The organism is Kocuria sp. GQ42, assembly GCF_059758435.1.
Map to the genome: position 1 here is coordinate 452,387 of NZ_JCAXEN010000002.1, position 56,444 is coordinate 508,830.

A 56,444-nucleotide genomic window follows, 5' to 3' on the forward strand; every position below is an offset into this window, starting at 1 on the left:
CGCCGCCACCCTCGGCGACTTCTCCGAGTCCATGGTCAAGCGCGAGCTGGGGATCAAGGACATGGGCACCCTCCTGCCCGGCCACGGGGGCGTGATGGACCGGATCGACTCCATCCTCTTCGCCGTCCCCGCCGGGTACCTGCTCTTCGAGCTCTTCGCCGCGAGCGCCTGAGCCCGGCGTCCAGGACCCGCAGCCCATGCCTCCCGACCGCCCCGGAGCCCGGCCGGCCGCAGCCCGCATCCCGCGGTGCGCCGAGGCCGAGCGCGGCTACGACGTCGTCCAGGTGGACGACCTCCTGGCCGCCGTGCACGCGGCCCTGCAGGACGCGCCGCCCGGCCCCGGACCGGCGCACCGGTCCGGGGCCGTGCTCAGCACGCAGGTGCGCGCCGCCGTCTTCGCCGACGCGCGGGGCGGCTACCGGCCGGAGGCCGTCGACGGGCTGCTGGACGCGGCCGAGGACGCGCTGGCCGCGGCCGAGCGCGAGCAGTGCCTGCGCGACCGGGGCCCCGAGGCCTGGCAGGAGCACGTCGACGCCCTGACCCGGCTGCTCCGGAACCGTCTCGACCGGCCGCGCACGCAGCGCTTCCGGCGCCCTTCCCGGCCGCGGGCCCAGGGCTACTCCGCGGCCCACGTGGACGTCCTCTGCGAGCGCCTGGGCGCCCGGCTGGAGGGCACCGCGGACCTCGCGCCGGCCGAGCTGCGCCGGGCCGTGTTCCCGCCCGCCCAGGGGGAGCGCAGCTACGAGGAGCAGCAGGTGGACGCCTTCCTGGACCGCGCCGTCCAGCTGCTCCTGGCCTCTCGCTGAAACAGGCTCCCCGAAGCCTCTGTGTATACATGCTGGACCGGACCTCGTCCAGAAACGCCGTTCCGTGTTCATCCTGACCCCCGAAAAGCAACTTTTGGGTGTCATGCCTTGCTCCTGTGCATACAACGGCCTAGTGTGGGCCACATCACATGAGGAGGTAGCCCATGTCCAACCAGCCACCCATCGACGCCGACGACCTCGTCGCCGACGTCGACTTCCCCGCGGCCCAGCGGTCGCCAGAGTTCCAGGAGCTGCGGAAGACCCACCGCGGCTTCGTCTTCCCGCTCGCCATCGCGTTCCTGGTCTGGTACCTGCTGTACGTGGTGCTCGCCATGTACGCGCCGCAGCTGTTCGCCATCCAGGTCATCGGCAACGTCAACCTCGGCGTCGTCCTGGGTCTGCTCCAGTTCGTCACGACCTTTGCCATCACGGGGGCCTACGTCTCCTTCGCCAACCGCAAGCTGGACCCGAAGGCCACGGCCATCCGGGAGCGTCTCGAGCCCAGCCTCGGCACCACCGGCGGCGTCCACGGACAGGAGAACTGACCGATGCACCAGCTGCACACCGCGCTCGCGCCCATGACGGCCGCCACCACGGAGACGGTCGGCACGCCCTGGATCAACATCTCCATCTTCGGCGCGTTCGTCGTCGTCACGATGGTCATCGTCCTCCGCGCCTCGAAGTCCACGTCCACGGCGGCCGACTACTACGCCGGCGGCCGCGGCTTCAGCGGCACCCAGAACGGCCTGGCCATCGCGGGCGACTACCTCTCGGCGGCGTCCTTCCTCGGCATCGTGGGCGCGATCGCCCTCCAGGGCTACGACGGGTTCCTCTACTCCATCGGCTTCCTCGTGGCCTGGCTCGTGGCGCTGCTGCTGATCGCCGAGCTGCTGCGCAACACCGGCAAGTTCACGATGGCGGACGTCCTGTCCTTCCGGTTGCGCCAGCGCCCCGTGCGCGTCGCGGCGTCCATCTCCACCCTGGCCGTGTCCGCGTTCTACCTGCTGGCCCAGATGGCCGGGGCGGGCGCCCTGGTGTCGCTGCTGCTGGGTATCAGCTCGCGGGTCGGGCAGTCGCTGGTCATCGTGGTCGTGGGCGTGCTCATGATCGTCTACGTCCTCGTGGGCGGGATGAAGGGCACCACCTACGTGCAGATCATCAAGGCGGTGCTCCTGGTCTCCGGCGTGGCGGTCATGACCGTCTGGATCCTGGCGCTCTACGGCTTCAACTTCTCCTCCCTGCTCGGTGACGCGGTCGCCGTCTCCGGCAACCCGGCCATCCTCGAGCCGGGCCTGAAGTACGGCGTGAGCGAGACCAGCAAGCTGGACTTCATCTCCCTGGGCCTGGCCCTCGTCTTCGGCGCGGCGGGCCTGCCCCACGTGCTGATGCGCTTCTACACGGTGCCCACGGCCAAGGAGGCCCGCACCTCGGTGGTCTGGGCCATCTCGCTGATCGGCCTGTTCTACCTGTTCACCCTCATCCTGGGCTTCGGCGCGGCGGCCCTGATCGGCGCCGAGCGGATCCAGGCGGCACCGGGCGGCGTGAACTCCGCGGCCCCGCTGCTGGCCTTCGAGCTCGGCGGGTCCCTGCTGATGGGCATCATCGCGGCGGTGGCGTTCGCCACGATCCTCGCGGTCGTCGCCGGCCTGGCCATCACGGCCTCGGCCTCGTTCGCCCACGACATCTACACCAGCGTGATCAAGAAGGGGAACTCCGATCCCCGCAAGGAGCTGAAGGTCGCGAAGACCACGGTGGTGGTCATCGGTCTCGTCTCCATCGCGGGCGGCATCGGCGCCCAGGGCCAGAACGTCGCGTTCCTCGTGGCGCTCGCCTTCGCGGTCGCGGCCTCGGCGAACCTGCCGACCATCCTGTACTCCCTGTACTGGCGGCGCTTCACCACCCGGGGCGCGGTCTGGTCCATGTACGGCGGCCTGATCATGTCGGTGGGCCTCATCATCTTCTCCCCGGTCATGTCCGGCACCGAGACGTCGATGATCCCGACGGCCGACTTCGCGTGGTTCCCGCTGCAGAACCCGGGCATCGTCTCGATCCCGGCCTCCTTCCTGCTCGGCTTCATCGGTTCCATGACGGAGCGCCGTCTCGAGGACCCGATCAAGCAGTCCGAGATGGAGGTGCGCTCCCTCACAGGCATCGGCGCCGAGAAGCCCGTCGCCCACTGACGGATTCCCCGCTCCCACCTGGGAGGATCCACCGGCCCGCCCGAAGCCCCGGCTTCCGGCGGGCCGGTCCGCGTCCGGGAGGAACGCGTCGATTGGCTAACGGGAACAGACAGGCGGCTGACCGTCGGCTAGGGTGAAGCGCAGAAGCAACCTCAGGGTATTCCTGGGATACTCGCCGGTTGCGTACAATAAAAGTCCCTCCCGGGACGGATAAGGAGCCATCATGGGAATCATCAGCTGGATCATCCTCGGCCTCATCGCCGGCGCCCTCGCCAAGCTCATCATGCCGGGCAGCCAGGGTGGCGGCATCATCGTCACGATCGTCCTCGGCATCGTGGGGGCCCTCCTCGGAGGCTTCCTCGGCTCGCTGATCGGCATCGGGGACCTGGAGTCCGCGTTCGACATCGGCACCATCATCACCGCCGTCGTGGGAGCCCTCATCGTGCTCTTCATCTGGGGCGCGGTCTCCGGCCGCAAGGGTCGCGCCACGCGCTGACCCACCCCCGTCGGTCGCCGAGGCCCCGTCCACCGTTCCCGGTGGACGGGGCCTCGGCCCGTTCCGGGCCGGCCGCAGGCACCCCCGGGGCACGGCACCGGGGACGGCCGCTGGGGGATACTGGGGCCATGACGCCCCCCGCCGCCTCGCCCCGCACCCGCCCGACACCCGAGCTGCGCGCCCTGGCCGCCGCCGGCCCCCGCCGGATCAGCGTCCTCGGCTCGACGGGCTCGATCGGCACCCAGGCGCTCGACGTCGTGCGGGCCGCCCGCGAGCTCGAGGGCGCGGACCCGTTCACCGTGGTCGCCCTCGCCGCCGGACCGCGGCACCTCGAGCTCCTCGCCGAGCAGGCCCTCGAGACCCGCGCCGCGCTCGTGGCGACCAGCGGCACCGCCCAGGACGCCGCCCGGCTGACCGGCCTCATCGCGGACCGGGCCGCGTCCGCCGGGGCCGGGGGATACCGCCCGGACGTCGTGCACGGGCCCGACGCCGCGTCCGCGGCCGCCGCCCACCCCGACGCCGACCTCGTGCTCAACGGGATCACCGGCTCCATCGGCCTCGCTCCCACGCTGGCGGCGCTGCGGGCCGGGCACCGGCTCGCCCTGGCGAACAAGGAGTCCCTGATCGCCGGCGGCGCCCTCGTCAAGGCCGCCGCCGCGGCCACCGGGGACCCGGACGCCCTGATCCCCGTCGACTCCGAGCACTCCGCGCTGGCGCAGGCGCTGCGCGGCGGCACCGCCGGGGAGGTGGACCGGCTCGTGCTGACGGCCTCCGGCGGGCCCTTCCGCGGCCGGTCCCGGGCGGAGCTCGAGGCGGTCACCCCCCGGGACGCGCTGCGCCACCCGACGTGGGACATGGGGCTGATGGTGACGACCAACTCGGCGACCATGGTGAACAAGGCCCTCGAGGTGCTCGAGGCCCACCTGCTCTTCGACGTGCCCCTCGAGCGCATCGACGTGGTGGTCCACCCCCAGTCGGTCGTGCACTCCATGGTCCAGTTCGTGGACGGCTCCACCCTCGCCCAGGCCTCGCCCCCGGACATGCGCCTGCCCATCGCCCTCGGCCTGGCCTGGCCGCACCGGGTGCCCGGGGCCGCCCTGCCGTGCGACTGGACGCGCGCCACGGAGTGGACCTTCGAACCCCTCGACCCGGTGGCGTTCCCCGCCGTCGAGCTCCTCAAGGCGGCGGGCGAGCGGGGCGGGACCTTCCCCGCCGTGTTCAACGCGGCCAACGAGGAGGCGGTGCACGCCTTCCACGACGGCCGGATCCGGTTCCCCGCCATCGTGGACACGGTCGAGGCGGTCCTGGGTGAGCACGACGACGACGGCCCGCTGGAGCTCGAGGCCGTGCTGGCGGCCGAGCGCTGGGCCCGCCGGCGGGCCCGCGAGGTCCTCGCGCGCTGACCGGGCCGGGGCCGGCCCCTCCGCACGTGCTAGTCTGTCGGGCGGATGACGAGTCCCAGCGTGCAGCCCTGGCTTGCTGGGCGGCAACCCTCTCCCGTAGTGGGGTGCCCCAGGTGAACCATCCGGCACCGGCCGACGACGGCCGGCGGCAAGTACGGTCCTACCGCGCACGCGCCCTCCGGCGCGCCCTCGACCGTGGCCGCCGGACCCGTTGGCCCCGGTGGAGACCTCCGACACCCCGGACCCACGGAAAGGCACCACATGCGATCGCAGCGCCTCCCCTTCCTCGCCCTGGCCACGACCCTCGGCCTCGCCCTCACCGCCTGCGGCGGCTCCGCCGGGGAGTCCTCCGGCGAGGGCGTGCTCGCCGACGACAAGGTCACCATCGGCGTGGTGGGCACCGACCCGACCCACGACGCCCTCCAGCGGGTGGCCGAGGAACAGGGCATCACCGTCGAGTACGTCGACTTCTCCGACTACAACCAGCCGAACCCCGCCACCGAGTCCGGTGACGTGGAGATGACCTGGTTCCAGCACGTCCCGTTCCTCGCCGACTACAACAACGCGGCCGGGGGCTCCATCACCCCGATCGGCTCGACCTCGATCTACCCGCTGGGCCTGTACTCCAACCAGTACGACTCCGTGGAGCAGTTCCAGGAGGGCGACGAGATCGCGGTGCCCAACGACGCCGTGAACCTCTCCCGGGCCCTGCTCGTGCTCGAGGCCGCAGGTCTCGTGGAGCTGACCGGCGACACCCTCATCCCCACCGAGCTCGACGTCGACACCGAGGCCTCCACGGTGCGCGTCACCCCGGTCTCCGCGGAGCAGACGGTGCTCTCGCTCGACTCGGTGGCCGGCTCGGTCATCAACAACGACTTCCTCTCGCGGGCCGACATCGACCCGCAGTCCGCGCTCGCCCAGGACGACCCCGAGTCCGAGGGCTCCCGCGCCTACGTCAACCTCTTCACCACCACGGAGGAGCTCGCCGACGACGAGACCCTCCGGCAGGTCGCGGACCTCTACCACGAGCAGGCCGTGATCGACGCCGAGATGGAGGAGACCAAGGACACCGCCGTGCCGCTGCAGCTGGAGCCGGAGGAGCTCCAGGAGCTGACCGCGCGCTACCAGCAGGAGCTGAAGGACCAGGAGCAGTGAGCGCGGCGGTCCCCGCCGGGCCGTCCGCACCCGGGCGCCCGGACGAGGTGCTCGTCTCCTTCCGCAACGTCTCCAAGACCTTCCGCACCGGCTCGGGGCGGGCGGCGCGCGAGGTGCTCGCGGTCGACGACGTCACCCTCGACGTCCGCCGCGGCGAGATCTTCGGCGTGATCGGCTACTCCGGGGCGGGCAAGTCCACCCTCGTGCGCCTGATCAACGGGCTCGAGCCCGTGTCCTCGGGCTCCCTGACCGTGGAGGGCTTCGAGGTGGCCGGCCGGCGCGAGACCGAGCTGGCGCCCGTGCGGCAGGAGATCGGGATGATCTTCCAGCAGTTCAACCTCTTCACCTCCCGCACCGTCGCCGGCAACGTCGAGTACCCGCTCAAGCGGGCCGGCTGGCCGAAGGAGAAGCGCCGGGCGCGGGTGGCCGAGCTGCTCGAGTTCGTGGGCCTCGCCGCCCGCGCCGGCAACTACCCGGAGCAGCTCTCCGGCGGGCAGAAGCAGCGCGTGGGCATCGCCCGCGCCCTGGCGACCAGCCCGAAGCTGCTCCTGGCCGACGAGTCGACGAGCGCCCTCGACCCGGAGACCACGCAGGAGGTGCTGCAGGTGCTGCAGCGGGTCAACCGGGAGCTCGGGATCACGATCGTGATCATCACCCACGAGATGGACGTGGTCCGCGCGATCGCCGACCGCGTGGCCGTGATGCAGGACGGGAAGGTCGTGGAGCACGGCTCCACCGTGGACATCTTCGCCCGGCCCCGCACCGAGACCGCCCGCCGCTTCGTCTCCTCCGTCCTGCACTCGGTGCCGGACGCCCGCGAGGTCGAGCGGCTGCGCCGCGCCCACCGGGGGCGCCTGGTGATCGTGGACGTCGGCGACGGCGTGGACATCGGCGGGGTGCTCTCGGACGGCGCCGCCCGCGGGGTCCGCTTCACCATCGCCTACGGCGGGATCAGCGTGCTCCAGGAGCAGTCGTTCGGGTCCCTGACCTTCGAGCTGACCGGCGCGGACACGGCCGTGCAGGCCGTGGTCGACGAGATGTCCCGCATCACGACCCTGAGAGAGGTGGCCGCGTGAACGACTGGTCCGTCCTGGGACCCGAGCTGCTGTCCGCGCTCGGGGAGACCCTCTACATGGTGGCGGTCACGCTGCTGCTCGCCGGCCTGCTCGGTCTGCTCGTGGGCGTCGGCCTCTACGTCACCCGCCGGGGCAACATCCTGGAGAACCGGGCGGTGCACGAGGGCCTCAACCTCGTGGTGAACTTCGTCCGGCCGATCCCGTTCATCATCCTGCTGGCCGCGCTGGGACCGGTGACCCAGGGGGTCGTCGGGACCCGGCTGGGGCCCAACGCCGCGATCTTCGCGATGACCATCGGGGCCATGTTCGCGGTGGCGCGCATCGTCGAGCAGAACCTCATGAGCGTGGACCCCGGGGTCGTGGAGGCGGCCCGCTCCATGGGCGTCTCCCGCGGCCGGATCATCACCACGGTGATCCTGCCCGAGGCGCTGGGCCCCCTGGTGCTCGGTTACACCTTCCTGGTCATCGGCATCACGGACATGTCGGCGATGGCCGGGGCCATCGGCGCCGGCGGCCTGGGCGACTTCGCCCTGCGCCTGGGCTACCAGCGGTTCAACGACGAGGTCACGTGGGCGGCGGTCGCCGTCATCGTGGTCCTGGTCCAGCTCGTGCAGGTGGTGGGCAACCGGCTGGCCCGCCGGATCCTGCGCCGCTGAGGCGCCCCGCCCCGCAGCCCACCGACGGCCGGTGCGCCTCCCTCCCGGGAGGGCACCGGCCGTCGTCGTGCCATGGTGCGCCGGGTGCCCGACGTCCAGGATGGTGGTGCAGACTGGTCCTCGCCGTGCCGAGCGCACGGCCCCGACGTCCCCGGCGCCCGCCGGGGTCCCTCGACGATCCCGGGAGGTCCGACGGATGGGTGTCGTGCTGTTCCTCGTGGGCGTGCTGCTGGCCGCCGCCGCCATCGCGGTCTCCATCGCCCTCCACGAGATCGGCCACCTCGTGCCGGCCAAGCTCTTCGGCGTGCGCGTCACGCAGTACATGGTCGGCTTCGGGCGCACCGTGCTCTCCCGCCGGCGCGGCGAGACGGAGTACGGGCTCAAGGCGGTCCCGCTGGGCGGCTACATCTCCATGGTGGGGATGTACCCGCCGGCGCGCGCGGGCTCGACGGCCCGCGCCTCGAGCACCGGCGTGTTCCAGCAGATGGCGGCCGAGGCCCGCGGCGGCGCCGCGGACCAGCTCCTCCCCGGGGACGAGGACCGCGTGTTCTACCGGCTGCCCGTGTGGAAGCGGATCGTGATCATGCTCGGCGGCCCGGTGATGAACCTCCTGCTCGGAACCCTGTGCCTGGCCGTCCTGCTCTCCGGCTTCGGGACGGCGACGCCCACCACGACGGTCGCGTGGGTGTCCGAGTGCGTGGTGGCCGCGGAGCGCCAGGCCGCCGGGCAGACCGAGTGCCGGCCGGAGGACCCCCAGGCCCCCGCGAACGCCGCTGGGCTGCGCCCCGGGGACGTCGTCACGGCCGTCGACGGCGCCCCGGTCGGCTCCTGGGACGAGCTCACCGCCCGGATCCGGGACCGGGCCGGCGAGCGGATCCCGGTGGTGGTCGAGCGGGACGGCCGGACGGTGTCCGCGGCGCTGACCCCCATCCTCTCCTCGCGTCCCGTGCTGGACGACTCCGGCGTCGCCGTGTCCGGCGAGGACGGCGCCCCCCGCTACGAGGAGGTCGGGTTCATCGGCATCAGCCCCACCAGCGAGCCCGTCCGGCAGCCGCTGACCGCGGTGCCCGGGGCGGTGCTCGACGGGCTGCAGCAGATCGCCGGGGTGGTCCTGCACCTGCCGCAGCGGATCTACGAGGTGGGGGAGGCGGCGTTCTCCGACGCGCCCCGGGACCCGGACGGGCCGATCTCCGTGGTGGGGGTCGGCCGGATCTCGGGGGAGATCGCCGCGCACGAGGAGATCGCGCTGCGGGACAAGGCCGCCTCCCTCGTGGGCCTGGTCGGCTCCGTCAACCTGGCCCTGTTCGTCTTCAACCTGCTGCCGCTGCTGCCGCTCGACGGCGGGCACGTCGCCGGGGCGCTGTGGGAGGCGCTGCGCCGGGGGAGCGCCCGGCTGCTCGGCCGCCGCGACCCCGGCCCGTTCGACCCCGCCCGGCTGCTGCCGGTGACCTACGCCGTGGCCGTGCTGATGATCGGGATGTCCGTGCTGCTGATCTACGCGGACATCGTCAAACCGGTCCGGCTGTTCTGAGTCCGGGCCGGCCGGCGCGCCCCTGGGGCCGGCGGGCGTTCGGCGTGGGAGGAATCGCACCCCCGGCACCGGGGGCCGCCCGGGGGCATGGGGCACAATGGGAACCGGTGACGGGCCCGGCCAGCGGGTCCCGGCACCACCGCTCCAGCTCCTGCCCTCGATTCCTCGGAGGAACTCCTTGACCCCGGTCAGCCTCGGCATGCCCGCCGCGCCCCAGCCCGTCCTCTCCCCGCGCCGGAAGACCCGGCAGATCCGGGTCGGGTCCGTGGGCGTCGGCTCCGACTCGCCGGTGAGCGTGCAGTCCATGACGACCACCCCCACCACGGACATCAACGCCACCCTGCAGCAGATCGCCGAGCTCAACGCCACCGGGTGCGACATCGTCCGGGTGGCGTGCCCGTCCCAGGACGACGCCGACGCCCTGCCGATCATCGCCATGAAGTCCCCGATCCCGGTGATCGCCGACATCCACTTCCAGCCGAAGTACGTCTACGCGGCCATCGAGGCCGGGTGCGCGGCCGTGCGTGTGAACCCGGGCAACATCCGCAAGTTCGACGACCAGGTCGGCCAGATCGCCCGCGAGGCCAAGGCCGCCGGGGTGTCCATCCGGATCGGCGTGAACGCGGGCTCCCTGGACCAGCGGATCATGGACAAGTACGGCAAGGCCACGCCCGAGGCGCTCGTCGAGTCCGCCGTGTGGGAGGCGTCCCTGTTCGAGGAGCACGACTTCCACGACTTCAAGATCTCCGTCAAGCACAACGACCCGGTCACCATGGTCCGGGCCTACCAACTGCTCGCCGAGCGCGGCGACTGGCCCCTGCACCTCGGCGTGACCGAGGCGGGCCCCGCCTTCCAGGGCACCATCAAGTCCGCCACGGCCTTCGGCGCCCTGCTGTCCCAGGGCATCGGGGACACCATCCGGGTCTCCCTGTCGGCGCCGCCGGTCGAGGAGGTCAAGGTCGGCAACCAGATCCTGCAGTCCCTGGGCCTGCGCCCGCGCAAGCTCGAGATCGTCTCCTGCCCCTCGTGCGGCCGCGCGCAGGTCGACGTCTACACGCTCGCGGACGAGGTGACGGCGGGCCTCGAGGGGCTCACCGTCCCGCTGCGGGTGGCCGTGATGGGCTGCGTCGTCAACGGCCCCGGCGAGGCACGCGAGGCCGACCTCGGCGTGGCCTCCGGCAACGGCAAGGGCCAGATCTTCGTCAAGGGCGAGGTCGTGAAGACCGTCCCCGAGGACCTCATCGTGGAGACGCTGATCGAGGAGGCCAACCGCATCGCCGCCGAGATGGAGACGGACGAGAACGGGGAGACCACGGCGGGCAGCCCCGTCGTGAGCGTCAGCTGACGGGCCGGTGACGGGCGGGTGAGGACGCAGCGGAGGACGGCGCCGCGGCTGGTGCCGGCGGGGGAGGTCGATCCGGCCCAGCTGGACCGGCTGCTCGAGGCGGACCCCGTCGCCCACGCCTTCGTGGCCGCCCACGTCGAGTCCTACCGCGGGAGCCGGGGCTCGCGGATCCCGCCCGTGGTCGGCACCGCCGGGCCGGACGGTGAGCTGACCGGCGCGTGCTGGGTGGGAACGAACGTGGTGCCCGTGTCCCTGGACGGCCCGGGCCTGGACCTCGTCGGCGGGCACCTGCGGCGGGGCGGGTCCCGGCACGCCTCGCTGTTCGGGCCCGCCGAGCTGGTCCTCGGGCTGTGGTCCCGGGTGGAGCGCACCTGGCCCCGGCCCTTCGACCTGCGCCCCGTCCAGCCCCTGCTGGCCATCGACCGGGACCCCGCGCCCGCGCCGCACCCCGGCGTGCGCGTGGCCCGCCCCGAGGACCTGCCCGCCGTGCTCCCGGCGAGCGCCGCCATGTTCGAGGAGGAGGTCGGGTACTCCCCGTACACGGGCGGCGACCGCGGGTACCGGGACCGGGTCTCCGCGCTCGTCGAGGCGGGGCGCTGCCTCGTGCTGACCGACGACGGGGGCCGCGTGGTGTTCAAGGCCGACCTCGGCTCGGTGGCCCGCGGCGTGGCGCAGGTGCAGGGCGTGTGGGTGGACCCGGCGCACCGCGGCCGGGGGCTGGCGGTGCCCTGCATGGCGGCCGCCGTGCGCCTCGCCCGCCGGCGCACCCCGGTGGTCAGCCTCTACGTCAACGACTACAACGTCCGGGCCCTCGCCACCTACCGGCGGGTCGGCTTCGAGCGGATCGGGACCTTCGCCACCGTCCTGCTCTGAGCGCCCGGGGCCGCCGATCCCGGTGCGGCCGGGCCGGGCGGGGGGTGTAGATTTGACCGGAATCAGCGGCGCCGTCGGCGCCGCCCACCCTCTCGACGCCCGGGCCCGGCCGCACCACGCCGCGCTCCCCGGGAGAAACGGAGCCCTCGTGGCGCTGCGACTCTCCTCCCTGTTCCTGCGAACCCTCCGCGAAGACCCGGTCGACGCCGAGGTGGACAGCCACAAGCTGCTCGTCCGCGCCGGCTACATCCGCCGGGCCGCCCCGGGCATCTACACCTGGCTGCCGATGGGCCTGCGGGTGCTCGGGAAGGTCGAGCAGGTGGTGCGCGAGGAGATGGGCGCGATCGGCGCCCAGGAGGTGCACTTCCCGGCGCTGCTGCCGCGCGAGCCCTACGAGGTCACGAACCGCTGGACGGAGTACGGGGAGAACCTCTTCCGCCTGAAGGACCGCAAGGACGCCGACTACCTGCTCGCGCCCACGCACGAGGAGATGTTCACGCTGCTCGTCAAGGACCTGTACTCCTCCTACAAGGACCTCCCCGTCACCCTCTACCAGATCCAGGCGAAGTACCGGGACGAGGCCCGCCCCCGCGCCGGTCTCCTGCGCGGGCGCGAGTTCGTCATGAAGGACTCCTACTCCTTCGACGTCGACGACGCCGGTCTCGACGAGTCCTACACCAGGCACCGCGAGGCCTACGTCCGGATCTTCGAGCGCCTCGGCCTGCCCGTGGTCGCCGTCTCGGCCCAGTCCGGGGCCATGGGCGGCTCCCGCTCCGAGGAGTTCCTGCACCCCACGGTCATCGGCGAGGACACGTTCGTGCGCTCGCCCGGCGGCTACGCGGCCAACGTCGAGGCGGTGACCACCGTGGTGCCCGCGGAGGCCGATCCCGCCGGGGCCCCCGAGGCACGGGTGCTCGAGACCCCGGACAGCCCCACGATCGACACGCTCGTGCAGCGCTCGAACGAGCTGCACCCGCGCGCCGAGGGGCCCTGGACCGCCGGCGACACCCTCAAGAACGTGGTGCTCGCCGTCGTCCTGCCCGACGGCGCCAGGCGGCTCGTGGCGGTCGGACTGCCCGGCGACCGCGCCGTGGACCTCAAGCGCATCGAGGCCGGCATCGGCGCCGCCCTGGACGTCTCCGGCGAGGTGCTGGTGGAGCAGGCCGGCGACGAGGACCTGCGTGCCTGCCCGCTGCTGGTCAAGGGCTACATCGGGCCGGGGCTGTCCCTGGACCAGGCCGTGCTCGGCGAGAAGTCCTCGACCGGCATCCCCTTCTTCGTGGACCCGCGCGTGGTCCGCGGCACCCGTTGGGTGACCGGGGCGAACGTGGCCGGCCAGCACGTCTACGACCTCACGGCCGGGCGCGACTTCGCCTGGGACGGCGTCCTGGAGTGCGCCGAGGTCCGGGCCGGCGATCCCGCGCCGGACGGCTCCGGACCGCTCGAGGCGGCCCGCGGCATCGAGATGGGGCACATCTTCCAGCTGGGCCGCAAGTACGCGGAGGCACTGGGGCTGAAGGTGCTCGACCGCAACGGCAAGCTCGTCACCGTGACCATGGGCTCCTACGGGATCGGGGTCACCCGGGCGGTGGCCGCCCTCGCCGAGGCCTACCACGACGACAAGGGTCTGCTCTGGCCGCGCCAGGTCGCCCCCGCGGACGTCCACGTGGTCGCCACCGGCAAGGGCCCCGAGGTGCTGGAGGAGGCCGAGAAGGTCGTGGCCGAGCTCGAGGCGGAGGGGCTCGAGGTCCTCTTCGACGACCGGCCCAAGGTCTCCCCGGGCGTGAAGTTCGGCGACGCCGAGCTGCTCGGCGTGCCCACCGTGCTGGTGGTCGGCCGCGGCCTCAAGGACGGCGTCCTCGAGCTCAAGGACCGCGCGAGCGGCAGCAGCGAGGACGTGCCCCGGGACGGCGTCGCCGCCGTGGTCGCCGCCGCCGTGCGCGGCTGATCCCGTGCAGGGGCTCGGGGCCTCGGGCCTGGAGCAGATGGACCCCGGCGTCGTCGCCCTGCTGGTGGCGGCCGGGCTCGCCGCGGGCTTCGTCGACGCCGTGGTCGGCGGCGGCGGCCTGCTGCAGCTGCCCGTGGTGCTGATGGTCCCGGGGATCAGCCCCGTCCAGGCCCTGGCCACCAACAAGATGGGCTCCGTGTTCGGCACCGCGACGAGCGCGCTGACCTTCTACCGGCGCACGTCCCCCGACCTGCGCACCGCCCTGCCCATGGCGGGCGTCGCGCTGGTCGGCAGCTTCGGCGGGGCGGCGCTGGCCGCGTCCCTGCCCGAGGCGGTGTTCCGCCCGATCATCCTCGCCGCGCTGGTGGCCGTGCTCCTGTTCACCGTGGCCCGGCCCACCGTGGGGCAGCTGACCGAGCTGCGCCACAGCGGCGCGCGGCACTACGGCACCGCGATGGTGATCGGCACCGTCATCGGCTTCTACGACGGCGTGATGGGCCCGGGCACCGGCTCGTTCCTGGTCATCGCCATGATCACGCTGCTGGGCTACAGCTTCCTGGCCGCCAGCGCCAAGGCGAAGATCGTCAACCTCGCGACCAACGTGGGCGCCCTCGTGTTCTTCTTCGGCCACGGGTCGGTGCTGTGGGGCCTGGGGCTCGTCCTGGGGCTGTCCAACATGCTGGGCGGCTACCTCGGGGCGCGCACCGCGGTGGCCCGCGGCAGCCGCTTCATCCGGGTGGTGTTCCTCACCGTGGTCTCGCTGCTCATCCTCAAGCTGGGCGTCGACGTGCTGCGGGGAGCCTGAGCCGCCCCGCCGGAGCGTGGGTCACCGCGGCGGGTCGTCCCGGACCACGCCGGGCAGGGCGTCGACCTCCCCCGTGAGCCCGGCGCGCAGCCCGGTCGCGCGCTCGAGCGCCACGAGCGCCCAGCACCGGTCGCCGGCGTCCCCGCGGGCCAGCACGTGCGCGGCGGCCTCCTGCACGTCCCGGGCCGCCGTGTCCGCGACCCGGCCGGGGTGCTCCCGCACGTCCTCGGGCAGGACGTAGGCGCCCGCCGGCAGCCCGGGGTCCGCCGCGAGCACCCGCCGGGCGGACGGGGACCCCAGGAGCTCTTCGACGTCCGCCCGGGCCCGGGCCGCCAGCTCGGCGGGGACGGCACCGGCCGGGGCGGCAGCGTCAGGGGCGGCAGCGTCCGGGGTTGTCCCGGTGCGGGCGGCCAGCGCCTCGAAGGCGTAGCCGGCGCGGTCCAGCGCCGACCACAGGACGGCCCCGGGAGCGGCCGTCCCATCGGGGGCCGGATCCCCGGCGGCGTCGCACAGGTCGGCGCCGGCCGGAGCCGGGACCTGCGGGGCCGGAACCTGCGGGGCCGCGAGCTGCCGGGCCGCCGTGGCCCGCGAGACCGCCGCCGCGGCGAGCACCCGCGCCAGGGCGGGGTCCTCGGCGGCCAGGGCGTCCCCGGCGAGGGCCGTCGCCGTCGTCCGCAGCGCGGCGGACGCCGTGGCGCCCGATTCCGCGGCGTCCCCGGCGTCGCCGGTGCTGACGCCGTCGGTGCCGGTGCCGCCGGCGGGGGAGGGGCGCCCGGCCCGGGCAGCGGCGCTCGTGCGGCCGTCGGGCGCGGGACCGAGGGCCTCGAGCTGCCGGGCCAGGTCGGCGCGCACGTCCGCCCACGCGGCGGCGGGCGCCGGGGCCGGGGCGGGCGCCGCGAGCAGCGCCTCGGTGCCCCGCCACGCCTCGGCGCGCGCGACCTCGTCCGGGGGCACCGGCCGGGCGGAGTCCAGCCACCACGCCCCGGCGGCGCCGGTGGCGAGCAGGACCCCCAGCACCAGCGGGAGCACTCGGGGGGCGGGCGTGCGGGGATCGGTCACCGGTGGCTCCTGGGGGACGCGGCGGGGGACGGCGGAGGGCCGCGTTCATCATAGGATCTCCTGGACCGACCCCGACATCCCGACAGCACGAGGAGACCCCGTGAGCGAGCAGAGCACCCCCGGACCCGACGACCAGCGGCTGGCCGAGCTGATCGGCCCCGCGGTGGAGGAGTCGGGGCTCGTCCTGGAGCACGTCGCCCTGAAGCCCGCCGGCACCGGGCTCGTGCTGCAGGTGCTCGTGGACCTGCCGGAGGACAGCACCGACAGCGTGGACATCGACCGGATCGCCGCGGTCTCCCGGGCCGTGTCCGAGCTCCTCGACCGCACGGACCCCGTGCCGGGCTCGGCCTACGAGCTGGAGGTGTCCTCCCCGGGGGCCACGAGGGAGCTCGCGGCCCCGCGGCACTGGCGCCGCTCGATCGGACGGCTGGTGCGGGTCACCCCGGTGGAGGGCGAGAAGTTCACGGCCCGCCTGCTGGAGGTGGGCCAGGACGGCGTGGTCCTGCAGCGCAGCCACCAGGTGAAGAAGGGGATGCCGGCCCGGCTGCTCGAGCCGGAGCGCTGGGCCTTCGAGGCCGTGCGCCGGGCCAGGGTGGAGGTCGAGTTCACGGACTGACGGACCCGGCCCCGCCCGGCACGAGTGTAAGATGTGCCGTTGACGCCGCGGCGCCCACCGGCGCCGCGGTCCGCAGTGCGACGACAACCGAGTGCGACGACGAGTGCGCGAGCACGACCCGTGGCGGCGCCCCGTCATCCCCGACGGTGCGCTGCGCCGTCCCCGGGGCCGTCAGGTGAGGAAGGCCGGACATGGACATCGATATGAGCACCCTCCGACTGCTGGAGCGTGAGCGCGACATCCCCGTGGACCTGCTCATCCCCACCATCGAGCAGGCCCTCCTGCTGGCGTACCACAAGACCGCCGGCGCGCTGCCGGGAGCGCGCGCCGAGATCGAGCGCCGGACCGGCCACGTCACCATCTGGGCGCCCGAGCTGGACGAGGACGGCGAGGCGGTCGGGGAGTTCGACGACACCCCGGCCGGCTTCGGGCGGATCGCGGCCTCCACGGCCCGCCAGGTCATCCTCCAGCGGCTGCGCGACGTCGAGGACGACGCCGTCCTGGGCCACTTCAAGGGCCGGGAGGGAGAGATCGTCTCCGGGCAGATCCAGCAGGGGCACAACCCCCACATGGTCCAGGTCGACCTGGGCACCGTGGAGGGCGTGCTGCCCCCGCACGAGCAGGCCCCCGGCGAGAAGTACCCGCACGGCGCTCGCATCCGCGCCTTTGTCGTGGAGGTCAAGCGCGGCATGAAGGGCCCGTCCATCACGCTGTCCCGGTCCCACCCGGACCTGGTGCGCCGCCTGTTCGAGATGGAGGTGCCGGAGATCGCCGACGGCTCCGTGGAGATCATGGCGATCGCCCGCGAGGCCGGCCACCGCACCAAGATCGCCGTGCGCGCCACCCAGTCCGGGATCAACGCCAAGGGCGCCTGCATCGGGGAGATGGGCTCCCGCGTGCGCGCCGTGATGAACGAGCTGCACGACGAGAAGATCGACATCGTCGACTGGTCGGACGACCCCGCCCGCTGCATCGCCAACGCCCTGTCCCCGGCCAAGGTGACCCGGGTGACCGTGCTCGACGAGCGGGCCCGCTCGTCCCGCGCCGTGGTCCCCGACACCCAGCTGTCCCTGGCCATCGGCAAGGAGGGCCAGAACGCCCGCCTGGCCGCCAAGCTCACGGGCTGGAAGATCGACATCGTGCCCGAGTCGAAGGCCGCCGAGCGCCGCTGAGCCCCGCCGGGGCGGGACCGGCGCCCCCGCCCCGGGGCGGTCCCGGGATCCCGCGCGCCCCCGGTTTCGGCCCAGGGCGGTCCCCGGGATAGACTGGACAGCGGTCAGATCGTTGGTGGTCCCTGTCCGGCGCCCGCTCCCGGCCCGCACGGGACGTCCCCGACGTCCCGGCGCGAGACGAGGAGTACCGAGCGAGTGAGTGCAGACTCCCGTCGCACGTGCATCGGATGCCGGACCACCGAACACCCTGACCAGCTCGTACGTGTGGTGACCGAACCGACCGACAGCGGCCTCCGGGCCGTGGTCGACCGGGACGGCCGCCTCGGCGGTCGCGGAGCCTGGCTCCACCCCTCCCACGAGTGCCTGGACTCGGCCCTGCGCCGGCGCGCCTTCCGGCGCGCGTTCCGGGCGGTCGTGGACACGGAGGCGGTCGCTCCCGCACTGGACGCCCTGCTGTCCACGGGGGCAGCCCCGGCGACCGGACGCACGAGTGCCGACCACAGCCGTCCCCGGACGGCAGCCCGCGCGGTCCGACCGGACCGGTGACCACGTCCGTACGCGGGTGAAGAACTGGAAAGCGAGTCAGAGAACCGATGGAAAACCGATGAGTGCCCAGCGATGAGTGCTTCGTTGTGCTCTGCCAACGGCCTCCCGCGACCCCGCGCCGTCCTCGACGGCCGATGCTCCGGGAGCCTCAACGGAAAATAAGTGGTTCGTGCCTGTTTCGGTGCGGACCGAGACAGGAGAGAAGTGGCCAAGCCCCGCGTTCACGAGCTCGCGAAAGAGCTCGGAATAACGTCCAAGGAAGCGATTTCCACGCTTCAGACCCTGGGTGAGTTCGTCCGAGGCGCGTCCTCGACCGTCGAGCCGCCCGTCGCCAAGAAGCTGCGCTCCGCCCTCGCCGGCCGGGCGGAGAAGTCCGCCCCGGCGGCCCCGGCGCCCGCCGGCAAGCCCGCGTCCAAGCCCGGCGCCTCGTCCCGGCCCGGCACCTCCGCGCCCGCCCCGGGCCCGGCGGCCGCCAAGCCCGCCGAGAAGGCACCGGAGCGCACGCCCGAGAAGGCCGCCGAGCAGCGGCCGGCCGAGAAGGCGCCCGAGCAGCGCTCCGCCGAGCCGTCCTCGACCCCGGAGCGGTCCGCGCCGCAGCGCCCGGCGGCACCGGGCGCCAGGACCCCCGCCCCGGGCCCGCGCCCGGGCAACAACCCGTTCGCCAGCCAGCAGGGCATGGGCCGCAGCGGAGCGCCCCGTCCGGGCTCCGCCGCGCCGCGCCCCGGTGGCACCGCGCCCCGTCCGGGCTCGGCCGCGCCGCGCCCCGGTGCTCCCCGCCCGGCGGGTCCGCGTCCGGGCAACAACCCGTTCGCCGCCCAGCAGGGCATGCGCTCGGGCCGTCCCGAGCGTCAGGGCGGACCTCGTCCCCAGGGCCAGGGCCAGGGCGGTCCCCGCCCGCAGGGCCAGGGTCAGGGCGGTCCCCGTCCGCAGGGCCAGGGCGGCCCGCGTCCCCAGGGCGGTCCCCGCCCCGGCGGCGCACGTCCCAGCCCGAACATGATGCCCGGGCACACCACCGGCGTGGCCCCGATCGGCTCCCGGCCGGCCGGCGGCGGCGCAGGTCCCCGCCGCGGCGGTCCCGGCGGCGGCGGGGGCGGGTTCTCCCGTCCCGGCGGCGGCCCCGGCCGCGGCGGCCGCGGCGGCACCCAGGGCGCCTTCGGGCGCGGCGGTGCCCGCGGCAAGCAGCGCAAGTCGAAGCGGGCGAAGCGCCAGGAGCTCGAGCAGATGAAGGCCCCGTCCGTCGGCGGCGTCGCCGTTCCCCACGGCGACGGCACCACGGTGGTGCGTCTGCGCCGCGGCGCGTCCCTCACGGACTTCGCCGAGAAGATCAACGCGAACCCGGCCTCCCTCGTCACGGTGCTCATCCACCTCGGCGAGATGGCCACGCAGACGCAGTCCCTCGACGAGGAGACCTTCCAGCTGCTGGGCGCCGAGCTCGGGTACCGGATCCAGGTGGTCTCGCCGGAGGACGAGGAGCGCGAGCTCTTCGAGTCCTTCGACATCGACCTGGACGCCGAGGCCGCGGCCGAGGGCGAGGACGTCCTGGAGGCGCGCCCGCCGGTCGTCACCGTCATGGGCCACGTCGACCACGGCAAGACCCGCCTGCTCGACGCGATCCGCAACACGAAGGTGATCGAGGGGGAGGCCGGTGGCATCACCCAGCACATCGGCGCCTACCAGATCGAGACCGAGGTCGACGGCCAGGAGCGGCAGATCACGTTCATCGACACCCCGGGCCACGAGGCGTTCACCGCCATGCGTGCCCGCGGTGCCCAGGTGACGGACATCGCCGTGCTCGTGGTCGCCGCGGACGACGGCGTCATGCCGCAGACGGTCGAGGCGCTCAACCACGCCCAGGCCGCCGGCGTGCCGATCGTGGTGGCGGTGAACAAGATCGACAAGCCAGAGGCGAACCCGGAGAAGATCCGCGGCCAGCTCACCGAGTACGGCCTGGTCCCCGAGGAGTACGGCGGCGACACCATGTTCGTCGACGTCTCCGCGCGCCAGAACCTCAACATCGACGACCTGCTGGACGCGATCGTGCTGACCGCGGACGGCGCGCTCGAGCTCTCGGCGAACCCGAACAAGGGTGCCCGCGGCGTGGCGATCGAGGCGAACCTGGACAAGGGGCGCGGTGCGGTCTCGACCGTGCTCGTGCAGTCCGGCACGCTGCACGTCGGCGACGCGATCGTCGCCGGCGCCGCGTACGGCCGCGTGCGCGCCATGTTCGACGAGAACGGGCAGTCCGTCGAGGAGGCGGGTCCCTCGCGGCCCGTGCAGGTGCTGGGCCTCGACTCCGTGCCCCGGGCGGGCGACACGTTCCTCTCCACCCCGGAGGAGCGCACCGCGCGCCAGATCGCCGAGAAGCGCCAGGCGGCGGACCGCAACGCCCTGCTCGCCAAGCGCCGCAAGCGGATCACGCTCGAGTCCTTCGACGAGGCCGTGGCCGCCGGCAAGATCGACACGCTCAACCTCATCATCAAGGGCGACGTGTCCGGTGCCGTGGAGGCGCTCGAGGACTCGCTGCTCAAGATCGACGTGGGCGAGGAGGTCCAGCTGCGGGTCATCCACCGCGGCGTCGGCGCCATCACCCAGAACGACGTCAACCTGGCGACCGTGGACAACGCGATCATCATCGGCTTCAACGTCCGTCCCGCCGAGCGCGTGACGGACCTGGCCGACCGCGAGGGCGTCGAGATGAAGTTCTACTCGGTGATCTACAACGCCATCGACGACGTCGAGAGCGCGCTCAAGGGCATGCTCAAGCCGGAGTACGAGGAGGTGGCGCTCGGCACCGCCGAGATCCGCGAGGTGTACCGCTCCTCCAAGTGGGGCAACATCGCCGGTGCCTACATCACCAAGGGCACCATCCGCCGCAACTCCAAGGCCCGGCTCGTCCGGGACGGCAGCGTCGTGGCGGACAACCTCACCGTCGACTCGCTGCGCCGGTTCAAGGACGACGCGACCGAGGTCCGCGAGGGCTACGAGTGCGGTATCGGGCTCGGCTCCTTCAACGACATCCACGAGGGCGACCTCATCGAGACGTGGGAGATGCGCGAGAAGCCGCGCGCCTGACCCGTTTCGAGTCCCGCGCCCCGCGCGCGGGACACCCGCGGCGGCACGGGCGGGCCCAGCGCCCGCCCGTGCCGCCGCCCCCGTTCCAGCACCGTTCCCCGCCTCGTCGCCAGCACCGCGCCGAGCACCGCACCGCCCCGACCCGAGGAGCATCCACCATGGCTGACGCAGCACGCGCCGCCCGACTCGCCGACCGGATCAAGGTCGTCGTGGCCCAGGCGCTCGAGCGCCGGGTCAAGGACCCCCGGCTGGGCTTCGTGACCATCACGGACGCCCGCGTCACCAACGACCTCCAGCACGCCACCCTGTACTACACGGTGTTCGGCACCGCGGAGGAGCAGCAGAACACCCGGGCGGCCCTCGAGTCCGCCAAGGGCGTCCTGCGCAGCGAGGTGGGACGGAACATCACGGCCCGCCTGACGCCCACCCTGACCTTCGTCCCGGACGAGATCCCGGTCAACGCCTCCCACCTCGAGGAGGTGCTCCGCGCGGCCAAGGAGAAGGACGCCGAGGTCGCCGCCCAGGCCGCCGGGGCCAGCTGGGCCGCCGGCGAGGACCCCTACCGGAAGCCGGCCGAGGAGGACGACGAGTCCTCCCGGGACCGCTGAGCAGGCGGGGGCACCGGGGAAGTGACCCGCACGAAGCCTGACGTCCCGAGCCCGGACCCGTCCCTGCCGACGCCGTCCGGGCTCGTGGTCGTGGACAAGCCCGCCGGCTGGACCAGCCACGACGTCGTCGCCCGCGCCCGCCGCCTCGCGGGCACCCGCAAGGTGGGCCACGCCGGCACCCTGGACCCCATGGCCACGGGCGTGCTGGTGCTCGGCGTCGACCGGGCCACCCGCCTCCTGACCTGGGTGGTGGGCCGGGACAAGACGTACGCCGCGACGATCCGGCTCGGCCTGACCACCGTGACCGACGACGCCGAGGGGGAGGTCGTCGACGTCGCCGCCCCCGGGGCCGTGACCGCGATGGACGAGCACGCGGTGGCGGCCGGCGTCGCCCGGCTCACCGGGGACATCCAGCAGGTCCCCGCGAAGGTCAGCGCCATCAAGGTCGAGGGCCGCCGCGCCTACGCCCAGGTCCGCGCCGGGCAGGACGTGGAGCTCGCCGCGCGCCCCGTCACCGTCTCCGAGTTCGCCGTGCACCGGCTCGTGCGCACCGCCGACGACGCCGGGCGGGAGGTCCTCGACGTCGACGTCACCGTGACCTGCAGCTCGGGCACCTACGTCCGGGCCCTGGCCCGGGACCTCGGCGCCGACCTCGGGGTGGGCGGTCACCTGACCGCGCTGCGCCGCACCCGGGTGGGCGCGTGGACCCTCGAGGACGCGTCCACCCTCGAGGAGCTCGCCGCGGAGGTGGCCGCCGGCCGCCCGCTGCCCGTGACGAGCCTGGAGGAGGCCGCCGCCGGACTGTTCCCCGTCCGCCGGCTGACCGCCGCCGAGGCCCAGGACGTCGCCCACGGCCGCCGGATCGGTCCCAGTGCCGCCGGCGGCGCCGCGGGCCACGACGAGGACCGTGGTCAGGGCCACCGGGGGACTGCCCCGGACCAGGACGCCGTCACCGCCGGCTTCGCCCCCGACGGGCGTCTCGTGGCCCTGCTGTCCGACCGCGGCCACCGCGGCGAGCGCACCGCCAAGCCCGTGCTCGTCTTCCTGCCCGGGGAGCGGTTCCCCGTGCCCCCCGGGACCCCCCGGGAGGAGCGCTGATGCTGTGGGGCTACGACGGCTGGTTCTGGGCCGCGGTCCTGCTCGGCGCCCTCTCCTTCCTGGTGTGCGCCGTGCAGGCCGCACGCGGGCGGCGGCCCGACGACTGGACCCAGGGCTCCGTGCTGCTGCTCGAGGCGTTCCTGCTCGTCTACGCCGTGGGCACGGTCGTCATGCACGTGCGGGGGCCCGGGCCCACCGGATCGGCCCTCGAGTACTGGGGCTACCTGCTGACCGCCCTGCTCATCCCGGCGGGAACCTTCGTGTGGTCCCTCGTGGAGCGCTCGAGCTGGTCCAACTGGGTGCTCGCTGCCGCGGGGCCGGTGGTCGCCATCATGGTCTACCGCATGAACTACATCTGGTACTACCAGTGAGCCCCGGACCCCGGACCGGCTCCCGGCCCGCCACGACCCCGCAGGAGAGGCCCCGATGACGCACGACCGCCCGCAGGACGGCCCCACCCGGCTGCAGCGGCGTTTCGGGCCCCGCGCCGCCGCGGCGCGCGGCGACCGCAAGTCCTCGGGCTTCGGCCGGCTGGTCGTCGTGGTCTACGCGGTCTTCTCCCTCTCCGCCGGTGTCCGCTCGCTCTACCAGATCGCGACGGACTTCCAGGCCGCGCCGCTGCCGTACCTGCTCTCCGCGTTCGCCGCGGCCGTCTACGTGGTGGCCACCGTGGCCCTCGCCCGGCCCGGCCCCCGCTGGCACCGGCTGGCCACGGCCGCCGTGGCCGTGGAGCTGCTCGGCGTGCTCGGCGTGGGCCTGCTCTCGGTGCTCGTCCCGGAGCTGTTCCCCGAGGCCAGCGTGTGGTCCCACTTCGGGCAGGACTACGGCTACGTCCCGCTCGTGCTGCCGGTGGTCGGCCTCGCCTGGCTCCGCCGGTCCCGGCCCCGGGGCGGGCGGGCACCCGCCTGAGCGCCCGTCCGTCCCGCGCGGCCCACCGGCACGCACCGGGTAGGCTCGGTCGCGGGCCGGAGCGCCCCGTGCCGCACGCCTCCCGAAAGGATCCCCGCCGATGCCCGTACGCCCCGACGGCGCCGAGGACTACGACGTCCCCGTCCTCACCGACGGCACCGTGGTGCTGCGCCGGCTCGAGGAGCGCGACGTCCCGCAGCTGGCCCGCAACTGCGCGGACCCCGCGGCCGCGGAGTTCACCACCGTGCCCCTGGGCTACACGGAGGCCGATGCGCGCTGGTACGTCGACGAGTTCGTCCCCGCCGCCTGGCGCGCCGGCCGCGAGTACAACTGGGCGGTCGCCGACGCCCGGACCGACCTGCTGCACGGGACCGTGGGGCTCAACGCCCTGCGCGGGACCACGGCGGACATCGGGCTCAACTTCGGCCCCCACGCCCGCGGCACCGGCGCCGCCGAGGCCGCCTGCCGGCTGCTGCTCGAGCACGCCTTCGCGACCCTGGGCCTCACCTATGCTTACTGGATGGCGAAGGTCCCCAACTGGGCCAGCCGCAAGCTCGCCTGGAGGCTCGGCTTCCGCTCCCCGGTGCGGATCGACGGGTTCATGGAGCAGCGCGGCGCCTCGGTGGACGCCTGGATCCTGACCCTCGGCGCGGAGGACCCCCGCTCCCCGCAGGCCCCGTGGGACGGCCCGCCGTCCCCGGCCGCCGCCCCCGCGGAGGGGCCCGGCGACCCGCACCGGCCCGTGCCGCCCCGACCCTGACCTGCCTGTTCCGTTCCTGCGAGGAGAAGCGTGTTCCGCTGGCGAGATCTCTCTGACGTCCCCCCGGGCTTCGGCCCGTCGGTCGTCACCATCGGCAATTTCGACGGTGTCCACCGGGGCCACCAGCGGGTGCTGTCCCAGCTCGTCGACTCCGCCCGCGAGCTGGGCTGGGCCTCGGTGGTCGTGACGTTCGACCCGCACCCCGCGCAGGTGCACCGCCCCGGCAGCCACCCGGGACTGATCATGGGCACCGAGGACAAGCTGGACGCCCTCGAGCGCACCGGCGCGGACGCCGCCCTCGTGCTGGAGTACACCCTGGATTTCGCGGCCCAGTCCACCGAGCAGTTCGTGCTGGGCACCCTGGTGGGCCCGCTCGGCGCGCGCTGCCTCGTGGTGGGCGAGGACACCCGCCTGGGCAAGGACAACACCGGCAACATCGACACGCTCCGGGAACTGGGGGAGCGCCACGGGTTCGAGGTCCGCGTGGTCGACGACCTGCTCGACCCGCTGCACGAGCAGCACCCGGAGCACGCCCCGGCCGTGACCTCGGCGGGGGAGCGGCGCTGCTCCTCCACGTGGATCCGCGCCTGCCTGCAGGCGGGGGACGTGCGCGCGGCCGCCCGGCTGCTCGGGCGCCACCACCGGATGCGCGGGGAGGTGGTGCACGGGGCCGCCCGCGGGCGGGAGCTCGGCTATCCCACGGCCAACCTGTCCCCGGACGCGGCCGGGTTCGTCCCCGCGGACGGGGTGTACGCCGGGTGGCTGCTCGACGCCCACGGCACCCGCTGGCCCACCGCGATCTCCGTGGGGTCCAACCCGACGTTCGAGAACGTGCCCCGGCAGGTCGAGGCGCACGTCATCGACCGCCCCGAGGAGCGGGTCGAGGACTTCGACCTCTACGGCCAGGAGGTGGTCGTGGAGTTCGTCGCCCGGCTGCGCGGGATGGTCGCCTACGAGGGCGTCGACAAGCTCGTGGCCCAGATGGACGACGACGTCGAGCGCACCCGCGGCATCCTGGCCGCCGAGGCCTGAGCCCCGGCGGCCGGGCCCCTACATCTCCTCGTGCTCGTTCGGGTCGAACCCCGACCCGCTGATCCCCGTGTGCAGCATCTGCAGCCGGTGCATCTGCTCCTCGTCCAGCTCCCAGTCGAAGACGTCGAGGTTCTCGGCCATGCGCCGGGGGTCGGAGCTCTTCGGGATCGGCACGTTGTGTGACTGCAGGTGCCAGCGGAGGACGACCTGGGCCGGGGTGCGGCCGGTCCGCCGGGCGATCCGCGCGATCCACTCGTGCTGGAGCAGGTCGGTCTTGCGGCCCAGCGGGGACCAGGCCTGGGTGATGATGCGGTGCTCCGCGTGGAACTCCCGCAGCCGCTCCTGCTGGTACTGCGGGTGCAGCTCCACCTGGTTGACGGCCGGCGTCTCGCCGGTCTCCTCGACCAGGCGCCGGATGTGGGCGGGCGTGAAGTTGGACACCCCCACCGAGCGGACGAGCCCCTCCTGCCGCAGCTCCAGCATCGTCCGCCACGTCTCGACGTACCGGCCGACCGACGGGTTCGGCCAGTGGATGAGGTACAGGTCCACGTGGTCGGTGCCCAGCCGCCGCAGGGAGCCCTCGAGCGAGCGGCGCACGGAGTCCGTGCCGTGGTCCCGGCCCGGCAGCTTGGTGGTGAGGAACAGCTCGTCGCGCGGCACCCCGGCCGCTGCGATCGCGCGCCCCACGCCCGTCTCGTTGCCGTAGTTGACCGCGGTGTCGACCATCCGGTAGCCCAGCATGAGGGCCTCGGCGACGTCGGCCTCGGCCCCGGCGTCGTCCATCGGGTAGGTGCCCAGCCCGATCGCGGGAATGCGCCGGCCGTCCCGCATCGTGTGCGTGCGGTCGGCGACCGCCGGGCCCCGCCCGTCCTTCTCGTCCTTGCTCACGCGCTGCTCCTGCTCGTCTCGTCCTGCTCGTCCACGTGCTGCCGGCCCGGTCCTGCCCGGCCCGGACGGCCGTGCGCCGGGACCCCGCCGTCGTGTCCCTCCCATCTTGGCCCACCGGCCGGGGGAGGCCCAGCGCAGCGCGCCGCGCTGCGCGGGGGTGGGGCGGCGCGCCCGGGTCCGCTAGACTGGACGGCGGTCCGACTGCAGTCCGTGGTTGTCGGACCCCCGGGGAGTCCCGGGACCCGGCGACGAGCCCGTCGTCCGGGCCGCACGGTACTGACTCGAACGGAGTTACACGTGGCACTCGACGCCGCCATCAAGCAGGAGATCATCAAGGACTTCGCCACCCACGAGGGCGACACCGGTTCGCCCGAGGTGCAGATCGCGGTCCTGACCCGCCGGATCGCCGATCTGACGGAGCACCTGAAGCAGCACAAGCACGACCACCACACCCGCCGCGGCCTGATGGCCCTGGTCGGTCGCCGTCGCCGCATGCTGACCTACCTGCGCGACACCGACATCACGCGCTACCGCACGCTCATCGAGCGGCTCGGCCTGCGCCGCTAGTCGGCACCCGGCGGCGTCCGCCCGGCAACGGGAGGACGCCGCCGAGCACCGGGCCCGCACGGCACAGCAGCCGGGCGGACCCCCCGCACCACCAGAGACAGCACCATCGAACACCAGACGGGGCCACCGCGCCGATCATTCGCGGTCCTCGGTAGTGATCTCCGGACACCGGACGGCCCCCCGCGGCCCCGGACCTTCCGTGGATCTCGATCGAAGACCGGGTGACGCGCGGACGGTCCCGCCGACACGAAACGGAGGTGACCCTTGGAGGGTCCCGAGATCCAGTACGCCGAAGCCGTCATCGACAACGGCTCCTACGGAAAGCGCGTCGTGCGCTTCGAGACCGGCCGCCTCGCCAAGCAGGCCGCCGGCTCCACCCTCGTCTCCATCGACGAGGACACCACCATGCTCGCCGCCACCACGGTGGGCAAGTCCCCCCGCCAGGGCTTCGACTTCTTCCCCCTGACGGTCGACGTCGAGGAGCGGATGTACGCGGCCGGGCGCATCCCGGGCTCGTTCTTCCGCCGCGAGGGCCGCCCCTCCACGGACGCGATCCTCACCTGCCGGCTCATCGACCGCCCGCTGCGCCCCGCCTTCGGCAAGGGCATCCGCAACGAGGTGCAGGTCGTCGTCACGATCCTGTCCATGAACCCGGACGAGATCTACAACACCGTGGCGATCAACGCCGCGTCGATGGCCACGACCCTGTCCGGGATGCCCTTCCAGGGCCCCGTCGGCGGCGTGCGCGTGGCGCTCATGGCCGGCGAGAACGGCCAGCACCAGTGGGTGGCCTTCCCGAAGCACTCGCAGCTCGAGAACGCCGTGTTCGACATGGCCGTGGCCGGCCGCGTCGTCACCGGCAAGGACGGCACCGAGGACGTCGCGATCATGATGGTCGAGGCCGAGGCCACCGACAACTCCTGGAACCTGATCAAGAACAACGGCGCCGTGGCCCCCACCGAGGAGCTCGTGGCCCAGGGCCTCGAGGCCGCCAAGCCGGCCCTCAAGGCGCTGTGCGACGCCCAGGCCGACCTCAAGGCCCGCGCCGGCAAGCCGGAGATGGAGCTGCCCCGCTTCGGCGGCTTCGGGGACGACGTCAAGGAGGCCGTCGCGGCCTCCGTCGGCACCCGGCTCGCCGAGGTGTACTCGATCGCCGACAAGCAGGAGCGCGAGACCGCGACCGACGCGCTGCACCAGGCGACCCTGGCCGAGCTCGCCGGCGAGGACGGGCCCTTCGCCGACCGCAAGGACGAGGTCAACGGCGCCTACCAGGCGCTCACCAAGCAGACCGTGCGCCAGCGGGTGCTCACCGAGCAGGTGCGCATCGACGGCCGCGGCCTGACGGACATCCGCCAGCTCACCGCCGAGGTCGAGGTCCTGCCGCGCGTGCACGGCTCCGCGATCTTCGAGCGCGGCGAGACCCAGATCATGGGCGTGACCACGCTGAACATGCTGAAGCTGGAGCAGCAGATCGACTCGCTGTCCCCGGTGAAGCACAAGCGGTACATGCACCACTACAACTTCCCGCCGTACTCCACCGGCGAGACCGGTCGCGTGGGCTCCCCGAAGCGCCGCGAGATCGGCCACGGCGCCCTGGCCGAGCGGGCCATCACCCCGGTGCTGCCCTCCCGCGAGGAGTTCCCCTACGCGATCCGGCAGGTCTCCGAGGCGCTGAGCTCCAACGGCTCCACGTCGATGGGCTCCGTCTGCGCCTCGACCCTGTCGCTGCTCAACGCCGGTGTGCCGCTGCGCGCACCGGTGGCCGGCATCGCCATGGGCCTGGTCTCGGACGAGGTGGACGGGGAGACCCGCTACGCCGCGCTGACCGACATCCTGGGCGCCGAGGACGCGCTGGGCGACATGGACTTCAAGGTGGCCGGCACCTCCGAGTTCGTGACCGCGATCCAGCTCGACACCAAGCTCGACGGGATCCCCTCCTCGGTGCTGGACGCCGCGCTGACCCAGGCCCGCGAGGCCCGGCTGCACATCCTCGGGGTGCTGAACGCGGCCATCGACCGGCCGGACGAGATGAGCGAGTTCGCCCCGCGCGTGATCTCCGTGACCGTCCCCGTCTCCAAGATCGGCGAGGTCATCGGCCCGAAGGGCAAGATGATCAACCAGATCCAGGAGGACACCGGCACCGACATCTCGATCGAGGACGACGGCACCGTCTACATCGGCGCCACCGACGGCCCCTCGGCCGAGGCGGCCCGCGCGGCGATCAACGCGATCGCCAACCCGCAGGTCCCGGAGGTCGGCGAGCGCTACCTGGGCACCGTGGTCAAGACCACGACCTTCGGCGCCTTCGTCTCCCTCACCCCCGGCAAGGACGGCCTGCTGCACATCTCGGAGTTGCGCAAGCTCAACGAGGGCAAGCGCGTCACCGACGTCGAGGACGTCCTCGGCGTCGGCCAGAAGGTCCAGGTCGAGATCACGAAGGTCGACGACCGCGGCAAGCTGTCCCTGGCCCCCGTGGTCGCCGAGGAGCCGAACGTCTTCCCCGAGGACGACGACGCCACCGAGGCCTGAGCCGGGCCCGTCCCGCGCACAGCACCGCACGAGCACAGAAAGCAGCACAGCTGGATGACGGCAGTCGATCTGCCGCTGGAGGCGGGCGACCGCGGCCCGGGGAGCACCCCCGGCCCGGACGCCCGCCTCTCGGCGGTTCCCCGCAGTTCCCCCTCCGCGGCGGCCGCGGCCCTGACCACGGCCGCCGCGGGGTTCAGCCACACCCTGCACGAGGGCGCCGGCGGCAACGTGGTCCGTCGCACGGTCCTGCCGTGCGGCACCCGGGTGGTCACCGAGCGGATGCCCGCCCAGCGGGCCGTGACGGTCGGCTTCTGGGTCGGCGTCGGATCCCGCGACGAGCAGCCCGGCCGTCTGGGCTCCACGCACTTCCTCGAGCACCTGCTGTTCAAGGGCACCGAGCGGCGCTCGGCGCTGCAGATCGCGGAGGCGTTCGACGAGGTGGGCGGGGAGTCCAACGCCGCCACGGCCAAGGAGCACACGTGCTACTACGCGCGGGTCCTGGCCGAGGACCTGCCGATGTCGATCGACGTCATCACCGACATGGTGACGTCGGCCGCCCTGGACCCGGACGAGCTCGAGCGGGAGCGGGGGGTCATCCTCGAGGAGCTCGCGATGGACAAGGACGACCCCGAGGACGTCGCCTTCGAGGAGTTCACCCAGCGGGTGCTGGGGGTCCACCCTCTCGGCCGGCCCATCGGCGGGACCCCCGAGGAGATCCTCGCGGTGCCCCGCGACGCGGTGGTCGAGCACTACCGCCGCCACTACCGGCCCGAGGGCCTCGTGGTCACGGCCGCCGGCGGCCTCGAGCACGACGTCGTCGTCGCCCTCGTCGCCGAGGCCCTCGAGCGCGCGGGCTGGGACCCGGCCGCCCCGGCGGCCCCCCTCCCGCGGCGCGAGCGCACCCCCGCGCCGCTGGAGCCGGTCTGGGGCGAGCACTTCCTGGAGCGGCCCGTGGAGCAGACCAACGTGGTCGTCGGCCGGCCCGGGCTCGTGGCCGGGGACGACCGCCGCTTCGCGATGACCGTGCTCAACGCGGCCCTGGGCGGCGGGATGTCCTCCCGCCTGTTCCAGGAGATCCGCGAGAAGCGCGGCCTGGCCTACAGCACGTTCTCCTTCTCGGGCGCGTACTCGGACGCCGGCTACTTCGGGATGTACGCCGGGTGCCTGCCCGCGCGCACCGACGAGGTCCTGGCGCTCATGGCCGGCGAGCTGGAGACGCTCGCCCGGGACGGCATCGGGGCGGACGAGCTGCGCAAGGTCGTGGGACAGCTGGGCGGGGGCACCGTGCTCGCCCTCGAGGACACCGGGTCCCGGATGTCCCGGCTGGGCTCCGCGGAGCTGAAGTCCGGGGAGTTCCTCGACATCGACGAGTCCCTGGACCGGGTCCGCTCCGTGACCCCGGAGCAGGTCCGGGAGCTCGCGGGGTGGCTCGCCGAGGGCCCGGTCGTGACCACCATCGTGGCGCCCACCCGCCGCTGACCGCACGCCGCCGCCGGGAGCCGGCGGCGGCGCCACCCCTCCCGTGACCTAGAGTTGGAGCCATGACCGAGCGCACCGCCCCCGTGACCACCGACGCCCCGCCGTCCGCCCCCGCCGCGCTGCGCGTCGCCGTGCTCGGCGCGCGCGGCCGGATGGGCAGCGAGGCCGTGCAGGCGGTGCGCCGCACCGAGGGCCTCCAGCTCGTCGCCGAGCTCGGCCGGGAGGACTCCCTCCAGGCCCTGGTCGCCGCCGGCGCGGAGGTCGTGGTCGACCTCACGGTCCCCTCCGCCACGGAGGCCAACGTCCGCTTCGCCGTGCAGCACGGCATGCACTGCGTCGTGGGCACCACCGGCTGGGACGCCGAGCGGCTGGACCGGCTCGAGGCGCTGCTGGCCGAGCACCCCGGGGTGGGGGTGCTCGTCGCCCCCAACTTCTCGGTCGGCGCGGTGCTGGCCATGCGCTTCTCCGCGCAGGCCGCCCGGTTCTTCGAGTCCGTCGAGATCGTCGAGCTGCACCACCCGGAAAAGGTGGACGCCCCCTCGGGCACCGCCGCCCGCACCGCCGCCCTCGTCGGGCAGGCACGGCGGGCCGCAGGGGTCGCGCCGTCGCCGGACGCCACGGAGCAGGACCCGGGCGGGGCCCGCGGCGCGCTCGTGGAGGACGTCCGGGTGCACTCCGTGCGCCTGCGCGGGCTCGTCGCCCACCAGGAGACGCTGCTGGGCGGCGTCGGCGAGCAGCTCACCATCCGGCACGACTCCTTCGACCGCATCTCCTTCATGACCGGCGTGGTGCTCGGCGTCCGGGAGGTGGGCTCCCACGAGGGGCTCACGCACGGGCTCGAGGGCTACCTCGACCTGGGGCTGTAGCGCCGATGGACTCCATCCGGGCCTGGATCTGGGGCCTGCTCGCGGCGGCCCTGCTGACCCTGTGGCTGCTGCCCGTCCCCGGCGGCTCGAAGCTGTGGATCCTCGCCGTGCTCGTCTTCGCGGGCGTCTTCACGCTCCTGGAGTCGACGAGCAAGGCGAAGCTGCTCGCCGCGGCCATGGTGACGCTGCTCGTCGTCTACCTGGGCCTGAGCCTGCACCGCGCGGTGCTGCTGCTGGGCACGGACGGCTGGATCGCCAAGGCCTTCGGCGTCGCCATGCTGGTGCTCCCGGCCGTGGGCGTGTGGGCGCTGGTGCGCGAGGTCCTGTTCGGGGTCCGGACCGAGCAGCTCGGCCGGACGCTGCACGCGGAGGGCGGGCTGCCGCCCGACGACCTCCCGCGCACCCCCGGCGGGCGCATCGTGCGCGAGGCCGCCGACGAGCGCTTCGGGGCCGTCCGGGCGCAGACCGAGGCGGACCCGGGCGACTGGCGCAACTGGTACCGGCTCTCCCTGGCCTACGCGGCCGCCGGGGACCGGACCCGCGCCCGCTCCGCGATGCGCGACGCCGTGGCCCTCTCCCGCGGGCGCGCCGCCCGCAACGTGGAGCCCGCCGACCCCCCGGGCGAGGGCCGGGCCTGACCGTGGCGGCGAGTCCCCGCCGCCCGCCCGCCGGTGGCCCCGCCGAGGAAGCGGTAACCTGGCACCCATGACTGCCAACGCCTCGCCCTCCTCCGCCGACCTCCCCGCGACCCGGTCCGAGCCCCTGTTCGGGACGCTGCTCACCGCGATGATCACCGTCTTCGCCGCGGACGGGTCCGTGGACCTGGACGCCACCGCGGCCATGGCCGTCCAGCTCGTCGACGACGGCTGCGACGGTCTCGTGGTGTGCGGCACCACGGGGGAGTACTCCACCATGACCGACGAGGAGAACCTCTCCGTGTTCCGCGCGGTCAAGGAGGCCGTCGGCTCCCGCGTGCCGCTGCTGGCGGGCACCGGCTCCAACGACACCGAGCACTCCCGCTACCTCTCCCGCGCGGCCGAGAAGCTCGGCATGGACGGGCTGCTCATCGTCACCCCGTACTACAACAAGCCCTCCCAGGCCGGCGTCGAGGCCCACTTCCGCAGCCTCGCGGACTCCGTGGACCTGCCGATCATGCTCTACGACATCCCCGGCCGCGCCGGCATCCCGATCGCCACCGAGACCCTCGTCTCCCTGGCCGGGCACCCCAACATCGTGGCCGTCAAGGACGCCAAGGCGGACCTGGTCGCCGCGACCCGGGTGCTGGCCGAGACCGACCTGCTCTACTACTCGGGCGACGACGGCCTGACCCTGCCCTGGATGGCCATCGGCGCCGCCGGGCTCATCGGCGTCACCACCCACGTGGCCACCGCCCGGTACCGCGAGCTCGTCGACGCGGTCCGTGCCCAGGACCTCGCCACGGCCCGGCGGATCAACGCCGAGCTCGAGCCCGTCGTCCGCGCCACGATGACCCGCGCCCCCGGCGCCGTCGCGGCGAAGACGATCCTCATGTGGCAGGGCCGGCTGCCGCACAACACCGTGCGGCTCCCGCACGTCCCGCCCACGGAGGCCGAGGCCGCCCTGATCCGCGCGGACCTGCGGGGCTCGGTCGTCGCCGAAACCCTCCTCGAGACCATCGACTGACGAAAGGGGTCCCATGACCCAGTGGCACACCGACCTGTCGGCTCCCCCCGCCCTCGGCAAGGACGTCCTGCGCGTCGTCCCACTGGGCGGGCTGGGCGAGGTCGGACGGAACATGACGGTGTTCGAGATCAACGGGCAGCTGCTCGTGGTCGACTGCGGCGTGCTCTTCCCCGAGGAGACCCAGCCGGGCGTGGACCTCATCCTCCCTGACCTCAACCACATCGTCGACCGGCTCGACGACGTCGTGGCCGTGGTGCTGACCCACGGCCACGAGGACCACATCGGCGCCGTCCCGTACCTGCTCAAGCGCCGCCCCGACATCCCCGTGATCGGCTCCCGGCTGACGCTCGCGCTCATCGAGGCGAAGCTCCAGGAGCACCGGATCAAGCCCTACACCATGGCGGTGCGGGAGGGGCAGGTCGAGCGGCTCGGCGAGTTCGAGTGCGAGTTCGTGGCCGTCAACCACTCGATCCCGGACGCCCTCGCGGTGTTCCTGCGCACGAAGGCCGGCACCGTCCTGCACACGGGCGACTTCAAGATGGACCAGCTGCCGCTCGACGGCCGGATCACCGACCTGCGCCACTTCGCCCGGCTGGGGGAGGAGGGCGTGGACCTGTTCCTCACCGACTCCACCAACGCCGAGGTCCCCGGGTTCACCCCCACGGAGAAGCACATCGGCCCCGTCCTCGCGGACGTGATCGGGCGCGCCCCGAAGCGCGTGGTCGTGGCGTCCTTCTCCTCGCACGTCCACCGCGTGCAGCAGGTGCTGGACGCGGCCGCCGAGCACGGGCGCAAGGTCGCTTTCATGGGCCGGTCCATGGTGCGCAACATGACCATCGCCGAGAAGCTGGGCTACCTGGAGGTCCCGCCGAACACCCTGATCGACCAGAAGCGGATCGACGAGCACGCGGACTCGAAGCTGGTCATCATGTGCACCGGGTCGCAGGGGGAGCCGATGGCCGCGCTGTCCCGGATGGCCAACGGCGACCACAAGGTCCAGCTCACCGAGGGCGACACCGTGATCCTCGCGTCCTCGCTCATCCCCGGCAACGAGAACTCGGTCTTCCGCATCATCAACGGGCTCATGCGGCTGGGCGCCAACGTGGTCCACAAGGGCACCGCCAAGGTGCACGTCTCCGGGCACGCCGCCGCGGGCGAGCTGCTGTACTGCTACAACATCGTGGAGCCCGGCTACGTCATGCCGGTGCACGGCGAGGTCCGCCACCTCATCGCCAACGGCAAGCTCGCCGAGGAGACCGGCGTGCCCTCCGACCACGTGCTCCTGGCCGAGGGCGGCACCGTGGTGGACATGGCCGACGGCGAGGCGCGGATCACCGGCCAGGTCGAGTGCGGCTACGTCTACGTGGACGGCTCCTCCGTGGGCACCATCACCGACGCCGACCTCAAGGACCGGCTCGTGCTGGCCGAGGAGGGCTTCATCTCCGTCATCACCGTGGTGAACCGGGACACCGGCAAGGTCGTCACCGGCCCGGACGTGCACGCCCGCGGCGTGGCCGAGGACGACAGCGTGTTCGACGAGATCAAGCCGAGGATCACCGCCGCGCTCGAGGACGCCATCAACCACTCGGGCAAGAACCACACCACCCAGCAGCTCCAGCAGGTGGTGCGCCGCACCATCGGCTCCTGGGTCAGCCGCCGGCTGCGCCGCAAGCCCATGATCGTCCCGGTCGTCATCGAGGCCTGAGCCCCCGGTCCCTCCCCCCGTGCGGCACCGCTGACGGGGGGAGGCCGTGGTCTACCCTGGGAGCATGGCGACTCGTACTTCCCCCGCCCGCAAGGGCGCCTCGACGTCGCGTGGCAAGAACAGCACGTCTTCTGCGCGGTCGTCGGGATCCAGCCGGTCCACCTCCACCCGCCGTCCGTCGACCGCCGGACGGGGCTCCGCGGCGCCCGCCGCGAGCTCCCCGCGGGTGCTGCACGGCACGGGCACCGCCCTGGCCTGGTGCGCCCGCGCCGTCGGAGGCGTCTGGACGGCCCTCGCCCACGTGGTCGGCGGCGCCGTACGCCGCATGGGCACCCTGCGCACGGACGTGCCCGCGGAGTCGCTGCGCGACGGCGGCGCCCTCTTCCTGCTGCTGCTCGGCCTGCTCGCCGCGGCCGTCGAGTGGTGGAACCTGCCCGGCGCGTCCGCGCCGTGGCTGGCGGTCCCCGCCGTGGCGGTGCACGAGGTCCTCGCGGGGACCTTCGGCTGGACGGCCCTGGTGCTGCCGCTGCCCCTCGTGGGCTTCGCCCTGCGCCGCTTCCGCCACCCCGAGGACACCTCGGCCAACAACCGCATCGCGATCGGGCTGGGCGCCGCCGTCGTCGCCGGCTCCGGCCTCGCGCACGTGCTCCTGGGGCAGCCGTCCCCGAGCCAGGGCCAGGAGGCGCTCCGGAGCGCCGGCGGCTACGTGGGCTTCCTCGCCGCCGACCCGCTGAGCGCCCTCATCACCCCGGTCGGCGCCGGCGCGATCTTCGTCGCGGCCCTGTTCCTGTCCGTGCTCGTGGTCACCGCGACCCCCGTCAACCTCATCCTGCCGCGGCTGCGGCAGGGCTACTGGCGGCTCATGGGCCAGGACGGCCCCGTCTCCGCGACCGACGTGTCCGCCGCCCGGCACGACCGCTCCTACCTGGACGAGCACGCCGCGCGCGCCGAGGCGGCCAAGACCCGCCGCGAGAAGCGCCGCGAGCGCAAGGCGGCCGAGGCCGAGCGCCGCGCCCTCGACGGCTACCGCGGGGACGAGGCCTTCGAGCGCGCCGTCGTAGCCGAGGAGGCCGCCGACGGCCAGGCGCCCACCCGCGTCTTCGACGTCGACTCCGCGCGCGCCGCCCGGCAGCGGGCCGCCGCGGCGGGAACGGCGGGGGCCGCGGGATCCGCCGAGCCGCCCGCCGAGCCGGCCGCCGCCGCGGAGCAGGGGGGCGACGTCCCCCGGCCGGGGCAGAAGCGGCCCACCCAGGAGCAGCTCGCCGCCCGCCGGCTGCGCCGGGAGCAGGGCCTCGAGCCGGCCGCGGACACCGCCGCGGGCTCCGGCTCCCCGGCGCTGGAGGACGTGGCCGCCGAGCCCACCGGCTCCACGTCCGTCACCGCCCGCACCCACACCCCCGAATCGCCCATCCCCGCCCGCGCGGAGCAGCTCAAGCTCGAGGGCGACATCGCCTACTCCCTGCCCGCGGCCGGCGCGCTCGTGCAGGGACCGCCGCCCAAGGAGCGCTCCGAGGCCAACGACGCCGTGGTCGCCTCCCTGACGAGCGTGCTGGAGCAGTTCAACGTGGACGCCGTGGTCACCGGCTTCTCCCGCGGGCCCACCGTCACCCGGTACGAGATCGAACTGGGTTCCGGCACCAAGGTCGAGCGCGTCACGGCGCTGTCCAAGAACATCGCCTACGCCGTGGCCTCCGCGGACGTGCGCATCCTCTCGCCGATCCCCGGCCGGTCCGCGATCGGCATCGAGATCCCGAACACCGACCGCGAGACCGTGTCCCTGGGCGACGTCCTGCGCTCGCACAACGCCCGCAAGACGGAGCACCCCATGGTCATGGGCGTGGGCAAGGACGTCGAGGGCGGCTACGTGGTGGCCAACCTCGCCAAGATGCCGCACCTGCTCGTCGCCGGCGCCACCGGCGCGGGCAAGTCGAGCTTCGTGAACTCGATGATCGTCTCGCTCCTGATGCGCGCCACCCCGGACGAGGTGCGGATGGTCATGGTCGACCCGAAGCGGGTCGAGCTGACCGCCTACGAGGGCGTGCCCCACCTGATCACCCCCATCATCACGAACCCCAAGAAGGCCGCCGAGGCGCTGCAGTGGGTCGTGCGGGAGATGGACGCCCGCTACGACGACCTCTCGCACTACGGGTACAAGCACGTCGACGACTTCAACAAGGCCGTGCGCAACGGCAAGGTCCAGCCCGAGCCCGGCTCGAAGCGCGTGATCCGGCCGTACCCGTACCTGCTCGTGATCGTCGACGAGCTCGCGGACCTGATGATGGTCGCCCCGCGCGACGTCGAGGACGCGATCGTGCGGATCACCCAGCTCGCCCGTGCCGCCGGCATCCACCTGGTGCTCGCCACCCAGCGGCCCTCCGTGGACGTGGTCACCGGTCTGATCAAGGCCAACGTGCCTTCCCGGATGGCGTTCGCGACGTCCTCGGTCACCGACTCCCGCGTGGTCCTGGACCAGCCGGGCGCCGAGAAGCTCATCGGCCAGGGCGACGCCCTGTTCCTGCCCATGGGCGCGTCCAAGCCGATGCGCGTGCAGGGCGCGTGGGTCACCGAGTCGGAGATCCACGAGGTCGTCGACCACGTCAAGGGCCAGATGAAGGCCCACTACCGCCAGGACGTGGTGCAGGAGGCCCCCAAGAAGACCATCGACGAGGACATCGGGGACGACCTCGACGTCCTCCTGCAGGCCACCGAGCTGGTGGTGACCACGCAGTTCGGGTCCACCTCCATGCTCCAGCGCAAGCTGCGCGTCGGCTTCGCCAAGGCCGGCCGGCTCATGGACCTGCTGGAGTCCCGCGGCGTCGTCGGGCCCTCCGAGGGGTCCAAGGCGCGGGACGTGCTCGTCAAGCCCGACGACCTCGCCGCGACCCTCGCCGTGCTCCGGGGCGAGGAGCCGCCCGCGCCCCCGGCCGGCGCCGGCGGGTCGGTCGACTACGGCGAGGACCCGGTCGAGGCCTCGCTGGCCCGGACCGCGACCGACCACGGCGACGGCGCCGAGGACCCCGAGGAGTCCGAGGACGCCTGGCAGCTGACCGGCCGCTGAGCCGACCCCGTCCCACCCACCAGGAAGCGAGCACCAGATGAGCCCCGCGGACCCGGCGTCCAACCTCAACCTGCCGAACGCGCTGACCGCCCTGCGCATCGTGCTGGTGCCCTTCTTCGTGTGGTTCCTGTGGGTGGGAGGCACCCAGGGGGAGGACTCCCTGGGCATGCGGTGGGCCGCCCTGGCGGTCTTCGCGGTCGCCATGTACACGGACAAGCTCGACGGCGACATCGCCCGGGCCCGCGGGCTGATCACCAGCTTCGGCAAGATCGCCGACCCCATCGCCGACAAGCTGCTGACCGGCGCCGCGTTCGTGGTGCTCTCGATGCTCGGCGAGCTGTGGTGGTGGGTGACCGTGCTGATCCTCGTCCGGGAGTGGGGGATCACGCTCCTGCGCTTCGTCGTCATCCGCTACGGCGTCATGGCCGCCTCGAAGGGCGGCAAGCTCAAGACCGTGCTGCAGACCGTGGCGCTCCTGCTCCTGCTGCTCCCGCTGGTGCCCCTGGTGGGCGCGTGGTGGCCGTGGCTGGGCTGGATCGCGATGGGGGCGGCCCTCGTGGTCACGGTCGTGACCGGCGTGGACTACGTGGTCAAGGCGGTCCAGCTGCGCCGCCGGGCGCTGGCCGAGCGGAACGCGGCGTGACGGAGCCGCAGCCGGCCGCCCGGGCGCTCGTCGAGGAGGCCGTCCGCCGGGCGCTGACGGTCGCGACCGCGGAGTCCCTCACCGGGGGAGCGCTGGCCGCCGCCGTCGTCGACGTCCCCGGGGCCTCGGCCTGCTTCGAGGGCGCGGTCGTCTCCTACTCCAACCGGGTCAAGACCGAGGTCCTCGGCGTGCCGGCCCGGCTGCTCGCCGAGCGGGGCTCCGTCGACCCCGACGTCGCGGTCGCCATGGCGGAGGGCGCCCGCCGCCGCCTCGGCACGGACTGGGCCGTCTCCACCACGGGCGCCGCCGGCCCCGAGCCGCACGACGGCAAGCCGGTGGGCACGGTCTACCTGGGCGTCGCGGGACCGGACGGCTCCACCGTCCACGAGCTGGCCGCGGCGGGGGGCCGGGCGGAGATCCGGGCGGCCGCCGTGCGCGCCGCCCTCGAGCGCCTCACGGCGGCCCTGGTGCTCCCAGCCAACTCACAGTGAAAAACCGCCTCCTGCGGGGAAGAATGGAACCGTCAGCGGGGTTAGCAATGATCGCAGGCTCGAGTTGAGCCGATCGAAGTCAAGATGTCGACCGGCCGGCGCCGAGGCACCGCCCGCAGCCGGCGGTGAAGCTGCCGCACACACGAGGAGACGAGCGATTCACATGACCAAGCAACCCGTGTCCGTCAATGGCGTCGTCCGTTGGAAGGACGTGGGCCTCGACGAGGACGACAGCACCGAGACGAAGGACTTGAAGATGGGTGTACTCCGCCAGGAGATCGGTGAGGTCCTGCGCAGCGTCCGCCAGCGCCAGGGACGCACCCTCCGAGAGGTATCGCACAGCGCCCGCGTCTCCCTCGGCTACCTGAGCGAGGTGGAGCGCGGCCAGAAGGAGGCCTCCTCCGAGCTCCTGGCGTCGATCTGCGCCGCGCTCGATATCCCGATGTCCCAGATGCTGCGCGAGGTCGCGGACCGCCTGGCCTACGCCGAGGGCCTCCTGGTCCCGGACACGGTGCCCAGCGACCTCACGGAGCAGTACTCGCGGGAGTTCGGCCGCGTCAACGGCGGCGAGGCCGCCGCGGCCGGCGCCCGCTGATCCGCCCGGGCGGCCCGCCGCCCGCCCACGACGTCCCGGAGGGCTCGTCGGTCCCAGGACCGCCGGGCCCTCCGGCCTGTGCCGGCCCCGCCGCCCGGATGGCAGGATGGACGGGCACGACCCCCCGGCCGGCAGCACGACGAAGGAGGACGCGGATGAGGCTGAGCAGCTTCTGGCAGCTCATGGCCGACGAGTTCGGCGCGGGCTACAGCAGGGTCCTGGCCCGGGACCTGGTGCTCGGGGAGCTCGAGCACCGCACGGCCACCGAGGCCATCGAGGCCGGCGTCGACCCGCGGACCGTGTGGTTCGCCCTCTGCCGGGCCCAGGACGTCCCCGAGTCCCGCTGGTGGGGCGTGGACCGCCCGCCCCGGGACTGACGCCCGCCGGGTTCCCGGCGCGCCCGTGGACCCGCGACCGCTTCGAAGGTATATTCGAAGCAGCGGGGCGCGGACTGCACAGCCCGGTCCGTCCCGGGACAGTGGTTCCCGCTCCTCCCCAGACCCCGCGCGAAGCCTTACGGTGTCCGACCACGGCGATACCGTGGAACACGAAAAGACCAGCAGCAACGGTTCCGGCCGCACCGGCGGAACCCCCCGAACACGAGGTGGACCATGGCAGCCAAGGGCAGCAACAAGCAGAGCGCCGACCAGCAGTTCGGCAGCGACCGGGAGAAGGCTCTCGAGACCGTTCTCGCGCAGATCGACAAGAACTACGGCAAGGGCTCGGTCATGCGCCTGGGCGACCGCCCGGCGACCAAGATCGAGACCATCCCCACCGGGTCCATCGCGATGGACGTCGCGCTGGGCATCGGCGGGTTCCCGCGCGGGCGCGTCGTGGAGATCTACGGCCCGGAGTCCTCCGGCAAGACGACCGTGGCCCTGCACGCGGTCGCCAACGTCCAGAAGGCCGGCGGGATCGCCGCCTTCATCGACGCCGAGCACGCCCTCGACCCCTCCTACGCCGAGAAGCTCGGCGTGGACACCGACAGCCTGCTGGTCTCGCAGCCGGACACCGGTGAGCAGGCCCTGGAGATCATGGACATGCTCGTCGGCTCCGGATCCATCGACATCATCGTCATCGACTCGGTGGCGGCCCTGGTGCCCAAGGCCGAGATCGAGGGCGAGATGGGCGACAGCCACGTGGGTCTGCAGGCCCGCCTCATGAGCCAGGCGCTGCGCAAGATCACCGGCCGGCTCTCGCACTCGAACACCACCGCGATCTTCATCAACCAGCTGCGCGAGAAGATCGGGGTGTTCTTCGGCAGCCCCGAGACCACCACCGGTGGCAAGGCGCTGAAGTTCTACGCCTCGGTGCGCGTGGACGTGCGCCGCATCGAGACCCTCAAGGACGGGGCCAACCCGGTGGGCAACCGGACCCGCGCCAAGATCGTCAAGAACAAGATGGCGCCGCCCTTCAAGCAGGCGGAGTTCGACATCCTCTACGGGGAGGGCATCTCCACCGAGGGCGGGCTCATCGACATGGGCGTGGAGCACGGCATCGTCAAGAAGTCCGGGGCGTGGTTCACCTACGAGGGCGACCAGCTGGGGCAGGGCAAGGAGAACTCGCGCCGGTTCCTCAAGGACAACCCGGAGCTGGCCGAGGAGATCGAGCGCCGGATCCTGGTGAAGCTCGGGGTCGTCGAGGAGCCGGAGGCCGCCGAGGAGACCGCGGAGGAGCAGCCCGTGACCGGGCTGCCCACCGAGGTCGCCGGCCCGGCCTTCTGAGCGGGTCCGTGACCGAGAGCCCGTACGACCGCCGGCGCCGCCGGTCCTCCGCCCGCCACCGCGGGCCGGAGGGCCCGGCGGCGTCGTCGTCCCCGGCCCAGGACCCCGAGCCGGACGCCCGGGAGGTGGCCCGGGCGATCGTCCTGCGCCAGCTCACCGCCTCGGCGAAGAGCCGCAAGCAGCTCGAGGACAAGCTCGCCGACCGCAACGTCCCCGAGGACGTCGCCCGGGAGGTGCTGGACCGGTTCGAGGAGGTCGACCTCGTCGACGACGCCCAGTTCGCGGAGCTCTACGTCCGCTCGCGGGCCGGCTCCCGCAAACTCTCCCGCTCCGCGATCCGGCGGGAGCTGGCCACCCGCGGCGTCACGGGGGAGATCGCCGAGTCGGCGCTCGAGCAGCGCACCGACGAGGACGAGCGGGAGGACGCCGCCGAACTGGTGCGCCGCAAGCTCCCCGCCGGGGCCGAGCTCACCGACCGTGCCGAGCGAGACAGGGCCGTGCGGCGGCTGGTCGGGATGCTCGGGCGCAAGGGCTACCCGCCCGGGCTGGCCTTCGCCGTGGTGAAGGAGGAGCTCGAGGCGCGCTCCGGTGCCGCGGTCCAGGACGACGAGATGGGCGAGGAACACCCGGAGACCCCGTGACCGGGACCGCCCCGTACAATTGTCCGGTGATGTCGACCCCCGCAGCCCTTTCCCCGGACCCGACCGCGTCCTCCGGCGCACCCGCCCCGCGCTCCTACGAGGTGCGCACGTTCGGGTGCCAGATGAACGTCCACGACTCCGAGCGGATCACGGGTCTGCTCGAGGCCGCCGGCTACGTCCCCGCCGCCGGCGGCGAGCCGGACCTCGTGGTGTTCAACACGTGCGCCGTGCGCGAGAACGCCGACAACAAGCTCTACGGCAACCTCGGCCAGCTCGTGCCCGCCAAGAAGCGCAACAAGGACCTGCAGATCGCCGTCGGCGGCTGCCTCGCGCAGAAGGACCAGGACACCATCCTCGAGCGGGCACCGTGGGTGGACGTCGTCTTCGGCACCCACAACATCGGCTCCCTGCCCACCCTGCTGGAGCGCTCTCGGCACAACGCCGAGGCGCAGCTGGAGATCCTCGACGCCCTCGAGGTGTTCCCCTCGACGCTGCCCACCAAGCGGGACAGCGCGTACTCGGGGTGGGTCTCGATCTCCGTGGGCTGCAACAACACCTGCACGTTCTGCATCGTCCCGTCCCTGCGCGGCAAGGAGAAGGACCGGCGGCCCGGGGAGGTCCTCGCCGAGGTGCAGGCCCTCGTCGACGACGGGGCGGTCGAGGTCACGCTCCTGGGGCAGAACGTGAACTCCTACGGCGTGGAGTTCGGGGACCGCGGGGCGTTCGCCAAGCTGCTCCGGGCGTGCGGGCGGATCGAGGGACTGGAGCGCGTGCGCTTCACCAGCCCGCACCCGGCCGCGTTCACCGACGACGTCATCGACGCCATGGCGGAGACCCCCAACGTCATGCCGCAGCTGCACATGCCCCTGCAGTCCGGTTCCGACCGGATCCTCAAGGAGATGCGCCGCTCCTACCGCTCGAAGCGGTTCCTCGGGATCCTGGACACGGTCCGCGAGCGCATCCCCGAGGCCGCGATCACCACGGACATCATCGTGGGCTTCCCGGGGGAGACCGAGGAGGACTTCCAGGCCACCCTCGACGTCGTGGCGGCCTCCCGCTTCTCCTCGGCGTACACGTTCCAGTACTCCGTCCGGCCCGGCACCCCCGCGGGGGAGATGGCGGACCAGGTGCCGAAGGCCGTGGTGCAGGAGCGCTTCGAGCGGCTCGTGGCCCTGCAGGACCGGATCGCCGCGGAGGAGAACCGGGCGGTGGTCGGCCGGCAGGTCGAGCTGCTCGTCACCGCGGAGGCCGGCAAGAAGTCCGAGCAGACCCACCGGCTCTCGGGCCGCGCGCGGGACCAGCGGCTCGTCCACTTCTCCGTCCCGGAGGGCGCCGAGGTCCCGCGGCCCGGCGACTTCGTGACGGTCGTCGTCACCGGCGCCGCCGCCTACCACCTCGTCGCCGACCCCCGGTCCCCGCGGGACTACGCGCTGCGGCGCTCGCGGGCCGGGGATGCCTGGGACCGCCGCCAGGCCGCGTCCTGCGGGGTCCCCGCCGCCCCGGGCGCCGCCGGGCCCGGGCCCGTGAGCCTGGGCATGCCGGGCCTCCCGGTCCGGTGACCCGCACGGACCTGCCGGTTCTCGCCGTCGTCGGGCCCACGGGCACCGGCAAGACCGCCCTGGGCGTCGAGCTCGCCCTGCGGCTGGGCGGGGAGGTCGTCAATGCCGACTCCATGCAGTTCTACCGCGGGATGGACATCGGCACCGCCAAGGCGACCGCGGAGGAGCGGCGCGGGGTGCCCCACCACCTCCTCGACGTCCTCGACGTCACCGAGGAGGCCTCGGTCGCGGACTTCCAGCGCGACGCCCGGACCCGATTCGCGCAGATCCGCGCCCGCGGCCGGGTCCCCGTCCTGGTGGGCGGCTCGGGGCTCTACGTGCGCGCGGCCCTGGACGTGCTCGAGCTGCCCGGCACCGACCCCGCGGTGCGGGCCCGGATCGAGGACGAGCTCGCGGCCCGGGGCCCCGGCGCCCTGCGGGAGCGGCTGCGCCAGGTGGACCCGGCGTCCGCCGCCCGGCTGCAGGACGAGCGGCGGCTGGTGCGCGCCCTGGAGGTGTGGGAGCTCACCGGCCGCCCGTTCACGTCCTTCATGCCCCGCCGCGAGCACGTGGAGCCCACCGTGCAGATCGGCCTGGACCTCGAGCGTGCCGCGCTGCACGACCGGCTCGCCCGCCGGGTCGGGGCCATGGTCGAGGCCGGCCTGGAGACCGAGGTGCGCGCCCTGGCGGCCCGCGGGCTGCGCGAGGGGCGCACGGCCTCCCGGGCCCTGGGCTACGGCCAGTTCCTGGACGTGGTGGACGGCCGCGTCACCGTGGCGGAGGCGGTCGAGGCCACCGTGGTGGCCACCCGCCGCTTCGCCCGCCGCCAGCGGACCTGGTTCCGTGCGGACCCCCGGGTGCACTGGCTCGACCCGGCCGCGCCCGGCCTCGCGGAGCGCGCCGTGGACGTCGTCGAACGGGTCGCGGCCGAGGGCTGAACCGCGGACCCGGCCGCGGGCCGGCGGCCGGGTCCGCGTATCATGGCCGGGTGACTTCCGCCCAGAGCCCCACCGCCCAGCACGAGGACACCCGCCCCGCCCCGGACACCGCCCCCGGCGCCGACGCCGGCCCCTGGGGGGAGCTCCGGGGCCGCGACTTCGCTAAGGGCCACGGCACGGGCAACGACTTCGTGCTGCTGACCGACCCGCACGCGGAGCTGGCCCTGGACGCCGAGCTGGTGACCCTGGTGTGCGACCGCCACCGCGGCATCGGGGGGGACGGGCTGATCCGCGCCGTGCGCTCCGAGGCGATCCCCGAGGGGCGGGCCGTCCTCGAGGCGGCGCCGGACGCCGAGTGGTTCATGGACTACCGCAACAACGACGGCTCCGTCGCCGAGATGTGCGGCAACGGGGTCCGGGTCTTCGTCCACTACCTGCTCCAGCGGGGCCTCGCCGCGGTCCCCGAGGGGGACGTGCTGCGCATCGGCACCCGCGCCGGGGTGAAGACCGTGGCCCGCACCGACTCCGGCTACGCCGTGGACATGGGGCCGTGGACCTTCCTCGACGGGGACGCGGCCCGGTCCCGCGGCTCGGACGCCGTCGTGACCGCCGAGGGGCTGCAGGTGCCCCGCCCCGCGCTGTCGATCGGCATGGGCAACCCGCACACCGTCGTGGCGCTCGCGGAGGGGGAGAAGCTCGACCAGCTCGGGCTGCACACTGCCCCCGTCGTGCGCCCGGAGCCCGTGGACGGGACCAACGTCGAGTTCGTGGTCCCCGCCGACGGCGACGACGACGGCGTGGGCCGGGTGCGGATGCGCGTGCACGAGCGCGGCGTGGGCGAGACGCAGTCCTGCGGGACGGGCGCGTGCGCCGCGGCGGCCGCGACCCGCTTCTGGGGCGGCGCCACGGCCCCGGACCAGTGGCTGGTGCAGGTGCCCGGCGGGATCGTCTCCGTGACGTTCGTCCCCGCGCCCGACGGCGCCGAGCACGTGGTGCTGGCCGGACCGGCCGTGCTGGTGGCCGAGGGCACCTTCGTCTGAGGCCTGAGGCCTGAGGCCTGAGGTTCGTGGGGTGGGACCCGGCCCGGTGCCGGTCGCTCAGTCCCGCCGTTCGACGAGCAGGACCCGGAACCCCTTGTCGGTCGTGTGCCGGGAGACCCGGAAGCCGCCGCCCAGCGCGGTGCCGAGCCACTTCTGCAGCGAGTCCGCCCCGAGGTTCTTCTGCACCACCAGCCACGCGGTGCCGCCCTCGGCCAGCCGCGGCAGCCACTGGAGCAGCAGCTCGTGCAGCTGCTGTTTGCCGATCCGGATGGGCGGATTGGACCAGATGGTGTCGAAGCGCCGCTCCGCGGGCACCTGCTCCGGCAGCAGCGCCTCCACACCGGTCAGGCCCAGGGCCGCCGCGTTGTCCCGGGTGAGCCCCAGGGAGCGCTCGTTGACGTCCACGGCCGTGACCCGGGCCCCCGGGGCGGACCCGGCCAGGCTCAGCGCGATCGGACCCCACCCGCAGCCGATGTCCAGGAGCTCCGCCCCGGCGGGGTCGGGAACATTTTCCAGCAGCACGGACGTTCCCTTGTCGAGACCCCGCGGGCTGAACACCCCGTTGGAGGTCTGCAGCGAGACCTCCCGCCCCCGCAGCCGCACGGCCACGGACCGCCGCACCTCGGGGACCGAGGGGTCCTCGGAGAAGTAGTGCTCGGTCCCCGGGTTGGGGGTCGCCGGGCCGGCCACGGGATCGGGGGAGTCGGGAGGCGGTGCCATAGCGCCCCATGCTACCGACAGCGCCCGCCGCGCACGCACCGGGAACCGGCGCGGACCCCGACGGGACGCCGGGATGTCCGGCTCCGCCACTAGAATGTACTGATCAGCATCCCGTCCGAAAGGAACCATGACCCACCCCCGTGAAACCCCTGCCGAGCCCCGCGACGCCGCGGAGCCCGAGAACGGCCTGAGCCGGCAGGACCTGGAGGACGTCGTCGAGCGCGTGCTGTCCCGGGCCCGGGCCCGGGAGCAGGCCGCCGGGCAGGACACCGCCCCCGAGGACGACCCCACCGCGCCGGGCCGGTTCTCCGGCCGGGCCCGAGAGCTGGCCGACGCCGAAGACGGGCACACCGTCCACGACGGCGACCAGCAGGACCTCGAGGAGCGCCGCGCCCTGCGCCGCGTCGCGGGCCTGTCCACCGAGCTCGAGGACGTCACCGAGCTCGAGTACCGCCAGCTGCGCCTGGAGCGCGTGGTGCTGGCCGGACTGTGGACGGAGGGCACGCTCGCGGAGGCCGAGAACTCCCTGCGCGAACTGGCCGCGCTCGCCGAGACCGCAGGCTCCGAGGTGCTGGACGGCATCGTCCAGCGCCGGCTCAAGCCGGACCCGGCCACGTACCTGGGCTCGGGCAAGGCCAAGGAGCTGCGGGACATCGTCGCCGCGACCGGCGCGGACACCGTCGTCGTCGACTCCGAGCTCGCCCCCTCCCAGCGGCGCGGGCTGGAGGACGTCGTGAAGGTCAAGGTCATCGACCGCACGGGTCTGATCCTCGACATCTTCGCCCAGCACGCCAAGTCCAAGGAGGGCAAGGCCCAGGTCGAGCTCGCCCAGCTCGAGTACCTGCTCCCGCGCCTGCGCGGCTGGGGCGAGTCCCTGTCCCGCCAGGCCGGCGGTCGCGCCGCCGCCGGTGAGGGCATCGGCTCCCGCGGCCCCGGTGAGACCAAGATCGAGCTGGACCGCCGGCGCATCCGCACCCGCATGGCCAAGCTGCGGCGCGAGATCGCCGCGATGAAGCCGGCGCGCGAGACCAAGCGGCTCAACCGCCGCCGCCACTCCGTGCCCTCGGTGGCGATCGCCGGCTACACCAACGCGGGCAAGTCCTCGCTGCTGAACCGGCTCACGGACGCGGGCGTGCTCGTGGAGAACGCCCTGTTCGCCACCCTGGACCCCACGGTCCGCCGCGCGCAGACACCGGACGGCATCGGCTACACGCTCTCGGACACGGTCGGCTTCGTCCGCTCGCTGCCCACGCAGCTCGTCGAGGCGTTCCGCTCCACCCTGGAGGAGGTCGCCGACTCCGACCTCATCCTGCACGTGGTGGACGCCTCCCACCCGGACCCGGAGGGCCAGATCCGCGCGGTGCGCCAGGTCTTCACGGACATCGACGCGCAGAACATCCCCGAGATCATCGCCCTGAACAAGGTGGACGCCGCCGACCCGTTCGTGGTCGAGCGGATCAAGCAGCGCGAGCGCAACGTGGTGGTGGTCTCGGCCCGCACCGGGGAGGGCATCGAGGAGCTCCGGCAGCGGATCAGCGAGTCCATCCCGCGGCCCGAGACGGTGCTGGACCTGCTCGTCCCCTACCAGCGCGGCGACGTGGTCAGCCGGCTGCACGACTGGGACGCGGAGATCCTGCGCACCGAGCACCTGCCCGAGGGCACCCACCTGCTCGTGAAGGTCCGCGAGGACCTCGCGGCCGAGCTCGCGGAGTTCGCCCCCGAGCGCGCTCCCGGCTTCGGCGCCGAGAGCGCCTGAGCGCGTGGCCGCCGCATTCGTGGACGAATCCGGGCACGACGTCACGGGCGTGCGCCCGGAGACCCTGCCCGGGGCCAAGGACTCCCTGGCCCTGCTGGACACCGCCGTGACCGCGATGGGCGGGCAGGTCCGGGACGGGCAGCGGCTGATGACCGCCAAGGTGGCCGAGGCCCTCGACCGGGGCCGGCACCTGCTGGTCCAGGCGGGGACCGGCACCGGCAAGTCCCTCGCGTACCTGGCCCCGCTCGTGGAGCACGCCCAGCGCGCGGACAAGCCGGTGGTCGTGGCCACCGCGACGCTCGCGCTGCAGTCGCAGATCGTCGGCCGGGACGTGCCGCGCCTGCTGGCCGCCCTCGAGGGAGAGCTCGAGCGGGACGTGGACGTGGCCCTGCTCAAGGGCCGCAGCAACTATGCGTGCCTGCACAAGATCGAGGGCGGCTACCCGTCCGACGACGAGCCCGGCGCGCTCTTCGCGCTGCCCGACGCCGCCCCGCACCCCGGCCCGCCGCAGCCCGAGGCCGCCGAGAACCCCGGGCGGCTGGGCCAGGAGGTCCAGCGCCTGCGCGAGTGGGCCCGCGAGACCGGGACCGGTGACCGGGACGAGGTGCTCCCCGGGGTCAGCGACCGCGCCTGGCGCCAGGTGTCGGTCACGGCGAAGGAGTGCCTGGGCCGCAGCTGTCCCCTGGTCGAGGACTGCTTCGCGGAGCTCGCCAAGCAGCGGGCCGGTGAGGCCGACATCGTCATCACCAACCACGCCCTGCTCGCGATCAACGCGTTCGAGGGCATCACGGTGCTGCCCGAGCACGACGTCGTGGTCATCGACGAGGCCCACGAGCTCCAGGACCGGGTGACGGGCGCCGTCACCGGACAGCTCTCCGCGGCGATGGTCCGCTCGGCCGCCGCGTCCGCGCGCAAGCACACCTCCGCGAGCCCCGACTCGCTCACCGCCGGGGCCGCCAACCTCGAGGCCGCCCTGATGGGTGCCCCCGCCGAGCTGCTGCACCGAGGCCTCGGGGACGCCCAGGCGGCGGCCGTGGCCCAGATCCGGGACGCCGCCCGCACCGTGATGACCGAGTCCAAGGCCGGTCCCGGGGAGAAGGACGGGGACGCCGGCCGGCAGATGGCCCGCTCCCGGGTGAGCGACGTCCTCGACCTGGCCGAGCGGATCCTCGCCGCCGAGGAGCACCGCGAGGTGCTGTGGATCTCGCGGCAGGGCGGCTGGGAGCCGGGCCGCGGCTACGTGCCCGCGGAGGACACCGACCCGGCGACCCTGCACGTGGCCCCGCTCAGCGTGGCCGGCACCCTGCGGGAGGGGCTCTTCGACGGGCGCACCGTGGTCCTCACCTCCGCCACCCTGTCCGTCGGCTCGTCCTTCGACTCCGCCGCCGGCGCCCTCGGCCTGCGGGGCGAGGGCGCCCCGCGCTGGGAGGGCGTGGACGTCGGCAGCCCGTTCGACTACCCGAAGCAGGGCATCCTCTACCTCGCCAAGCACCTGGAGAAGCCCGGCCGCCGGCTCACGGAGGCCCAGCTGGACGAGATGCTGGCCCTGCTGGAGGCCTCCAGGGGTGGGGCCCTCGGGCTCTTCTCCTCCCGCCGGGCGGCGGAGGAGGCGGCCGAGGCGCTGCGCGGGCGCACGGAGCTGCCGATCCTGTGCCAGGGGGAGTCCTCGCTCGCGGGGCTCGTCCAGGAGTTCACCGACGACCCGTCCACGAGCCTGTTCGGCACGATGAGCCTGTGGCAGGGCGTCGACGTCCCGGGGGCCTCGTGCCGGCTCGTGATGATCGACCGGATTCCCTTCCCGCGCCCGGACGACCCGCTGGCGAGCGCCCGCAGCCGCGCCGCGGAACGGGCCGGCGGCAACGGGTTCATGTCCGTGTCCGCGACGCACGCGGCCGTGCGGCTCGCCCAGGGGGCCGGGCGGCTCATCCGCGCGGGCGGGGACCGGGGCGTCGTGGCGATCCTGGACTCCCGGATCGCGACCGCCCGCTACGGCGGCTTCCTCCGCGGGTCCCTGCCGCCGCTGTGGACCACCACGGACCGCCAGGTGGTGCTCGGCGCCCTGCAGCGGCTCTCCGTGGGCTGAGCACGTCCGGCGGACGCCCGGGGTCTGCCCGGACCGCGCCGGCCCCGCACGGGGTCCGGACAGCAGGGTGTGCGGACGGCGGCCGGCCCGGACGGCAACGGGCCCCCCGCCGGCGGCGGAGGGCCCGGGTGCCGGGGGCGTGCGGCGGCTCAGAGGCTGCGCAGCACCGAGACGACCTTGCCCATCACGGTGGCGTGGTCGCCGAGGATCGGCTCGTAGCGCGTGTTCTGCGGCAGCAGCCATGTGTGGCCGTCCCGCTGGCGGAAGGTCTTGACCGTGGCCTCGTCGTCGAGCAGGGCGGCCACGATGTCCCCGTTGTCGGCGGCGCTCTGCCGGCGCACCACCACCCAGTCGCCGTCGCAGATCGCGGCGTCGATCATCGAGTCGCCCTTGACGCGCAGCATGAACAGCTCGCCGTGCCCGACCAGCTGGCGGGGCAGAGCGAGGACGTCCTCCACGGACTGCTCGGCCGTGATCGGCCCGCCGGCGGCGATGTGGCCCACCAGGGGGACCATCGTCACGTCCGCCGAGGTGGACAGCTCGGCCACGGCGTTCTGGGCGGCCGGACGAGCGGTCCGGCCCGCCGGTGCCGCCGGGGCCTCCTGCGACGGCTCGGCGGACTCCGCCCCGGCGGTCCCGCGCAGCTGCAGGGGAGTGAGCACCTCCATGGCCCGCGGGCGCTTGGGGTCCCGGCGCAGATAGCCCAGCTTCTCGAGCTGGGCGAGCTGGTGGGTGACGCTGGAGAGCGAGGCCAGGCCCACGAGGTCCCCGATCTCCCGCATGGACGGCGGATAGCCGTGCTCGGCGATGGAGCGCTGGATGGCCTCGAGGATGGTGCGCTGGCGCACGGTGAGCCCGCGGCTGCGCGAGCGCGCCCCGGGGCGGGCGCCCCGGGCGCGGGGCTCCTCGGGGGTGGGGGGCTGGGCCATGGGAGCGTCGTCCTTTCCCGTCCGGCTGCAGGTGCCGCAGCCGGTCTGCGCGGTCCCGGTTCCGATGTCGGACCCGGGTGGTTCGATAGGTCCCGGTCGGCAGGCGCAGGGGGTCCGCAGCGCGCGCCGGCCGGGGGCCCGAACCTGTCCTCAGCCTAGGCGACACGCCGTGTGTGTTCAAACATATGTACGACCCGCTGTCGACAGCATTCGCAGACACGTGCTAGACATGGGTCATCGGTATTCGAAAGTATGTTCGATCGAATGGAGGCCCGCGAGGGTCGTCGACCGGACCGGTGTTCGAGATCGCCCGCTCCGTGCGGGAACGTCAAGGAGTTCATGTCATGAGTGCCAGTGCCACCCTCACCGCCGTCGTCACCCGCCGCCGCGAGTCCGCAGGATCCGCCCGGGGGCTCGGCCGTGCGCTCCGGCGGGCCCGTCCCGCCCGCTCCGCGTCCCGCACCCCGCTGACCCTGACCCGCCGCGGCCGCCTGGTGTTCCTGGGGCTGCCCGTCCTGGCCGGCTCCGCCGCCCTGGTGGTGCTCGCCGTGATCTTCCTCGTCCCCTCGACGGCCACGGCCACGAGCGCACCCGTCCCGGGCTCCGGGACCGAGCAGACCACCGTGTTCCCCGGGCAGAGCCTGTGGGAGCTCGCCGTGGCGGCCGACCCGGACCGGGACCCGCGGGAGGTCATGGACGAGATCGTGGAGCTCAACGACCTGGACAGCTCCGTGCTCGTGGCCGGCCAGCTCCTCGAGGTCCCGGCCGCCTGAGCCGCCCGCCCTATCAGCACGCCCCGCTCTGCACGCCCCGATCTGCACGCGCCGGGCGGAGCACTAAACTGTCCGGGTGACGCAGAACCTGGACCGACTCAACGCCCTCCCGCTCCGCGACGACCTGCGCGGCAAGACGCCGTACGGCGCCCCGCAGCTCGACGTCGCCGTGGCGCTCAACACCAACGAGAACACCCATCCGGTGCCGGCGGACGTGCACGCGGCGATCGTCCGGGAGGTCACCGAGGCGGCCTGGACCCTCAACCGGTACCCGGACCGCGAGTTCACCGCCCTGCGCGAGGAGCTCGCCGCGTACCTCGGCCACGGGCTCGGGCCCGGGAACCTGTGGGCGGCCAACGGGTCCAACGAGATCCTGCAGCAGATCCTGCAGGCCTTCGGCGGCCCCGGCCGCACTCTGCTCAGCTTCGTCCCCACCTACTCGATGTACCCGCTGCTGGCCTCCGGCACGCACACCGGCTTCGTCGCCGGGCAGCGGGCGGCGGACTTCGGCCTGTCCGCGGAGTCCGCGGCCGAGCAGGTGCGCCGGCACCGCCCCGACGTGGTCTTCCTCTGCTCGCCCAACAACCCGACCGGCACCGCGCTGGGCTCGGACGTGGTCACCGCCGTGTACGAGGCGGGGGAGGAGTTCCGCACGGTCGTGGTGGTCGACGAGGCGTACGCGGAGTTCTCCCACGGCGGCACCCCCACCGCGCTCACGCTGCTCGAGGGCCGGCCCCGGCTGATCGTCTCCCGCACCATGAGCAAGGCGTTCGCGCTCGCCGGAGCCCGCCTCGGCTACTTCGCGGCGGCGCCGGAGGTCGCCGACGCCGTGCGCCTGGTCCGGCTGCCGTACCACCTCTCCGCCGTCACTCAGGCCACGGCCCTGGCGGCCCTGCGCCACTCGGAGTCGCTGCTGGCCAACGTGGAGGACATCAAGGTCCAGCGCGACCGGATCGTCGACGAGCTCAAGCGGATCGGGCTGGAGCCGGCCGAGTCGGACTCGAACTTCGTGTTCTTCGGCGGCATGGAGGACTCCCGGGCCGTGTGGGGGGAGCTGCTCGAGGAAGGGGTGCTCGTGCGGGACGTCGGGATCCCCGGCCACCTGCGCGTCACCGCCGGCACCGAGGAGGAGACCACCGCGTTCCTGACCAGCATGGCGCGGATCGTCTCCGGCGGCTGAGAGCCCCGGGGCCGGGTCCTGCCGACCCGGATAGCATGGAGGCAGACCACCACCACCGGGCCCGGGCGCCGCCGCGCGTCCCGGCCCGGACCACCCGCGGCCCACCGACGGCCGTGCCGCGCCCGCGAGGAGTTCCCACCGAATGAGCGACCAGACCACCACCGGCACCCGTGCGCCCCGCCGCGCCGCCCTGGAGCGGCGCACGAGCGAGTCCACGGTGTCCGTCGAGATCGACCTCGACGGCACCGGCGAGAACGACATCGACACCTCGGTGCCCTTCTACGACCACATGCTCACCGCGCTGTCGAAGCACTCCCTGATCGACATGCGGATCCGGGCGACCGGGGACACCCACATCGACGTCCACCACACGGTCGAGGACACCGCGATCGTCCTCGGGGACGCCCTGCGTCAGGCGCTGGGCGAGAAGGCCGGGATCCGCCGCTTCGGCGAGGCCACCGTCCCGCTGGACGAGGCCCTGGCCAACGCCGTGGTCGACATCTCCGGCCGGCCCTACGTGGTGCACACCGGCGAGCCGGAGGGCCAGCAGTACCACCTCATCGGCGGGCACTTCACCGGCTCCATGGTCCAGCACGTCTTCGAGTCCCTGGCCTACCACGCCGGGATCTGCCTGCACGTCACCCTGCTGGCCGGCCGGGACCCGCACCACATCGCCGAGGCCCAGTTCAAGGCCCTGGCCCGCGCGCTGCGCCAGGCCGTGGAGCACGATCCCCGGGTCCGCGGCATCCCGTCCACGAAGGGGGCCCTGTGAGCACCGACGGCACCACCGCGACCGACGGCGCCGCCCGGCCCACCGTCACGGTCCTCGACTACGGCGCCGGCAACGTGCGCTCGGCCGTGCGCGCCCTCGAGGCCGCCGGCGCGGACGTGGTGCTCAGCGCCGACCCCGAGGCGGTGCTCGACGCCGACGGCCTCGTGGTCCCCGGCGTGGGCGCGTTCGCCGCCGTCATGGACGGTCTGCGCTCCGTGGACGGGCTGCGCCTGATCGGCCGCCGCCTCGCCGGAGGACGGCCCGTGCTGGGCATCTGCGTGGGCCTGCAGGTCCTCTTCGACTCCGGGGTGGAGCACGGCCGGCAGACCGAGGGCATGGGCGAGTGGCCCGGCGTCGTCGAACGGCTGAAGGCCGACGTCGTCCCGCACATGGGCTGGAACACGGTCCAGCCGCCCGAGGGCAGCGTCCTGTTCCGGGGCATCGAGGACCAGCGCTTCTACTTCGTGCACTCCTACGGGGTGCAGGAGTGGGACTTCCCGCAGAGCATCCAGAAAATGCGGCCGCCGCAGGTCACCTGGTCCGACCACGGCGGGCGCTTCATCGCCGCCGTGGAGAACGGGGCCCTGTGCGCCACGCAGTTCCACCCCGAGAAGTCCTCCGAGGCCGGCATCCAGCTGCTGCGCAACTGGCTCGGCACCCTGCCGCGCACGGGACGCCTCGACCACCTCAAGGCCGGCGACCCCCTCGGCGGGGACACCCTGGCCGGCCGGCCGACCCTGGAGAGCCAGGACGGCGCCGCGTGAGCGCGGCCGTCGTCGTCATGGTGCTCGGGGCGTTCGTCGCCGGCGGCGCCATCTCGTTCCACCAGCAGCGCAAGCCGCTGTGGACAGTCGTCCTCCTGGCCGCCGTCGCGGCGGCCCTGGTCGGCTACGGCTGGTACGCCTGGTTCCAGGGCCGCTGAGCCCGGGCCCACCCCGAACGCCCGCACACCCGCACCCGAGCACCCGAGCACCGAGAGAAGAGAACCCATGTCCCTGAGCGAGACCCCCCGCCTCCAGCTGCTGCCCGCCGTCGACGTCGCGGACGGCCAGGCCGTGCGCCTGGTCCAGGGCGAGGCCGGCTCCGAGACCGGCTACGGCGACCCGCTCGAGGCCGCCCTCGCGTGGCAGGAGGCCGGCGCCGAGTGGATCCACCTCGTGGACCTCGACGCCGCCTTCGGCCGCGGCGACAACATCGACGTCCTCCGCCGCGTGGCCGCCGAGCTGGAGCTGAAGGTCGAGATGTCCGGCGGCATCCGCGACGACGCCTCGCTGGAGCGGGCGCTGTCCCTGGACCCCGCGCGGATCAACCTGGGCACGGCGGCCCTGGAGAACCCCGAGTGGACGCAGAAGGTCATCGCCGAGCACGGCGACGTCATCGCGGTGGGCCTCGACGTGCGGGGCACCGTCCTCGCCGCCCGCGGCTGGACCGAGGAGGGCGGGGACCTCTGGGAGGTCCTGGACCGCCTCGAGGAGCACGGGTGCGCCCGCTACGTGGTCACCGACGTCACCAAGGACGGCACCCTCAAGGGCCCCAACCTGGAGCTGCTGCAGGAGGTCGCGACCCGCACCGACAAGCCCGTGGTCGCCTCCGGGGGGATCTCCTCGCTCGAGGACCTCGCCGCCCTGCGCACCCTGGTGCCCTCCGGCGTCGAGGGCGCGATCGTGGGCAAGGCCCTCTACGCTGGCCGCTTCACCCTCGAGGAGGCCCTCGACGTGGCGGGCCGGCCGGGAGCGCGGTGACGGAGCGGCCCCTCCCGGGGCACATCGCCGCCCAGCTCGCGGGCGCGGGCGGCACGGCGGACACCGGCGGCCAGGCCTGGGCCGGGCGCGACCTGGGGGAGGGCACCAGCCACACCCACCGCTTCCCCGACGACGACGGCGCCGCCGCCCCGGCCGTGCTGCAGGCCCTCGAGGACCTGCGCGCGGGGAGGGGGGACGAGGCCGCGGTGGTCGCCGCGCTGGCCGGGACCCGGGTGTTCGTGCCCGTCGTGGCCGAGGTCTCGGCCTCGACCGTGACCGAGGCCGGTCTGGTGGCCGACAAGGAGGCCGACATGGCGCTCGTGTCCCTGCGGGCGGCGGACGGCCGGCAGGTGCTGCCGGTCTTCACGTCCACCGCGGCGCTCGCGGGCTGGCACGCCCAAGCGCGGCCGGTGGCCACGGACGTCCGCCGGGCGGCCGTGGCCGCGGTCAAGGACGGCACCCAGCTGCTGGTGCTCGACCCGGGCGCGGCGCTCCCGTTCGTCGTGCGCCGCCCGGCCCTCTGGGCGCTGGCCCAGGGCAGGACCTGGACGCCCTCCTACCGCAGCGCGGCGGTCGAGGCGGCCGTGCGGCGCTGCGCCGAGGACCTGCCCGGGGTGCTCGGCGTGGGGACGGCCCCCGGCGACGGGGTGGCCGTTCGCGCCGCGGACGAGGCGGTCGTCCGGGGCGGCGGGGCGGGCCCCGAGCTGGCCGTGGTGCTGTCCCTGCGCGCCGGGCTCGACCGGGCGCAGCTGGACGACGTCGTCGCCCGCTTCCAGGCCCGGCTGAGCGTCGAGCCGGCCCTCGCGGAGGACGTGGACTCGATGCAGCTGCGTCTCACGACGGCGGGCTGACCCGGGGAACCCGGATCAGCCCGCGCACTCGTGGTGACGGTCCTCAGGTGACGGGACCCGTGAACCGCTCGCCGGGTCCCTGGCCGGGGGCGTCCGGGTAGCGCGAGGCCTCCCGGAACGCGAGCTGC

The 56,444-nt window shown here is 73.8% G+C and carries 55 protein-coding genes and 1 riboswitch (2 of these 56 running past the window's edge); of the genes, 50 read left to right on the plus strand and 5 right to left on the minus strand.

Annotated elements, in window-relative coordinates; genetic code table 11:
- From AC6CH6_RS07520 to AC6CH6_RS07585, 14 genes are all read left to right on the plus strand, one after another.
- On the plus strand, nt 1-172 hold the final stretch of the coding sequence (locus AC6CH6_RS07520; protein ID WP_498254657.1) for a phosphatidate cytidylyltransferase. It extends 785 nt beyond the left edge of the window; the window shows 172 of its 957 coding nt (coding positions 786-957); its start codon lies off the left edge, out of view; the stop codon is at nt 170-172.
- A 25-nt stretch (nt 173-197) separates the two neighbouring features.
- Entirely contained in the window at nt 198-806 is a 609-nt protein-coding gene (locus AC6CH6_RS07525) for a DivIVA domain-containing protein (RefSeq protein ID WP_498254658.1), read from the plus strand.
- Between the two features lie 164 nt (nt 807-970).
- A complete protein-coding gene (locus AC6CH6_RS07530) occupies nt 971-1,351 on the plus strand; it encodes a DUF485 domain-containing protein (RefSeq protein WP_498254659.1) in 381 nt (126 codons plus the stop codon).
- Between the two features lie 3 nt (nt 1,352-1,354).
- Complete coding sequence (locus tag AC6CH6_RS07535; protein WP_498254660.1) at nt 1,355-2,986, plus strand: monocarboxylic acid transporter; 1,632 nt, start codon at nt 1,355-1,357, stop codon at nt 2,984-2,986.
- 223 nt (nt 2,987-3,209) lie between these two features.
- The gene (locus AC6CH6_RS07540; RefSeq protein ID WP_017834137.1) at nt 3,210-3,482 is read left to right on the plus strand and encodes a GlsB/YeaQ/YmgE family stress response membrane protein; all 273 of its coding nucleotides are present in this window, start codon (nt 3,210-3,212) and stop codon (nt 3,480-3,482) included.
- A gap of 128 nt (nt 3,483-3,610) precedes the next feature.
- Nucleotides 3,611-4,885 (plus strand): 1-deoxy-D-xylulose-5-phosphate reductoisomerase, encoded by a 1,275-nt coding sequence (gene dxr / locus AC6CH6_RS07545; protein ID WP_498254661.1) that lies wholly within the window; start codon nt 3,611-3,613, stop codon nt 4,883-4,885.
- A gap of 44 nt (nt 4,886-4,929) precedes the next feature.
- Nucleotides 4,930-5,046: riboswitch (SAM riboswitch) on the plus strand.
- Nucleotides 5,047-5,146: 100 nt separating this feature from the next.
- On the plus strand, nt 5,147-6,040 hold the full coding sequence (locus AC6CH6_RS07550; RefSeq protein ID WP_133410457.1) for a MetQ/NlpA family ABC transporter substrate-binding protein: 894 nt from the start codon (nt 5,147-5,149) through the stop codon (nt 6,038-6,040).
- Complete coding sequence (locus AC6CH6_RS07555) at nt 6,037-7,116, plus strand: methionine ABC transporter ATP-binding protein (RefSeq protein ID WP_133410456.1); 1,080 nt, start codon at nt 6,037-6,039, stop codon at nt 7,114-7,116. Before AC6CH6_RS07550 ends, AC6CH6_RS07555 begins: the two co-directional genes overlap by 4 nt.
- A gap of 56 nt (nt 7,117-7,172) precedes the next feature.
- Nucleotides 7,173-7,772, plus strand: coding sequence for a methionine ABC transporter permease (locus AC6CH6_RS07560; RefSeq protein WP_081615817.1), 600 nt, complete (start codon nt 7,173-7,175; stop codon nt 7,770-7,772).
- Between the two features lie 196 nt (nt 7,773-7,968).
- Nucleotides 7,969-9,303, plus strand: a complete 1,335-nt coding sequence (locus AC6CH6_RS07565; RefSeq protein ID WP_498254662.1) for a M50 family metallopeptidase — start codon at nt 7,969-7,971, stop codon at nt 9,301-9,303.
- A 178-nt stretch (nt 9,304-9,481) separates the two neighbouring features.
- Nucleotides 9,482-10,648, plus strand: a complete 1,167-nt coding sequence (gene ispG, locus AC6CH6_RS07570; protein ID WP_133410454.1) for a flavodoxin-dependent (E)-4-hydroxy-3-methylbut-2-enyl-diphosphate synthase — start codon at nt 9,482-9,484, stop codon at nt 10,646-10,648.
- A gap of 18 nt (nt 10,649-10,666) precedes the next feature.
- A complete protein-coding gene (locus AC6CH6_RS07575) occupies nt 10,667-11,521 on the plus strand; it encodes a GNAT family N-acetyltransferase (RefSeq protein ID WP_498254663.1) in 855 nt (284 codons plus the stop codon).
- Between the two features lie 148 nt (nt 11,522-11,669).
- Nucleotides 11,670-13,469 (plus strand): proline--tRNA ligase, encoded by a 1,800-nt coding sequence (locus AC6CH6_RS07580; RefSeq protein ID WP_498254664.1) that lies wholly within the window; start codon nt 11,670-11,672, stop codon nt 13,467-13,469.
- A 37-nt stretch (nt 13,470-13,506) separates the two neighbouring features.
- Nucleotides 13,507-14,274, plus strand: coding sequence for a TSUP family transporter (locus AC6CH6_RS07585; protein ID WP_251356191.1), 768 nt, complete (start codon nt 13,507-13,509; stop codon nt 14,272-14,274).
- Nucleotides 14,275-14,295: 21 nt separating this feature from the next.
- Here the strand turns inward: AC6CH6_RS07585 and AC6CH6_RS07590 are convergent, their stop codons facing one another.
- Complete coding sequence (locus tag AC6CH6_RS07590; protein ID WP_498254665.1) at nt 14,296-15,333, minus strand: hypothetical protein; 1,038 nt, start codon at nt 15,331-15,333, stop codon at nt 14,296-14,298.
- Between the two features lie 100 nt (nt 15,334-15,433).
- Here AC6CH6_RS07590 and rimP point away from each other — a divergent pair, with 100 nt between their 5' ends.
- The 10 genes from rimP (at nt 15,434) to AC6CH6_RS07640 (ending at nt 25,146) form a co-directional block, all read left to right on the plus strand.
- Entirely contained in the window at nt 15,434-15,949 is a 516-nt protein-coding gene (gene rimP / locus AC6CH6_RS07595; RefSeq protein WP_133410451.1) for a ribosome maturation factor RimP, read from the plus strand.
- Nucleotides 15,950-16,140: 191 nt separating this feature from the next.
- Nucleotides 16,141-17,121, plus strand: a complete 981-nt coding sequence (gene nusA, locus AC6CH6_RS07600) for a transcription termination factor NusA (protein ID WP_368810662.1) — start codon at nt 16,141-16,143, stop codon at nt 17,119-17,121.
- Nucleotides 17,122-17,316: 195 nt separating this feature from the next.
- On the plus strand, nt 17,317-17,667 hold the full coding sequence (locus AC6CH6_RS07605) for a YlxR family protein (RefSeq protein ID WP_081615740.1): 351 nt from the start codon (nt 17,317-17,319) through the stop codon (nt 17,665-17,667).
- Nucleotides 17,668-17,871: 204 nt separating this feature from the next.
- Nucleotides 17,872-20,739: a translation initiation factor IF-2 gene (gene infB / locus AC6CH6_RS07610; RefSeq protein ID WP_498254666.1), complete on the plus strand. Its 2,868-nt coding sequence runs from the start codon at nt 17,872-17,874 to the stop codon at nt 20,737-20,739.
- A 158-nt stretch (nt 20,740-20,897) separates the two neighbouring features.
- A complete protein-coding gene (gene rbfA, locus AC6CH6_RS07615) occupies nt 20,898-21,347 on the plus strand; it encodes a 30S ribosome-binding factor RbfA (RefSeq protein WP_017832930.1) in 450 nt (149 codons plus the stop codon).
- A gap of 21 nt (nt 21,348-21,368) precedes the next feature.
- Nucleotides 21,369-22,445 (plus strand): tRNA pseudouridine(55) synthase TruB, encoded by a 1,077-nt coding sequence (gene truB / locus AC6CH6_RS07620; RefSeq protein WP_498254667.1) that lies wholly within the window; start codon nt 21,369-21,371, stop codon nt 22,443-22,445.
- Entirely contained in the window at nt 22,445-22,816 is a 372-nt protein-coding gene (locus AC6CH6_RS07625) for a hypothetical protein (RefSeq protein ID WP_017832928.1), read from the plus strand. The genes truB and AC6CH6_RS07625 overlap by 1 nt, the downstream gene beginning before the upstream one ends.
- Before the next feature lie 55 nt (nt 22,817-22,871).
- Complete coding sequence (locus AC6CH6_RS07630) at nt 22,872-23,354, plus strand: hypothetical protein (protein ID WP_498254668.1); 483 nt, start codon at nt 22,872-22,874, stop codon at nt 23,352-23,354.
- A gap of 100 nt (nt 23,355-23,454) precedes the next feature.
- Nucleotides 23,455-24,114 carry a GNAT family N-acetyltransferase gene (locus AC6CH6_RS07635; protein WP_498254669.1) on the plus strand — a complete coding sequence of 220 codons (660 nt, stop codon included), beginning with the start codon at nt 23,455-23,457 and terminating at the stop codon, nt 24,112-24,114.
- A gap of 30 nt (nt 24,115-24,144) precedes the next feature.
- A complete protein-coding gene (locus tag AC6CH6_RS07640; RefSeq protein WP_498254670.1) occupies nt 24,145-25,146 on the plus strand; it encodes a bifunctional riboflavin kinase/FAD synthetase in 1,002 nt (333 codons plus the stop codon).
- Between the two features lie 18 nt (nt 25,147-25,164).
- Here the strand turns inward: AC6CH6_RS07640 and AC6CH6_RS07645 are convergent, their stop codons facing one another.
- The gene (locus AC6CH6_RS07645; protein WP_498254671.1) at nt 25,165-26,034 is read right to left on the minus strand and encodes an aldo/keto reductase; all 870 of its coding nucleotides are present in this window, start codon (nt 26,032-26,034) and stop codon (nt 25,165-25,167) included.
- A gap of 297 nt (nt 26,035-26,331) precedes the next feature.
- Between AC6CH6_RS07645 and rpsO the strand changes: the two genes are divergently transcribed.
- From rpsO to dapF, 17 genes are all read left to right on the plus strand, one after another.
- Nucleotides 26,332-26,601 (plus strand): 30S ribosomal protein S15, encoded by a 270-nt coding sequence (gene rpsO, locus AC6CH6_RS07650; protein ID WP_017832923.1) that lies wholly within the window; start codon nt 26,332-26,334, stop codon nt 26,599-26,601.
- Nucleotides 26,602-26,865: 264 nt separating this feature from the next.
- Nucleotides 26,866-29,130 carry a polyribonucleotide nucleotidyltransferase gene (locus tag AC6CH6_RS07655; RefSeq protein WP_498254672.1) on the plus strand — a complete coding sequence of 755 codons (2,265 nt, stop codon included), beginning with the start codon at nt 26,866-26,868 and terminating at the stop codon, nt 29,128-29,130.
- Between the two features lie 54 nt (nt 29,131-29,184).
- Nucleotides 29,185-30,609 carry a M16 family metallopeptidase gene (locus AC6CH6_RS07660; RefSeq protein ID WP_498254673.1) on the plus strand — a complete coding sequence of 475 codons (1,425 nt, stop codon included), beginning with the start codon at nt 29,185-29,187 and terminating at the stop codon, nt 30,607-30,609.
- A gap of 62 nt (nt 30,610-30,671) precedes the next feature.
- On the plus strand, nt 30,672-31,475 hold the full coding sequence (gene dapB / locus AC6CH6_RS07665; RefSeq protein WP_498254674.1) for a 4-hydroxy-tetrahydrodipicolinate reductase: 804 nt from the start codon (nt 30,672-30,674) through the stop codon (nt 31,473-31,475).
- Between the two features lie 5 nt (nt 31,476-31,480).
- Nucleotides 31,481-32,113: a hypothetical protein gene (locus tag AC6CH6_RS07670; RefSeq protein WP_498254675.1), complete on the plus strand. Its 633-nt coding sequence runs from the start codon at nt 31,481-31,483 to the stop codon at nt 32,111-32,113.
- 67 nt (nt 32,114-32,180) lie between these two features.
- Nucleotides 32,181-33,137, plus strand: a complete 957-nt coding sequence (dapA, locus tag AC6CH6_RS07675; protein WP_498254676.1) for a 4-hydroxy-tetrahydrodipicolinate synthase — start codon at nt 32,181-32,183, stop codon at nt 33,135-33,137.
- A gap of 13 nt (nt 33,138-33,150) precedes the next feature.
- A complete protein-coding gene (locus AC6CH6_RS07680) occupies nt 33,151-34,842 on the plus strand; it encodes an RNase J family beta-CASP ribonuclease (RefSeq protein ID WP_419967823.1) in 1,692 nt (563 codons plus the stop codon).
- 64 nt (nt 34,843-34,906) lie between these two features.
- A complete protein-coding gene (locus AC6CH6_RS07685) occupies nt 34,907-37,900 on the plus strand; it encodes an FtsK/SpoIIIE family DNA translocase (protein WP_498254677.1) in 2,994 nt (997 codons plus the stop codon).
- Between the two features lie 37 nt (nt 37,901-37,937).
- Complete coding sequence (locus tag AC6CH6_RS07690) at nt 37,938-38,543, plus strand: CDP-alcohol phosphatidyltransferase family protein (protein WP_498254678.1); 606 nt, start codon at nt 37,938-37,940, stop codon at nt 38,541-38,543.
- Nucleotides 38,540-39,034, plus strand: coding sequence for a nicotinamide-nucleotide amidohydrolase family protein (locus AC6CH6_RS07695; protein WP_419967821.1), 495 nt, complete (start codon nt 38,540-38,542; stop codon nt 39,032-39,034). Before AC6CH6_RS07690 ends, AC6CH6_RS07695 begins: the two co-directional genes overlap by 4 nt.
- A 163-nt stretch (nt 39,035-39,197) precedes the next feature.
- Nucleotides 39,198-39,629, plus strand: a complete 432-nt coding sequence (locus AC6CH6_RS07700; RefSeq protein ID WP_498254679.1) for a helix-turn-helix domain-containing protein — start codon at nt 39,198-39,200, stop codon at nt 39,627-39,629.
- 155 nt (nt 39,630-39,784) lie between these two features.
- A complete protein-coding gene (locus tag AC6CH6_RS07705) occupies nt 39,785-40,006 on the plus strand; it encodes a DUF3046 domain-containing protein (protein ID WP_498254680.1) in 222 nt (73 codons plus the stop codon).
- A gap of 234 nt (nt 40,007-40,240) precedes the next feature.
- On the plus strand, nt 40,241-41,353 hold the full coding sequence (gene recA, locus AC6CH6_RS07710; protein WP_498254681.1) for a recombinase RecA: 1,113 nt from the start codon (nt 40,241-40,243) through the stop codon (nt 41,351-41,353).
- 8 nt (nt 41,354-41,361) lie between these two features.
- Entirely contained in the window at nt 41,362-41,994 is a 633-nt protein-coding gene (locus AC6CH6_RS07715) for a regulatory protein RecX (RefSeq protein WP_133410435.1), read from the plus strand.
- Between the two features lie 29 nt (nt 41,995-42,023).
- Entirely contained in the window at nt 42,024-43,553 is a 1,530-nt protein-coding gene (miaB, locus tag AC6CH6_RS07720; protein ID WP_498254682.1) for a tRNA (N6-isopentenyl adenosine(37)-C2)-methylthiotransferase MiaB, read from the plus strand.
- Nucleotides 43,550-44,470 carry a tRNA (adenosine(37)-N6)-dimethylallyltransferase MiaA gene (miaA, locus tag AC6CH6_RS07725; RefSeq protein WP_498254683.1) on the plus strand — a complete coding sequence of 307 codons (921 nt, stop codon included), beginning with the start codon at nt 43,550-43,552 and terminating at the stop codon, nt 44,468-44,470. Before miaB ends, miaA begins: the two co-directional genes overlap by 4 nt.
- Nucleotides 44,471-44,520: 50 nt before the next feature.
- On the plus strand, nt 44,521-45,510 hold the full coding sequence (gene dapF, locus AC6CH6_RS07730; protein WP_498254684.1) for a diaminopimelate epimerase: 990 nt from the start codon (nt 44,521-44,523) through the stop codon (nt 45,508-45,510).
- Between the two features lie 57 nt (nt 45,511-45,567).
- On the opposite strand, the gene AC6CH6_RS07735 is transcribed toward dapF, so the two are convergent.
- A complete protein-coding gene (locus AC6CH6_RS07735; protein WP_498254685.1) occupies nt 45,568-46,230 on the minus strand; it encodes a class I SAM-dependent methyltransferase in 663 nt (220 codons plus the stop codon).
- Between the two features lie 127 nt (nt 46,231-46,357).
- Between AC6CH6_RS07735 and hflX the strand changes: the two genes are divergently transcribed.
- The gene (hflX, locus tag AC6CH6_RS07740) at nt 46,358-47,986 is read left to right on the plus strand and encodes a GTPase HflX (RefSeq protein ID WP_498254686.1); all 1,629 of its coding nucleotides are present in this window, start codon (nt 46,358-46,360) and stop codon (nt 47,984-47,986) included.
- A 4-nt stretch (nt 47,987-47,990) separates the two neighbouring features.
- Nucleotides 47,991-50,069 carry an ATP-dependent DNA helicase gene (locus AC6CH6_RS07745; protein ID WP_498254687.1) on the plus strand — a complete coding sequence of 693 codons (2,079 nt, stop codon included), beginning with the start codon at nt 47,991-47,993 and terminating at the stop codon, nt 50,067-50,069.
- 149 nt (nt 50,070-50,218) lie between these two features.
- On the opposite strand, the gene lexA is transcribed toward AC6CH6_RS07745, so the two are convergent.
- Nucleotides 50,219-50,998, minus strand: a complete 780-nt coding sequence (lexA, locus tag AC6CH6_RS07750; RefSeq protein ID WP_368810682.1) for a transcriptional repressor LexA — start codon at nt 50,996-50,998, stop codon at nt 50,219-50,221.
- A gap of 344 nt (nt 50,999-51,342) precedes the next feature.
- Between lexA and AC6CH6_RS07755 the strand changes: the two genes are divergently transcribed.
- The 7 genes from AC6CH6_RS07755 (at nt 51,343) to AC6CH6_RS07785 (ending at nt 56,316) form a co-directional block, all read left to right on the plus strand.
- Entirely contained in the window at nt 51,343-51,771 is a 429-nt protein-coding gene (locus AC6CH6_RS07755; protein ID WP_498254688.1) for a LysM peptidoglycan-binding domain-containing protein, read from the plus strand.
- Between the two features lie 76 nt (nt 51,772-51,847).
- On the plus strand, nt 51,848-52,951 hold the full coding sequence (locus AC6CH6_RS07760; RefSeq protein ID WP_498254689.1) for a histidinol-phosphate transaminase: 1,104 nt from the start codon (nt 51,848-51,850) through the stop codon (nt 52,949-52,951).
- A 142-nt stretch (nt 52,952-53,093) separates the two neighbouring features.
- Nucleotides 53,094-53,723 carry an imidazoleglycerol-phosphate dehydratase HisB gene (gene hisB / locus AC6CH6_RS07765; RefSeq protein WP_498254690.1) on the plus strand — a complete coding sequence of 210 codons (630 nt, stop codon included), beginning with the start codon at nt 53,094-53,096 and terminating at the stop codon, nt 53,721-53,723.
- The gene (gene hisH / locus AC6CH6_RS07770) at nt 53,720-54,487 is read left to right on the plus strand and encodes an imidazole glycerol phosphate synthase subunit HisH (RefSeq protein WP_498254691.1); all 768 of its coding nucleotides are present in this window, start codon (nt 53,720-53,722) and stop codon (nt 54,485-54,487) included. The genes hisB and hisH overlap by 4 nt, the downstream gene beginning before the upstream one ends.
- The gene (locus AC6CH6_RS07775) at nt 54,484-54,645 is read left to right on the plus strand and encodes a CG2302 family histidine operon protein (RefSeq protein ID WP_017832897.1); all 162 of its coding nucleotides are present in this window, start codon (nt 54,484-54,486) and stop codon (nt 54,643-54,645) included. The genes hisH and AC6CH6_RS07775 overlap by 4 nt, the downstream gene beginning before the upstream one ends.
- Before the next feature lie 67 nt (nt 54,646-54,712).
- A complete protein-coding gene (gene priA / locus AC6CH6_RS07780; RefSeq protein ID WP_017832896.1) occupies nt 54,713-55,465 on the plus strand; it encodes a bifunctional 1-(5-phosphoribosyl)-5-((5-phosphoribosylamino)methylideneamino)imidazole-4-carboxamide isomerase/phosphoribosylanthranilate isomerase PriA in 753 nt (250 codons plus the stop codon).
- A complete protein-coding gene (locus tag AC6CH6_RS07785; RefSeq protein ID WP_498254692.1) occupies nt 55,462-56,316 on the plus strand; it encodes an SseB family protein in 855 nt (284 codons plus the stop codon). Before priA ends, AC6CH6_RS07785 begins: the two co-directional genes overlap by 4 nt.
- Before the next feature lie 43 nt (nt 56,317-56,359).
- On the opposite strand, the gene AC6CH6_RS07790 is transcribed toward AC6CH6_RS07785, so the two are convergent.
- Nucleotides 56,360-56,444: the final stretch of a DUF1844 domain-containing protein gene (locus tag AC6CH6_RS07790; protein ID WP_017832894.1), read on the minus strand. The gene runs 326 nt beyond the window's last position; only the last 85 of its 411 coding nucleotides appear in the window; the start codon falls outside the window, past its right edge; the stop codon is at nt 56,360-56,362.

What these genes read in the sequence shown, in the direction of transcription:
- AC6CH6_RS07525 (WP_498254658.1), top strand. Translation starts at nt 198, where the DNA reads ATGCCTCCCGACCGCCCCGGAGCCCGGCCGGCCGCAGCCCGCATCCCG.
- AC6CH6_RS07530 (WP_498254659.1), top strand. Translation starts at nt 971, where the DNA reads ATGTCCAACCAGCCACCCATCGACGCCGACGACCTCGTCGCCGACGTC.
- AC6CH6_RS07535 (WP_498254660.1), top strand. Translation starts at nt 1,355, where the DNA reads ATGCACCAGCTGCACACCGCGCTCGCGCCCATGACGGCCGCCACCACG.
- AC6CH6_RS07540 (WP_017834137.1), top strand. Translation starts at nt 3,210, where the DNA reads ATGGGAATCATCAGCTGGATCATCCTCGGCCTCATCGCCGGCGCCCTC.
- dxr (WP_498254661.1), top strand. Translation starts at nt 3,611, where the DNA reads ATGACGCCCCCCGCCGCCTCGCCCCGCACCCGCCCGACACCCGAGCTG.
- AC6CH6_RS07550 (WP_133410457.1), top strand. Translation starts at nt 5,147, where the DNA reads ATGCGATCGCAGCGCCTCCCCTTCCTCGCCCTGGCCACGACCCTCGGC.
- AC6CH6_RS07560 (WP_081615817.1), top strand. Translation starts at nt 7,173, where the DNA reads ATGGTGGCGGTCACGCTGCTGCTCGCCGGCCTGCTCGGTCTGCTCGTG.
- AC6CH6_RS07565 (WP_498254662.1), top strand. Translation starts at nt 7,969, where the DNA reads ATGGGTGTCGTGCTGTTCCTCGTGGGCGTGCTGCTGGCCGCCGCCGCC.
- AC6CH6_RS07585 (WP_251356191.1), top strand. Translation starts at nt 13,507, where the DNA reads ATGGACCCCGGCGTCGTCGCCCTGCTGGTGGCGGCCGGGCTCGCCGCG.
- nusA (WP_368810662.1), top strand. Translation starts at nt 16,141, where the DNA reads ATGGACATCGATATGAGCACCCTCCGACTGCTGGAGCGTGAGCGCGAC.
- rbfA (WP_017832930.1), top strand. Translation starts at nt 20,898, where the DNA reads ATGGCTGACGCAGCACGCGCCGCCCGACTCGCCGACCGGATCAAGGTC.
- AC6CH6_RS07625 (WP_017832928.1), top strand. Translation starts at nt 22,445, where the DNA reads ATGCTGTGGGGCTACGACGGCTGGTTCTGGGCCGCGGTCCTGCTCGGC.
- AC6CH6_RS07630 (WP_498254668.1), top strand. Translation starts at nt 22,872, where the DNA reads ATGACGCACGACCGCCCGCAGGACGGCCCCACCCGGCTGCAGCGGCGT.
- AC6CH6_RS07635 (WP_498254669.1), top strand. Translation starts at nt 23,455, where the DNA reads ATGCCCGTACGCCCCGACGGCGCCGAGGACTACGACGTCCCCGTCCTC.
- AC6CH6_RS07660 (WP_498254673.1), top strand. Translation starts at nt 29,185, where the DNA reads ATGACGGCAGTCGATCTGCCGCTGGAGGCGGGCGACCGCGGCCCGGGG.
- dapB (WP_498254674.1), top strand. Translation starts at nt 30,672, where the DNA reads ATGACCGAGCGCACCGCCCCCGTGACCACCGACGCCCCGCCGTCCGCC.
- AC6CH6_RS07670 (WP_498254675.1), top strand. Translation starts at nt 31,481, where the DNA reads ATGGACTCCATCCGGGCCTGGATCTGGGGCCTGCTCGCGGCGGCCCTG.
- dapA (WP_498254676.1), top strand. Translation starts at nt 32,181, where the DNA reads ATGACTGCCAACGCCTCGCCCTCCTCCGCCGACCTCCCCGCGACCCGG.
- AC6CH6_RS07680 (WP_419967823.1), top strand. Translation starts at nt 33,151, where the DNA reads ATGACCCAGTGGCACACCGACCTGTCGGCTCCCCCCGCCCTCGGCAAG.
- AC6CH6_RS07685 (WP_498254677.1), top strand. Translation starts at nt 34,907, where the DNA reads ATGGCGACTCGTACTTCCCCCGCCCGCAAGGGCGCCTCGACGTCGCGT.
- AC6CH6_RS07690 (WP_498254678.1), top strand. Translation starts at nt 37,938, where the DNA reads ATGAGCCCCGCGGACCCGGCGTCCAACCTCAACCTGCCGAACGCGCTG.
- AC6CH6_RS07700 (WP_498254679.1), top strand. Translation starts at nt 39,198, where the DNA reads ATGACCAAGCAACCCGTGTCCGTCAATGGCGTCGTCCGTTGGAAGGAC.
- AC6CH6_RS07705 (WP_498254680.1), top strand. Translation starts at nt 39,785, where the DNA reads ATGAGGCTGAGCAGCTTCTGGCAGCTCATGGCCGACGAGTTCGGCGCG.
- recA (WP_498254681.1), top strand. Translation starts at nt 40,241, where the DNA reads ATGGCAGCCAAGGGCAGCAACAAGCAGAGCGCCGACCAGCAGTTCGGC.
- miaB (WP_498254682.1), top strand. Translation starts at nt 42,024, where the DNA reads ATGTCGACCCCCGCAGCCCTTTCCCCGGACCCGACCGCGTCCTCCGGC.
- AC6CH6_RS07735 (WP_498254685.1), bottom strand. Translation starts at nt 46,230, where the DNA reads ATGGCACCGCCTCCCGACTCCCCCGATCCCGTGGCCGGCCCGGCGACC.
- hflX (WP_498254686.1), top strand. Translation starts at nt 46,358, where the DNA reads ATGACCCACCCCCGTGAAACCCCTGCCGAGCCCCGCGACGCCGCGGAG.
- lexA (WP_368810682.1), bottom strand. Translation starts at nt 50,998, where the DNA reads ATGGCCCAGCCCCCCACCCCCGAGGAGCCCCGCGCCCGGGGCGCCCGC.
- AC6CH6_RS07755 (WP_498254688.1), top strand. Translation starts at nt 51,343, where the DNA reads ATGAGTGCCAGTGCCACCCTCACCGCCGTCGTCACCCGCCGCCGCGAG.
- hisB (WP_498254690.1), top strand. Translation starts at nt 53,094, where the DNA reads ATGAGCGACCAGACCACCACCGGCACCCGTGCGCCCCGCCGCGCCGCC.
- priA (WP_017832896.1), top strand. Translation starts at nt 54,713, where the DNA reads ATGTCCCTGAGCGAGACCCCCCGCCTCCAGCTGCTGCCCGCCGTCGAC.